Origin of the sequence: Actinoplanes sp. NPDC049265, from assembly GCF_043197135.1 — a bacterium.
Classification (GTDB): Bacteria; Actinomycetota; Actinomycetes; order Mycobacteriales; family Micromonosporaceae; genus Actinoplanes.
Window position 1 is genome coordinate 1 of the sequence record NZ_JBICSP010000011.1, and the last position, 40,842, is coordinate 40,842.

Here is a 40,842-nt window from a genome sequence, read left to right on the forward strand (position 1 = left end):
ACACCGCCTACCAACCCACCGAACACCGCGCCCTACAACGCCTACTCACCCAACACCCCACCACCGGTTGACACAGGGCACTCCCGCCGAGGTCGGTCCGGGCGGCCGCACGCTCCCGCCGAGGTCGCTTCGCTCCACGTGGGTGAGTGGTCGCGCCCAAGACCAAAGGCGGAATTAGGGGGCGGGGGGCCCGGGACAAGGCCCCCCGCAGGGAAGGGACGGCAGGCGCGAAACGCCTACTGATCGCGCGGGACAGCCGAGGGAACCGATCGGCGCCCGGGACAAGGCAGCCGGACCGGCGGGCGACCCCTCAACGTCGCGACCGTCATCCGTTCTGCAGTAAGAAACGACTCCGCTTCCCCGCGGTTACGACTTCAAACATTCGTTTCCGTGTCGTGCCTCGCCCAGAACGCCCGCGCCGTGAGCCGCCCACGACGGTAGCGCTCAACTGGTCGACGACACCCTTCCGAAGATGACCGTGGACAGCACGCCGTCCCGGTCGAGGTCGCCCCGGCGCGACCGCCGCGCTTTCGTCAGGATCGACGGCGATCGCATCGCCTTCCTCCCGCTAGTGGTGCCGTGGCGGCGGTGGCAATGGTTGCCGGGCCGAGGTCGGCGACCCCCTCACCGCCGTCGCGCCGGCGATCGACGCCGTGCTGATGCGGGTGGTCCCGAGGAACTCGCACCGCCCAACGTCGCCGGCCCGGAAGGCGGCGGCTCCCCAGACCCGGGCGGCGTGGAGGAGAGCCGAGGGTTACCAGGACCGGGCGGCGAGCAGGAGGGCCGCGGCGGTGGCGCCGGCGAGGAGAGTCGCGGGCCAGACGAGGAGATGACCGGAGAGGTCGCGGCGTGGCGCGGGCCAGCGGAGCAGGGCGACCGGGGCCAGCAGCAACGCCACCTCGACGAACGCGGGAAGCGTCAGCGGCACGATGCTCAACACGTAGTCGGGCAGCGGCACGGTGAGGGCACCGTACGCGGCCAGGTACACGCCGGTCGCCACATCGTGCGTGAGGACGGCCACCGTTCCACCGAGCAGCCCTACGGCCACGCCGGCCCGGGGCAGGACCACGGCGCAGACGAGCCACACCGCGACCGCGGCGGCGACGGCACTCCACCAGGACACGATGGAGGCCTGGCCGGCCGGGACGAACAGCGGACCGATCCCGAGGAAGACGCCGGCGCCGGCCGCACCGCCCAGCACCCCGGCGACCAGGACCGCGGGCAGCCCGGGGCGGCTGATCCGCGGCCAGGCGCCGGCGGGTCCGGTGACGAGCCAGCCCGGCGAGTCCCGGGGACGGCCCCGCGCCGCCAGCGCCCAGACCGTCGTCGCGCCGACGACCACGAGCATGGCCAGGGTGAAGTGCCAGGCCTCGGAGAGGAGGACGAGCACCCGTTCGGGGCTGGCGGCGGGGCCGGCCACCGACCTCATCCACCGTGGCCGCAGCACCAGGTAGCCGAACACCGCACCGTTGATGACGACGGCGGCGCGCCACGAGCGGGCACCGGCGGGCAGCGCGGGCGCGGCGTCGGCCCAGACCTGCCCGAGCGCCGCGGAGAGCACGACCCCGCCCGCTCCGAGCAGGACGACGTACGCCAGCAGCGGGCCCAGCGGCGCCTCGACCGACCGTGCCGACCAGTTGTAGGAGGCGAAGTCGCCCAGCACCAGGCCGGCCGCGACACCCGCGGCGACGGCCGCCGGGGTCCGGAACCGACCGGTCACCGTGTCCACCAGGGCGGTCCGCCACAGTCCGAGGCCGACCGCGAAGCCGACGGCCACCCCGAGCGGGACGACCTCGACCGGCAGCAGCAGACGCGGGTCCCCGCCGACCGGCAGCAGCTGGACGGCCGGGTCCACCACCGCGAAGAGCAACGCCCCGAGGTACGCCCCGGCGAAGCCGTCCAGCACGGTGGGCCGCGGGCCGCGCACCGGATCGGCCAGTACGGCCAGCCGCCGGTCCGGCGTCGGGTGCAGCACCGACAGACGTCGCCACCACCGCACCGGCGACGTGCGGATACGCGCGATCACGCCGGCGATGGCGTCGCCGCCGGAGCGGTCGGCGGCCAGGTCGGCGTCGTGCTCACGGGCCCGCACGGCGTGGTTACGGAGCAGGATCACGAGCAGCCAGAGCAGGGCGGTACGCCAGAGCAGGCCGGCGCTCACCTCCCCCGGCTGCCACAGCTGCACGGCCGAGAACAGCGCGGCCAGCACGACGAACACCGGCCGGGCGGCCCGGCCGGCCGACAGCGCCAGCCAGGTCAGCGGGATGTCGTGATGACGGATGTGGGCGAGCTCGTGCCGCACGACCGGGTCGAAGACGCTCTGGTCGGCCCAGCGGACGGCCAACGCTTTCGGCAGGGCCACGACGTAGTGGCCGGGCCGGCCGAAGCTGAACGCGTCGCGCTGGGCCACCGGCCCGATCATGACGGCTGGTGGGCGGCGCAGCCCCTCTCCCTCGGCCAGCTCGGCGATCCGCGCCACCACCGGGGCCAGGGTCGCGCCCGGTGCGGCCAGCCGCCGCCTCCGCACGATGACCGCCGGGGTGACCAGCACGGCGATCACGGCCGCCACGGCCACCAGCAGTCCGCCGCCGGCTTCGAAGGCGTACAGGCCGAGGTACGCCGATCGGCAGGCCGGGGCGCCCGATCCGGTCGCACACAGCGGCGCCATCTGCCGCGGGTAGAGCACGAACGCGTATATGACCCGGCCGGCCAGGGTGCCGGCCGACAACATGCCGAGGACCAGCAGCAGGAGCCGGCCTCCGGTCGGCGACGGGTAGGCCAGGACGTTGGGCCGTCGCGTGCCGGCGGCGTTCATCGGCGCTAAGGGAGGATGAGTACGGCCGCGACGAACGCGTCGGCCAGCAGCTCAGCCTGCTCCTTGCTGAGTCCGACGGCCAGGCCCCGCTCGATGGCGACGGCCCGCAGTTCCAGCGCCTGCGCGCGGGTCAGCGCCGGCCGGGAGCCGATCTCATCCGCCCGGCCGGCGAGAACTTCCCCGGTGACCGGCTCGAGGGCGGCGGCCGAGCCGACCGCGGGAGCTGAGTCGAGTGCGGGAGCTGAGTCGAGTGCGGGAGCCGAGTCGAGTGCGGGAGCCGAGTCGAGTGCGGAAGGCGGCTCGAGGGCCGGGCTCGGCGGGGTGCGACGCAACATGCGCCGGACCGCTTCGACGAGCCGCTGCCGGGACTCGCCGGCCAGCGCTTCGGCCGCGACGGCGATCAGGAACTGCACGACGGCGGCGGCCACAGCCAGAATCGCTGGTGTCCACAGTGCCAGGTCGAGCCCGAACCCGACCGCCTCGTCCCGCCCCGGCCGGCCCAGCGCCACCCGAGGATCGGCGAAGTATTCCCGCGCGGTGTCGTCGAAGACAACCAGCTCACCGGGGGCGATCCGGGCCACTACAGCACGCCCGTACTCCGCGATCACGGGCTCGAGGTCGTCGCCCGCCGAATGGCCGAGTGCCAATTCTCAATGCCCCCTCGCGGTGCCACCTCTGCGACCGTGACCCGGGTCAGCATACCGTGCAGCGATCGCCATCGATGGTGCGTCGAGATCGTGGACCCGCGCGTGATGCGTATGTGTGCTCAGAGCGCTCTGAGCACACATACGCATCACGGCACACACGCACCACCGGCACACACGCATCACGGCACACACGCACCACCGGCACACACGCATCACGGCACACACGCACCACCGGCACACACGCACGGACCACACGCGTCACGCGCGGGCTCGCACATCACGGCACGCGCACACGCATCAGGCGCGGGAGCACCACTCACGCGAAAGGCGCGTTCACGGCCTTTCGCGGTGAGTGGGTCGCGGTGTGGGGACGGCCGGTGTTCGGTGTGCGTACCCGCGAATGGGTTTTGATCTAGGAAAGCTTGCGGGCGAGGTTCTCGTCGAGCGCGTTCATGAACTCGTCGGTGGTCAGCCACGGAGCGTCGCGCGAGATGAGCAGGGCCAGGTCCTTCGTCATCTGGCCGGCCTCGACGGTCTCGACGCAGACCTTTTCGAGCGTCTCGGCGAACTCGGTCAGGGCGGCGTTCTCGTCGAGGACGCCGCGGTGCTTGAGGCCGCCGGTCCAGGCGAAGATCGACGCGATCGGGTTGGTGCTGGTCTTCTCGCCCTTCTGCCACTGCCGGTAGTGCCGGGTGACGGTGCCGTGCGCGGCCTCGGCCTCGACCGTTTTGCCGTCCGGCGTCATCAGGACCGAGGTCATCAGGCCGAGCGAGCCGAAGCCCTGGGCGACCGTGTCGGACTGCACGTCACCGTCGTAGTTCTTGCAGGCCCAGACGTAGCCGCCCTCCCACTTGAGCGCGGCCGCGACCATGTCGTCGATCAGCCGGTGCTCGTAGGTGAGGCCGGCCTGGCTGAACTGCTCGGCGAACTCGGTCTCGAAGATCTCGGCGAACAGGTCCTTGAAGCGTCCGTCGTACGCCTTGAGGATGGTGTTCTTGGTCGACAGGTAGACCGGGTAGTTGCGGGCCAGCCCGTAGCGGAACGAGGCCCGGGCGAAGTCACGGATCGACTCGTCGAAGTTGTACATGCCCATGCCGATGCCGCCGGCCGGGAAGTCGGCGACGTGGAACTCCATCGGCTCGGAGCCGTCCTCGGGCGTGAACGTGATGGTCATCTTGCCGGCCTTGGGCGCCACGAAGTCGGTGGCCTTGTACTGGTCGCCGTGGGCGTGCCGGCCGATGATGATCGGCTTGGTCCAGCCGGGTACGAGCCGCGGCACGTTGGACATGATGATCGGCTCGCGGAACACGACGCCGCCGAGGATGTTGCGGATCGTGCCGTTGGGCGAGCGCCACATCTTCTTCAGGCCGAACTCCGCGACCCGGGCCTCGTCGGGAGTGATGGTCGCGCACTTGACGCCGACGCCGTGCCGCTTGATGGCCTCGGCGGCGTCGATGGTGACCTGGTCGTCGGTCTCGTCCCGGTATTGGATCGAGAGGTCGTAGTACTCGAGCGGGACGTCGACGTAGGGCAGGACCAACTGCTCGCGGATCTGCTTCCAGATGATCCGGGTCATCTCGTCGCCGTCGATCTCAACGACCGGGTTCTGAACCTTGATCTTCGCCATCGGCCTGGCGCTCCCTTCCCGCAGTCACATGTAAGCAGTACGAGCGTACTGCATTCTTCGGCGCGGCGTCCGGCGGGAGAACAGACAGGGCGGCCGCCGCGGCGACCGCCCTGGAAACGCTGGTAGCGGAAAGATCAGAGGTTGGCGACGTCGGCCTGCTTGGCCCGGACCGCCTCGGCCGCCTCCTTGAGCCCGGCCACCTCGGTGTCGGTGAGGTCGGTCTCGACGATCTTCTTGAGGCCGGTCGCGCCGATCTCGGCCAGCACACCGAGGTAGACGCCGGAGATGCCGTACTCGCCGTCGACCCAGGCGCAGACCGGCATGACCGCGCCGCTGTCCTCGGCGACCGCCTTGGCCATGCGGGCCGCCGCGGCCGACGGCGCGTAGAACGCCGAGCCGGTCTTGAGCAGGTTGTTGACCTCGGCGCCGCCGTTGCGGGTCTTGACCACCAGCTCTTCGATCTTGTCGGCCGGCATCAGGTCGGACAGCGGCTTGCCGTTGACCTTGCACTTGGACGGCACCGGAACCATGGTGTCGCCGTGCGAGCCCAGGGTCAGCGCCTCGACGCTCTTGACCGGCACGGCCAGGGTCTCGGCGATGAAGTTGGTGAACCGGGCGGTGTCGAGCACACCGGCCTGGCCGAAGACCCGGTTCTTGGGGAACTGGGTGGCGATCTGGGCCAGCGCGGTCATCTCGTCGACCGGGTTGGAGACGACGATCACCACGGCGTTGGGCGCGTACTTGGCGATGTTCTCGGCGACCTGGCGCACGATCTTGGCGTTGACCTCGAGCAGGTCCATCCGGCTCATGCCGGGCTTACGCGGGAAGCCGGCCGTGACGACCACGACGTCCGAGCCCTCGATGGCCTCGTAGCCCGACCCGTCGGTGCCGGTGGTGGCGCCGACGACCTTGGTCTCGAAGCCCTCGACGGCGCGGGACTGGTTCAGGTCGAGGGCGAGACCGGCCGGGCGGCCCTCGAGGATGTCGGTGAGCACCACGGTCTCGAAGATGTCGTACTCGGCCAGGCGCTGTGCGGTCGTGGACCCGTAGAAGCCGGCGCCTACGACAGTGACCTTCTTGCCCATGCTCTCACTCCCAGTCATCTTTTCGCCGAACGTATCAGCCGTGAAATCAGCTCGAGACCACGGCTCCGTAAGCCGAGGCGAACAACACTGCCTGGGCCAGGTCGATCTTGGCGCCGGTGAGGTCGACGCCCTTGAGCGCGACCCCACCGAGGTCGGCGCCGCGCAGGTCGGCGCCCTTCAGCACAACATCCTTGAGTTGCGCGGAGGACAGATCGGCGCCACTGAGGTCGGCCCGGGTCAGATCGGCGCCGGTCAGGTCGGCCTCGCGCAACCGCAGACCGGCCAGTCTGACCGCGGTCAGGTTCTGGCCGCGCAGCCCGACGAACCCCCAGTCGCCGCCGTCGACGGTGAGCGGGCGCAGCGAGCAGTCGACGAACTGGCTGCCGGTCAGCTTGCACTCGGTGAACGTGGCGTCGAAGAACGAGCACCGGGTCAGCGTCGAGCGCAGGATCGCCGTACGCGTGAGCACCGCCGCGTTGAACCGCACGTTCCCGAACTGGCAGTGCGTGAACGTGCACGCCGTCAGCGCCGACTCGGACCAGTCGACGTCGTGGAACGCGCAGTCCTCGTAGTGCACCCGGCTCTCCTCGGCGAGAGCCCAGTCCTCCCCGCGGAAGGTCTCGTTGTGCACGGTTCTCATCCGTGGAAGAAGTGCCGCGTCCCGGTGAGGTAGACGGTCACGCCGGCTTTCTCGGCCGCCTCGATGACCAGATTGTCGCGAATGGACCCGCCGGGCTGCACCACCGCCCGCACGCCGGCCTCGAGCAACACCTCGAGCCCGTCCGGGAAGGGGAAGAACGCATCCGACGCGGCGACACTCCCGGAAGCCCGGTCGCCGGCCCGGGACACCGCCAGCCGAGCCGAGTCGACCCGGTTGACCTGCCCCATCCCGACCCCGACGGTCGCGCCGTCGTGGGCCAGCAGGATCGCGTTGCTCTTCACGCTGCGGATCGCCCGCCACGCGAAGGCGAGATCCCGCAGGGTTTCCGCGTCAGCGGCGGCGCCGGTGGCGAGGGTCCAGCCGGCCGGGTCGTCGCCGGGCGCGTCGATCCGGTCGGCCATCTGCACCAGCACGCCGCCGCCGATCTGCTTGGTCTCGGCCGGCGCCGGCGCCCAGGCCGGGGCGACCAGCACGCGCAGGTTCTTCTTCTCGCGCAACAGCTCCAAGGCGGAAGGCGCAAACGCCGGGGCCACGATCACCTCGGTGAAGATGTCGGCGATCTGCTCGGCCAACTCGACGCTCACCTGCTGGTTGACCGCGATCACGCCGCCGAACGCGGACACCGGGTCACAGGCGTGCGCCTTGCGGTGCGCCTCGGCCACGTCGGCGCCGATCGCGATGCCGCACGGGTTGGCGTGCTTGATGATCGCCACGCAGGGCGCGGTGAAGTCGTTGGCGCTGCGCCAGGCCGCGTCGGCGTCGACGTAGTTGTTGTAGGACATCTCCTTGCCGTGCAGCTGCTCGGCCTGCGCCAGCCCGGGCGGCGCGGCCGGGTCGGCGTAGAGCGCCGCCTGCTGGTGCGGGTTCTCGCCGTAGCGCAGCGCGGTCTCCCGCTTCAGCGCCGTACCGGCGAACTCGGGCCACTCGTCCGCCGCGAGGACGGTGGCGCACCAGTTGGCCACGGCCACGTCGTACTCCGCGATGTCGGCGAACGCGCGGGCCGCGAGGTGCTTGCGCTGCGTCAGCGTGAATCCGCCCTCGTCGAGGGCCTGCAGGATCAGCGGGTACGCCGAGGGCGACGTCACCACGGCCACACTCGGGTGGTTCTTGGCCGCCGCGCGCACCATGGCCGGCCCGCCGATGTCGATCTGCTCGACGCACTCGTCCTCGCTCGCCCCCGAGGCGACCGTCTCGGTGAACGGGTACAGGTTGCTGACCAGCAACTCGAAGGGCTCGACGCCGAGGTCGGCGAGCTGCTGCTCATGGGCGGGCAGCCGGAGGTCGGCGAGCAGCCCGGCGTGCACCTTGGGGTGCAGGGTCTTGACCCGGCCGTCCAGACACTCGGGGAAGCCGGTGAGTTCCTCGACCTTGGTGACCGGGATGCCCGCGCCCTCGACGGTCTTCGCGGTGGAGCCGGTGGAGACGATCTGCACCCCGGCGGCGTGCAGGGCCTTCGCGAGTTCCACGAGACCGTTCTTGTCGTAGACGCTCAGCAGTGCCCGCTTGATCGGGCGACGGCCCTCGCCGGCGCCCCCACCCTCCGCGGTTCGGCGATCGTTCTCCGTCGTGGTCGAGGCCGTAGCCTCACCGCTGCCGCTCATGAATCCGTACCTTTCGGTTCTCGATGGTCCACCCCTCGCGCACCAGGCGGCCGACCTGCTCAACCAGCTGGGCGCGTTCGGCGACCTTGATGCGTTCGCTCAGCGTCTCCTCCGTGTCGTCGTCGAGCACGGGGACGCTGACCTGGGCGATGATCGGCCCGGTGTCGACGCCGGCGTCGACGAAGAAGAGGGTGGCACCGGTGATCTTCACGCCGTAGGCGAGCGCGTCCCGCGGGCCGTGGATGCCCGGGAAGGATGGCAGCAGCGCGTTGTGCGTGTTGATGTAACGGTCGCCGAACGCGGCGAGGAACGCCGGCCCGACCAGCTTGAGGAAGCCGGCCGAGATGACCAGGTCGGGCTTGTGCTCGGCGACCAGCGCGGCGAGCGCGGCGTCCCAGTCGTCGCGGCTCGGGTGGTCCTTCACCCGCGCGACGAACGTGGGCACACCGGCCGCGGTGGCCCGGTCGAGACCGGCGATGCCGTCCCGGTCGGCGCCGACGGCGACCACCCGGGCGCCGTACCCGGGGTCGGCGGCGGCGTCGAGCAGAGCCTGCAGGTTGCTGCCGGAACCGGAGACGAGGACGACCAGGCGGGCGGGCTCGGGGTCGGTCACCCGAGCACCCTATCCCTCGGCCTTCCGGCCCACTTCAGGGCACCCTTTGTGACAGTTCCGCGCCGCGTCGACCAACGGACAGCACAAACCGCAGATCATCGGTTACGCTGCCACCTCTTTCACAAAGTTCACAGCAAGCACGGAGGAAGCACGTGACGCCACCCCCTTACTACGGACAGCAGCCGCCGGCCGCGAGCGGTAACGACAAGGTGACGCTGTGGGGCGTCCTCGGCATCGTCTTCGCTCTCTGCTGCCCGCTGCTGGGCATCGTGTTCGCGGTGCTCTGCCTCAACGAGGCGAAGAAGTTCGGCAAGCCCAACACCCTGGCGATCGTCGCGTTCGTGATCGCCGGTCTGAACATCATCCTGAACATCATCCTGGGCGCCACCGGCGCGTACTCGGGGTACATGAACAGCGGAAACTGATCCGCTCGACATAGCAACAGCGAACGCCTCGGCCGGATGGCCGGGGCGTTCGTCATTTCTTGCGGAAGGTGCGCGCGGCGGCCGCGCCCAGCGCCGCCGACACCGCGATCACCCCGGCCGCCAGCGCACCGGTCAGCCACGGGTTGGGGCCGATCACGGCCAGTTTGCCGCCGCCCAGCGAGCCGCTCGAGAACCAGGCCAGCAGGCCGATCAGCAGACCACCGGCCGGGCCGGCGAGCACGGCCGAACCCAGCACCAGCGCCCACCGCGGCTCGGCCTGTTCGAGGTCGCGACGCAGCCGGCTGGTCAGCATCACGCCGGCACACAACCCGGCCACCACCGGCACCGCCAGCAGCAGCACGCCGACGCCGCCCATCGGCCCGGCGGGCAGCCCGGCCAGCAGCGGCAGCAGCGGCAGCGGCCCGGCCGGCACCTCGGTCAGGCTCACCTCGGTGCCGGTGCCCAGGGCGAAACCCGGACCCAGCAGGTACGCGGCCGCCCAGATCACGCCGTTGGCGCCGTAGGCCAGGCTGACCACCGTGATGCCGGCCTGCCCGGCCACCCCGGTCCGGTAGGCGGCGATCGTGTCGGCCGCGTCGCCGCCACCGATGGCCACCGACAGACCGGTGAACGCCGCCCCCGCCGCCAGCAGGATCAGCGCCGCCACCACTCCGGTACGCATCCCGTGCCGCACCGCCGCCGGCAGCTTGCGGGCGAGCACCACCACCGCGTCGGTCGACCGCAACGAGCCGATCAGGGCGGCCGCCGTGCCGATCAGGAAGAACTGCCCGGCCGCGCGCATCGGGCTGATCTCGATGCTGTGCCCGCTCAACAGCATGGCGGCGAGCGCGCCGAGCAGCGCGTACCAGAGCCCGACGGTGAGCCCGACCAGCAGCGCGGCCCGGAGCGAGCCGCTGCGGCGGGCACCGATGGCCCGGGTCACATGCAGGCCGGCCCGGTTCAGTCGCCAGGCGGCGAGCAGGGTGACCAGCAGCGGGGCCAAGGACACGGGGCCGATCGCGGTGCCCAGCGGTACGCCGTGCCCGAGCAGCCACGCCGCCAGCCCACCGGCGGCCGCGCCGCGCAGCCCGCCCGCCCCCTCGAAGGTGCGCGCCAGCCCGACGACCGCGGCCACCGGCAGGTAGCCGATCAGGGCCGCCCAGAGTGTGGCGAACCCGGCTGCCACCAGCATCGGCGCGCGTCCTCGGCGCTGCGGCGGGCGGCGCTGGCCGGGCACCTTGACCGTCTCGTGGTTGGCCCGGTCGAGCGGCACGGTCGGCCGGGCGCCGGTGTCGACGACCCGGGTCTCGTGGTTGGCCAGATCGACCCTGACCGTTTCGCGCACGGCGTCGTCCAGCGTCTCGAAGACCTCGGGGGCCATCGAGTCGTCGGTGCGGTCGGGAGTGTCTGGCATTGCCGCCTACTTTAGGCAGAAACGACGGCGCGCCGCCCCTTCTATCGGGACGGCGCGTCGTTCGGGCGTACACCGGGCCATTACGCACGCGGGTTTTGTGCGTAACGGGGCAAGGCAGTCAGCTCATGATCTCGCGCATGAGCCGCGCGGTCTCGGACGGCGTCTTACCGACCTTGACCCCGGCCGCCTCCAGCGCCACCTTCTTGGCGTCGGCGGTGCCGGCCGAGCCGGAGATGATCGCGCCGGCGTGGCCCATGGTCTTGCCGGGCGGGGCGGTGAAGCCGGCGATGTAGCCGACCACCGGCTTGGTCACGTTGGCCTTGATGAAGTCGGCCGCCCGCTCCTCGGCGTCGCCGCCGATCTCACCGATCATCACGATCGCGTCGGTCTCCGGGTCGTCCTGGAAGGCCCGCAGCGCGTCGATGTGGGTGGTGCCGATGACCGGGTCGCCGCCGATGCCGACGCAGGTGGAGAAGCCGATGTCGCGCAGCTCGTACATCAGCTGGTAGGTCAGCGTGCCGGACTTGGAGACCAGGCCGATACGCCCGGCCGGGGTGATGTCGGCCGGGATGATGCCGGCGTTGGAGGCGCCCGGCGAGGCGATGCCCGGGCAGTTGGGCCCGATGATCCGGGTCCGCTCACCCTTCGAGATGTTGTACGCCCAGGCGGCGGCCGAGTCTTGCACCGGCACGCCCTCGGTGATGACCACGGCCAGCGGGATCTCGGCGTCGATGGCCTCGACGATGGCGGCCTTGGTGAACGCCGGCGGCACGAAGATGACCGACACGTCGGCGCCGGTCTCCTTGATCGCCTCGCCCACGCTCGCGAACACGGGCAGCGACGTGCCGTCGAAGTCGACGCTGGTGCCGGCCTTGCGCGGGTTGACCCCGCCCACGACGTTGGTGCCGGCGGCGAGCATCCGGCGGGTGTGCTTGGAGCCCTCCGAGCCGGTCATGCCCTGGACGATGACCTTGGAGTCCTTGGTGAGCCAGATAGCCATTACGTCACTTCCCCGCAGCCGCGAGCTCGGCGGCGCGTTCGGCCGCACCGTCCATCGTGTCCACCCGCTCGACCAGCGGGTTGTTGGCGCCGTCGAGGATCGCGCGACCGGCCTCGGCGTTGTTGCCGTCCAGCCGGACGACCAGCGGCTTGGTGACCTGCTCGCCGCGCTCGCCGAGCAGGGCGAGGGCCTGGATGATGCCGTTGGCGACCTCGTCGCAGGCGGTGATGCCGCCGAAGACGTTGACGAACACCGATTTCACCGACGGGTCGGAGAGCACCACCTCGAGGCCGTTGGCCATCACCTGGGCGCTGGCGCCGCCGCCGATGTCGAGGAAGTTGGCCGGCTTCACGCCGCCGTGCGCCTCACCGGCGTACGCGACCACGTCGAGCGTGGACATGACCAGGCCTGCGCCGTTGCCGATGATGCCGACCTCGCCGTCCAGCTTCACGTAGTTGAGGTTCTTGGCCTTGGCCGCCTGCTCCAGCGGGTCGACCGCGGACTGGTCGACCAGCGCCTCGTGGTCGGGGTGCCGGAACTCGGCGTTCTCGTCCAGCGTCACCTTGGCGTCCAGGGCCAGCACCCGGCCGTCGCCCACCTTGGCCAGCGGGTTGACCTCGACCAGGAGTGCGTCCTCGGCCACGAAGGCGGCCCACAGCTTCACCGCGATGTCGACCACCTGGTCGGCCACCTCGGTCGGGAACTGCGCCTGGGTCACGATCTCGCGCGCCTTGGCCTCGTCGACGCCGAGATTCGCGTCGATCGCGACCTTGGCCACCCGGTCCGGCTGCTCCTCGGCGACCTGCTCGATCTCCATGCCGCCGGCCACGCTGGCGATGCACAGGAAGGTGCGGTTGGCCCGGTCGAGCAGGTAAGAGAAGTAGTACTCCTCCTGAATGTCCGCGGTTTCGGCCAGCATCACCTTGTGCACGGTGTGGCCCTTGATGTCCATGCCGAGGATGTCGGTCGCCCGAGCCTCGGCCTCGTCCGCGCCGTCGGCCAGCTTGACGCCGCCCGCCTTGCCCCGGCCACCGACCTTGACCTGGGCCTTCACGACCACTTTGCCACCGAGACGCTCGGCGATGGCGCGCGCCTCCTGCGGGGTCTCCGCGACGCCGCCGCCCAGCACGGGCAGGCCGTGCCGTTCGAACAGGTCACGCCCCTGATACTCGAACAGGTCCACGTGTCTCCTTCCGCCCCGCTTCCGCAGGCCACCTCCTGTGGAGATTAGCCACCCGGTGAGGCGCCGTACCCGCGCGGGTAGAAGCTGTGCAAGAGGGCACACAACGAGGCTGGTGGGAAAGTTCAGAGAACGCGCGTAACCCCCGGTCAGGGGCGTCGTTGAGAGTGATGTCGGAGCGCTGAGCGGGCCGGCGGAAACGGCCGATGCCCTGTCGGTCGAGGGGTGGCGGCGGGGCATCGTGCATAGAGAGGCCGGACGTGTGAGGGGTGCGTCCGGCCTCTCCCCTTACCCAAGGGTATTTACGCAGGTCATCACGCTACTGGGGTTGCCACATTGGCGCGCACCCATTCGATGATGGATGCCGTGGTCGCGCCCGGGGTGAATATCTGAGCAACCCCCAGCTGCCGCAATTCCGCGATGTCGTCCTCGGGAATGATGCCGCCGCCGAACACGACAATGTCGACTGCGTCACGTTCCGCCAATAGTTCCATCACTCTGCGGAACAACGTCATGTGGGCGCCGGAGAGCACGGAAAGGCCGATCGCGTCGGCGTCCTCCTGGATCGCGGTCGCCACGATCTGCTCCGGCGTCTGATGCAGCCCGGTGTACACGACCTCCATGCCGGCGTCGCGCAGCGCCCGCGCCACCACCTTGGCCCCGCGGTCGTGGCCATCCAGGCCCGGTTTGGCCACCACAACCCTGATCCGTGCCTGCATCCTCGACCCCTCCTCGACGAACGACCCCGGTCGGCCTCGGCTGAACGAACGGTAACCCCCCTCAGGGGTACGCGGTAAGCACGTTCCCAAGCACGGCCAGTTTCGGTGCGTGTTTGATACATCACTCCGCGCACGTGCCAATCTATTCAGTCGTTGATTGAGCAGAACGTAACTACCCGCTGGCCGAGCGTCGCCGGGAAGGCTATTAATTCGGACATCCACCGCCGAAGGCCGTTCCGGAACTGTCAGGGAATTGGCGGTGCGACTTGTGACGTGGACGCTGCTTCGTTACCGTGGCCCACGGCTGTCAACCGGATAAGTCCCGGAAGGCGCCCGGTCAACTGGAGTTACGGCCCTTAGGGGTCGCCCGAATGCCCGGCCTTTTCAGTGTCGACGGAGGATCGTACGTGCGTCAGCGCTTGTCGTCCGAGCCCGATCGTTACCGCGGTCGTCGACGCGTACCCACACCTCCGCGCAGCCGCTACGCGGTGGTCGGAACGGCCGCCCTGCTCGGCGCCGGCGTCGTCGCCCTCGGCGCGGCGAACCTCCCCGACACCAAGGACGTCAGCCCGTCGGTTCTCCGTGACCTCGACGCGCAAAAGCTGTCGCAGGACATCGCGGCCCGCGACCACGACAAGGCCGACCGGTCATCCCGCGACGCCGAGGCCGCCACGACGCTCAGCGAGGAAGACCTCGAAGCGAAGGCGTGGCTGCTTCCGCTGGAAGACTTCCAGTTCACCGCGCCGTTCGGCATGCGCCTGGGCCAGCTGCACTCCGGCATCGACCTGGCCGCCCCCGAGGGCCTGCCGTTCAAGGCGGTGCACGCCGGCACGGTCACCAAGGCGGGCTGGGATGGCGGCTACGGCTTCGCGATCACGGTCCGGCACGACGACGGCACCGAGGCGGTTTACGCCCACGCCCGCCGGCTCGTGGTCAAGGCCGGCGACAAGGTAAAGGCCGGTCAGGTCATCGGCCAGGTCGGCAACACCGGCTACTCGTACGGCACGCACCTCCACCTCGAGATCCACGAGGGCGGCAAGCCGATCGACCCGGTGCCGTTCCTCCGCGAGCGCGGCGCCGACGTCAAGCTGCAGATCGACTCGCCATACTCCTGATCGCCGCGCCACACCCCCTCTGACGCGACCCGAGCCGCTCTGTTCAGGGCGATGCCCGATAGTGCTCCCCAAACATCCCTCAAACCCCAACGGCCTCTCTGGGTACGCCGAGGGTTGCAGCTGAGTTGGATGTAGCCCCGCCCTCCTTCATTGGTTCCCCGCTCCTGCCGACTGCTCAGGTGTCGGACAGTCGTTGAACCGCAGGAGGTCGTCGAGTCGTGCAGCACCGTGCCGCCACCGCCGTGGACTCCCACTCCGACGACGCCGGCCTCCGGGCGTACCTCGACCTGCTCGCCTCGACCGAGCCTCTGCCCGCGCCGCCCACCGACGCGGAGCTCGCCTACCGTGCGCTGCTCGCCTCCGACACCGCGCTGACCTCCGCCTCCCCGTCGACTCCCGCCGATCCTGCGGCCCGCGCCTACCTCGGGCTGCTCGCCTCCGACGCCCCGCTGACCTCCGCCTCCCCGTCGACTCCCGCCGATCCTGCGGCCCGCGCCTACCTCGGGCTGCTCGCCTCCGACACCCCGCTCACCCCCGCCGGCCTCCTTCCGGCGACGGCGACCACCCGCGTTCCCGCCTTCAACCGCAACACTTTGGTCGCCACCGCCCTGGCCGTCGGCGTGGGCGTCTCCGGCCTCGGCGTGGGCGTGGCCGCCGCGGCCTCCCCCAGCCGCGCCGACAGCATCCCCGTCGCCGCCGCCGTCCAGCACCGCCCGGCCGCCGAGCAGCCCGCCGTCGACCCCACCGCCGACCTGCCCGGCACCGTCGCCCACAACCTGGTGGAGCGGGACATGGCCACCCGTGACCCGGTGACCCTGACCGAGGACATGCCGTCCGACGCCCCCCAGCGCTCGTCGGCCGTGGCCCTGCACAAGCCGAAGCCCCAGCCCAAGCCGGCCACCGCCACCGCTACCGCCGTAGCCTGGGTGAACCCCCTCCCCGAGGCCCGGGTCACGTCGTGCTTCGGCCAGCGCTGGGGCCGTCTGCACGCCGGCGTCGACCTGGCCGCCCCCAACGGCACCCCGATCCGCGCGGCCGGCGCCGGCGTGGTCGTCGCGGCCGGAGCGGAGAGCGGCTACGGCAACGCGGTCCTGATCGACCACGGCAACGGCTTCCTCACCCACTACGGCCACATGTCGGCCATCACGGTCACCGTCGGCCGGCGCGTCCTACCCGGCACCCAGATCGGCAACGAGGGCTCGACGGGCCACTCCACCGGCCCGCACCTGCACTTCGAGGTGCACGAGGGCCACTACAAGAACCCGATCGAGCCCACCACCTGGATGCGCGCCCACAATGTACTCATCCCGGGTTGTACCACCACGGCTCCCGCAGACGACCACTGAGCTCAATCCCAACGTGCTCTGACCGGGACCACAACGCATTCACCCCGCCCGCAACCCGGGGACGAGCACTCAGCTCAACCCCCACATGGTCCGACCAGCACCACCACGCATTTCGCCCCGCCGGCGACTTGGGCGCGAAAAGGTGCCAGGCGAAGCCGAAGCACTTTTTCGTGCCCAAGTCGCCGGCCGCCCTCAGGGCGAAATGCCGGAGGAGCGAAGCGACGACCAGCAAACTCAGCCGCAACTCAGCCCGACCATCACAGCTTCTCGATCGGGGCGTGCCGCAACACCAGCCACATCACCTGGTCACCGAAGTCGACCTGCGCCCGCGCCCCCGGCCCGTGCCCCTCGACCGCGACCACTCGGCCCAGCCCGTACCGCTGATGGTTGACCCGATCACCGGTCTCGACCTTGGGCGCCTGCGGCAGATCGCTGGCGGTGGCCAGCTTGCTCGCGTCGATCCCGAGCCGTTCAGCGAGGCGCTGAGCTTTCGGCGTACCCCCGGAAAAGCCCCCACCGCGTGACCGATCGCCCCCACCGCGACCACCCACGCCGCCCCCGGTCCCCGACCAGGAGGTGTACGACGACCCTGTCCGTTCCCACCGCACCAGCTCGGTCGGCAGCTCGTCGGTGAACCGCGACGGCGGATTGTATTGCGGCTGCCCCCAGGCCGACCGGGTCACCGCCCGGGACAGGTAGAGCCGCTGCCGGGCCCGGGTGATCCCCACGTAGGCCAGCCGCCGCTCCTCCTCCAGTTCGGAGTTGTCGCTCATGGCCCGCATGTGCGGGAAGACGCCGTCCTCCAGCCCGGTCAGGAACACCACCGGGAATTCCAGCCCCTTGGCCGTGTGCAGCGTCATCAGCGTGACCACGCCCTGGTGGTCGGGGTCGTCGTCGGGCAGCTGGTCGGCGTCGGCCACCAGCGCCACCTGTTCGAGGAAGCCCTCCAGCGTGGCCCGCTGCGGCTCGTCCTCGTCGGCCTGGGCCTCGACCCGCTCGGTGTACTCGCGGGCCACGCTGACCAGTTCCTGCAGGTTCTCGACCCGGCCCTGGTCCTGCGGGTCGATGCTCTCCTCGAGCTCGGCCAGCATCCCGGACCGCTGTAGCACGGCCTCGAGCACTTCCTCGGGCGGCGACTCGCGGGCGATGTCGCGCAGGTCGTCGAGCAGCTGCACGAAGTCGAGAATGCTGTTCACCGACCGGCTGGCGATGCCGGGCGCCTCCCGGGCCCGTCGCAGCGCCTGCCCGAACGAGATCCGCTCCCGCGACGACAGCGCCTCGACACAGGCCTCGGCCCGGTCACCGATCCCGCGTTTGGGGGTGTTCAGCACCCGCCGGATGCTGACCGTGTCGTCGTCGTTGGCGATCGCCCGCAGGTAACCCAGCGCGTCCCGGACCTCTTTGCGCTCGTAGAACCGCACCCCACCGACCACTTTGTACGGTAGGCCGACCCGGATGAACACCTCTTCGAAGACCCGGGACTGGTTGTTGGTGCGGTAGAAGACGGCCACGTCACCGGGGCGCACATCTTCTCGGTCGTGCAGCCGGTCGATCTCGCGGGCCACCCAGTCGGCCTCGGCGTGCTCGGTGTCGGCGACGTACCCGACGATCTGCTCACCCGCACCCTGGTCGCTCCACAGCCGCTTGGGCTTGCGGGACGTGTTGCGGTCGATCACCGCGTTGGCGGCCGACAGGATCGTCTGGGTCGAGCGGTAGTTCTGCTCGAGCAGGATCGTGCGGGCATCCGGGTAGTCGCGCTCGAATTCCAGGATGTTGCGGATCGTCGCGCCCCGGAAGGCGTAGATCGACTGGTCGGCGTCACCGACCACGCACAGCTCCCCCGGCGGCAGCTCGGGCGTGCCCGGCCCGACCAGCTCCTTGACCAGGACGTACTGGGCGTGGTTGGTGTCCTGGTATTCGTCCACCAGAACGTGCCGGAAGCGGCGGCGGTAGGCCTCGGCCACGTGCGGATGCGACTGCAGCAGGTGGACGGTGGTCATGATGATGTCGTCGAAGTCGAGCGCGTGCGCTTCCTTGAGGCGGCGCTGATAGAGCACGTACGCCTCGGCGACCGCCCGCTCCTGCGGCCCCTTGGCCCGATCGGCGAACTCCTCGGGCTCGACCAGCTCGTTCTTCAGGTTCGACACCTGCGCGGCCAGCCCGCGGGCCGGGTATTTCTTCGGGTCGAGGTCGAGTTCGCGGGCGACCAGCTGCATCAGCCGGCGCGAGTCGTCCGCGTCGTAGATCGAGAACGTGCTCTTCAGCCCCGCGTGGTCGTGCTCGGCGCGCAGGATGCGCACGCAGGCCGAGTGGAACGTGGACACCCACATCAGCCGGGCCCGGTTGCCGACCAGCGCGGCCACCCGCTCTTTCATCTCACCGGCGGCCTTGTTGGTGAACGTGATCGCGATGATCTCGCCCGGGTGCACGTCACGGGCCGCCAGCAGGTAGGCGATGCGGTTGGTGAGCACCCGCGTCTTGCCCGAGCCGGCCCCGGCCACGATGAGCAGCGGCGACCCCGCATGGGTGACGGCGTCGCGTTGCGGACCGTTGAGGCCGTCGAGCAGCGACTCTGGACTGGGCCGGTGGGCAGGTTTCTTTTCCCGTACGGCAGGGGTGCCGAAGGGCAGCTGGGGGTTTTCCGGGAGCGTTCGCATGACGGCGTGAAGTCTATGCCCGGCCTACGACAACTTCCTCTGCCCTGTGGACAACCGTTCGTCATCCACAGGTGGTAGCGCGACCTGCGTCGATGAAGCAGAGTGTCAGACGTTCCCAAACCGAAGACCTCGGGGAGAACCACATATGAAACGCCACATTCTGAGCCGCCTGGCCGTGCCGGCGCTGGCCCTGGCGGTCATCGCCGTCGTGCCGCAGGCGCAACCGGCCGCCGCCACCGGCCTCGCGCCCGTGAGCGTGAGTTACGGCCTGCCGCACGGCGGCACGGTCAAGGGGCAGTTCCTCAGCTACAACGACTTCCACGGCGCGATCGACCCGCCCGCGGGCAGCGGCGCCGCGGTCAACGGCACCCCGGCCGGCGGTGTCGAATACCTGGCGACCTGGCTCAAGCGGCTGCGCGCCGAGGGCCGGGCCGACGGCCGCTCGACCCTGACCGTCGGCGCCGGTGACCTGATCGGTGCCACGCCGCTGGTCAGCGCCGCGTTCCACGACGAGCCGACGATCGAGCTGATGAACGAGGTCGGCCTGCAGGTCAGCTCGGTCGGCAACCACGAGTTCGACGAGGGGGTCGACGAGCTCATCCGGATGCAGCGCGGCGGCTGCCACCCGGTCGACGGCTGCCAGGACGGCGACGGGTTCCGCGGGGCGAAATTCACTTACCTCGCGGCCAACACGATCAGCAAGAAGACCAAGCTGCCGATCCTGCCGCCGATCGACATCAAGATCGTCAACGGCGTACCCGTCGGGTTTGTCGGCATGACCCTCGAAGGCACCCCCGGCATCGTCAACCCTGCGGGCATCAAGAACGTAACCTTCGCCGACGAGGTCGAGACGGCCAACAAGTGGGGCAACGTGCTCAAGCTGCTCGGCGTCAAGGCGCAGGTGCTGCTGGTGCACGAGGGCGGCGGCCAGTCGACGAACGCCGACCCGAGCGGCTGCGCCGGGTTCAGCGGCCCGATCGTGCCCATCGTGGCCGGGCTCAACCCCGAGTTCCGGCTGGTCGTGTCCGGTCACACGCATCGCTTCTACAGCTGCACGCTGCCCACCCGGGATGGCACCCAGGCCGTGGTCACCAGCGCCGGCAGCAACGGCCAGCTGATCACCGACATCGACTACACGCTGGACAAGCGCACCCGCAAGTTCGGGGCGATCACCGCGAAGAACGTGATCGTGGAGAACGGCGTCCGCAACCCCAACGGCACCTGGCAGGTGGACGCGGCCGGCGCGTTCGTCAAGAACCCGGCCACCGTCGACCCGAAGGCCAAAAAGGTGGCCGACAAATACCGCACCGCTGTCGCTCCGATCGCCAACCGGGTGGTCGGTCAGATCACCGGTGACATCGTCCGGGACGCCAAGCCCAACGGCGAGATGCCGCTCGGCGACGTCATCGCGGACGCGCAGCTGGCGTACACCAGGACGAGTGCCGGCGCCCAGCTCGCCCTGATGAACCCGGGCGGTGTCCGGGCGTCCCTGGCCTACGCGCCCAGCGGCGCCGAGGCTCCCGGGGCGGTCACCTACGGCGAGGCGTTCACGGTCCAGCCCTTCAACAACCTGGTGGTCACCCAGACCTTCACCGGGGCGCAGATCAAGAACGTGCTGGAGCAGCAGTTCGTCGGTTTCGGCGGCCAGACCACGCAGCGCATCCTGCAGCCGTCGGCCGGCCTGACGTACACGTACAGCACCAGCGCGGCGCCCGGCAGCAAGATCAGCAACCTGGCCCTCAACGGCACCGCCATCGACCCGGCCGCCACCTACCGCGTCACCACCAACGACTTCCTGGCCAACGGTGGCGACGGCTTCACCAATCTCAGCCAGGGCACCGACCGGACCACGGCCCCCGGCTTCGACATCGACGCGTTCACCGCACACCTCGGCGCCGGTGCCCCCGTGGCCCCCGGCCTGGCCAACCGCATCACGGTCGGCGCCTAGCTAAGACCTGTCTCGCGTTCGGGGCACTGCCACAGCGCCCCGAACGCGAATTCGAGACATGTCTCAGGTCCGGTCCGAGCTGGGTTCCCACGCTTCGGGCGGTTTCCTTGCGAGACCGCCCGGGGCGGGGGCATACTCGGCCTCGTGATCCAGCAGACGCGATTTTTTACCTATGGCACCGGGGGTCCGGCGGCCGTGGGACGCGTCTGAACGACAGACTTCCACCAAGCCCCGGGCTCGACGGCCCGGGGCTTGAGTCTGCCCGGGCCGAGCGAGCCTCCGCACCCGAGGAGCACGCCTTGAACGCCGAGACCATCGAGCAGCCCGCCGCCGCGAACGCCGAGACCATCGCGCAGCCCATCAGCTCGAACGCGGCCATCTCGCAGCCCACCAGCTCGAACGCCGCCATCGAGCGGGCGATGAGCTCGAACGCCGAGCCTGTCCCGCAGCCGACCGGCACCGACGAGCCGATGGCCGCCGACGAGATCCGAGCGGCCCGCGAGCGCATCGACGAGATCGATCAGGCCATCATCGACCTCTGGCTGGAGCGGGCCCGCCTGTCTCAGCAGGTCGGCAAGACCCGCATGGCCAGCGGCGGCACTCGCCTGGTCCTGAGCCGCGAACGCGAAATCGTCGAACGCTTCCGCAACGCCCTCGGCGCCGACGGCACCCAGGTCGCCCTCATGATCCTGCGAGCCGGCCGAGGCCCCCTCTGACCCGGCCAAGGCGCCCCCTCTGACCCGGCCAAGGCGCCCGCTCTGACCCGGCCGAGGCCCGCTCTGACCCGGCCAAGGCGCCCGCTCTGACCCGGCCGAGGCGCCGCCTGACGACCCGGTCGAGGCCCCTCTGACGACCCGGCCAAGGCGTCAGGAGAAGCCCGCTGACGCCGCAAGAAGCCCGCTGAGGCCGCCCCCGTCAGCCATCACGCCCGAGAAGCCAGATCGGGCCGCTGCGGCCGTTGGCCGAGGACCCGCGTGAACAGCGCCTGCCGCAGCGCCACCTCACGCGGATCGTCCCAGAGCCGAAATCCGGTGCGGTTCATCGCGTAGGCGAATCCCGTGCCGGTGTCCGGGTCGGCGAAGGCGAACGATCCGCCCAGGCCCATCGTCCCGAAGGCCCGGTCCGATTCGGATCCGAACCGGAACGCCGGGAACGGCTTGACGTAACCCAGGGAGAACCGCGTCTCGACGCGCAGCACCTCGTCGAACAACCCGCCGGTGGGAGGCGCGGCGGCGTCGCGCAGCGCGTCCATCGAGGCGCCGGTGAGGCCGAGGCCGGCGCCGCCGGTCGCCACCTCGCCGTAGAGCCGGGCGATCGACCGCACCTGACCGATGCCGTTGACCGCCGGGATCTCCGCGGCCTGCACGTCCGGCCGGTTGAAGTTCTCCACGGTGCGCAGCACCCGCGGATTGCCGAACGCCCGCGCGCTCAGGCTGCGCGGGTTCGCGAACGCCCGGACGAACGAGGCCGGCATCGCGCGCAGGTGCAGCATCATCTCCCAGGAGCGGAACCCGTGGATGCGGGCGATCCGGTCGCGGTCGGTGTCCGGCGGCAGGCCGAAGTGGAAGTCCAGGCCGAGCCGGGCCGCGACCTCGTCGGCGAAGAACCGGCCGATACGGCGTCCACGCGGGTCGATCCGGCTGATGAGCTCGCTCTCGTACCAGCCCAGTGACTGGCCGTGATAGCCGTGCCGGGTGCCGGGCGCCCAGGCTGGACGCTGGTCCGCGAGGGCTGTGGACAACGTGTGGATATCGGTCAGTTCGGCGAGTTCGAGGGGACGGTCGATCACGGCCAGTCCGGCCTGGTGGGCGAGCAGCTGGCGTACGGTGACCTCGCCTTTGCCGGAGGCCGCGAACTCGGGCCAATACGTGGCCACGCGCTCGTCGTGGTCGAGCCGGCCGCGTGCGTGCAACACCGCGAGGGCCACCGCGGCCACCCCTTTGGAGGTGGAGAAGACCGGAACCATGGTGTCCGCTTCCCAGGGAGCACGCGTGACGCCGTCCCGGTAGCCACCCCAGAGATCAACGACCTTGCGGCCGCCGTGGTAGACGACGCAGGCGGCTCCGATCTCGTGATGGTCGGCGAAGTTGCGGCGAAAGGCGTCGGCCACCGCGCCGTAGCCTTCGTCCACATCCCCGCCGACCATGCGGGCCGGCACATCGATCTTGTAGACCACCGCGATCCCTTCCTGTCGATCGGCTCCGACCCTCGCACGCCGTAGGGGCGGCCGGGAGGGATTGTTGATCCCTCTCGACGCACGACAAGATGGGGCAATGGATCGATCGGCACTGGCGGATTTCCTCCGACGTCGGCGTGCGACCCTCGACGCGGGGTCGCCGACGACTCGCCGGGCCGCCGGCCTGCGTCGCGAGGAGGTCGCCGAGCGGGCCTTCATCTCCACCGACTACTACACGCGGCTGGAGCAACGGCGCGGACCGCGCCCGTCCGAGCAGGTGACGGCCGCGCTCGCGAAGGCCCTTCGGCTCACCGCCGACGAACGCGACCACCTGTTCACTCTGATCGGGCACAATCCGCCGACCCGTGACTCCGGCACCGCGCCGATCGATCCGGCCCTGCGCCTGGTTCTCGATTCGCTGGATCGCGGCGCGGCGCTGGTCACCTCCAACATCGGACAGACCCTCCTGCAGAACCCACTGGCAGAAGCCCTGTTCGGGGACCAGACGAGGTTCACCGGGCTCGACCGCAGCGGCTACTACCGCTGGTTCGCCCGCCCCGAGGAACGCGCCCTCTATCCCGTCGATGTCCACGCCGCGCAGAGCCGCACCTACGCGGCGAGTGTCCGCGCGGCGCTGGACATCGGACCGGACACCGCGGAGATGACCGGCCTGGTAAGGGAGCTGCTGGCCGTCAGCACCGAGTTCGCCGCCCTGTGGAGCCGCCACGAGGTGCATGCCTGCCGGCAAAAAACCACGGCCGTGCTGCACCCGTCGGCCGGCCGCATCGATCTCGACTGCCACGTCGTCTTCGGCGAGAGCCGCCGCCAGAAACTGCTGGTGCTGAACCCCCGCGATCCCCAGTCAAATGCTTCGGTCGTAGCGGGGTGGGTGGTGCCGACCGCTGCTCCCGCCGAGGTCGGTCCGGCGGCCGCACGCTTCGCTTCCGCGGCCGCCTCCCTCCGGCCTGAGTGAGTGGTCGCCCCCGCCGCTGACGCGGCCCCCTGAAGCCGGCGGGTCAGGAGGCGTCGCGACGGGCCTGAGTCTCACGGCGGACTCGGGCCGTGTCGGCGGCTATCTCGTCTATGCGGGTGGCCAGGTCAGGGTGGGCGCTCAGGTGGCGGATGGTTTCGGCCAGCAGGGTGGGCAGGTCGGTCGCGTCGGTGGCGCCCAAGGCGGACTGCAGCCGGTGTACGTCGGGGCTGGCGCTCTCGTCCAGGTCGGTCAGGGCGGTCACCTGGCCGGCCAGGCGGCGCAGGTGGGCGGTGTGGTCGTTCGCCCACTGGTCGACGGCGCGCTGCCCGGCGCGGCGGTCGCGTTCGGCTCGTACCCGGTCGTCCTGGCGTTCGCCGGTGGGGCGGTGGTCGGCGCCGGCCCGGGAACGCAGGAAGCGCCTCTCCGCGGCCTGGCGGCTTCCGACGCCTAGGGCCGGCGCCAGCTCCTGCCACGACACTCCGGCCGAACGCGCGGCCGCGACCAGCGACGGCTCCAACGCGGCCAGCCCGGCCTGAGCCCCGCGCAGCACCACCAACGCCTCCAGCACGTCCGCCGACGTCACGCCGGCCCCGGCCGAGCCCGCGCCGTCCCCCATCACGTCGCCCCCAGCCGAACCGCCCCCAGCCGCGCCACCGGGAGCAGCGCCGTCATCAGCAGGATCAGCGCCGGTCGCGGCCCCGCCGACCCCCAAGCCGGCGCGGGCGACAACCGACTCCACCAGCGCCACCGCCGCCACCAGATCCGACACCATCCGCCCCTCCCCCAACCTCGTCATCTTTTCGACGACATTCCACTTGTCATCACTGCGACGACGTAGTACAAAGAAGTTATCGCGCATTGACCTCGTAAGTCGAGATCAGGGAGGTGCCAGATGTTGATGCGCAGCGAGCCCTTCACCGAAATGCACCGGATCGCCCAGCAGGTGCTCGGGCTGACCGAGGCGGGCACGTGGACGCGGCCGACGGCCATGCCGGTCGACGCGTACCGGCACGGTGACGAGTTGGTGATCGCGTTCGACCTGCCCGGCGTCGACCGGGACGCGATCGACATCGACGTGGAGCGGGATGTGCTGACCGTCCGCGCCGAGCGCCGGCCGATCGACCTCGGCGACAACGCCACCGTTCAGGTTTCGGAGCGGTCGTTCGGGGTGTTCGCCCGCCGGCTGTTCCTCGGCGACGCCCTGGACACCGAGCAGATCAACGCGACGTACGACAACGGCGTGCTGGTGCTGCGGGTCCCGATCGCCGAGAAGGCCAAGCCCCGCAAGATCGCCGTCTCCGGCCGGGACGACGCCAAGGTTCTGACCAGCTGATCCGAGCGACACCGAAGGCCCGCGTCACCCGGCGGCGCGGGCCTTCAGCGCACTCGGCGCATGATCGCGTCGTAGGCGGCGTGGGCCATGTCCGGCCGGTCGGGATCCGCGTCCCAGCGGCCGATGATGGTGTTGCCGTCGGCGCTGATCGTGCCGGTGTACGTCATGCCCAGGCCGGCGTGGATCAGCGCGTTGCCCCGGATGGCCCAGCGGTACTCGATCGGTTCGCTCGTCCCGTCGTACACGTGGGATCTGAAGCCGTCGCCGGACGCCCAGATCAACTCCACGCTCTCGATCAGGTGCTCGCCCACCTGGATGCCCCCGGTCAGCTGCAGCATGCGGCCGCCGAGCAGGGGGACGGCCGTGTTCTCGCCCCGGATGTCGTCGGACTCCGCCCCGTTCGTACGCCCGGTCAGGGTCCATTGTCCGATCAGGACGTTCAGCGCCTCGATGCGCACCGCGACCTCATTTCCGGCTGTTGGCTCAACCTTGAACTGAGGCTACCGATTCGCCCGGGAGCGCGCGTGGCTCCCGGGCGAAAAGGCGTCAGGAGGCGTGCAGCACGTCCCGGGGCCGGGCGAAGTGGCAGGCGCTGGGGTGCGCCGACCCGTCCCGTACCTCGAGCACCGGCTCCTGCTCGGCGCAGATGTCCTCGGCCTTCCAGCAGCGGGTGCGGAAGCGGCAGCCGGACGGCGGGTTGGCCGGCGACGGCACGTCACCCTCGAGCACGATCTGGTCGCGCCGGCCGCGCAGGCGGGGGTCGGGAACCGGCACGGCCGAGAGCAGAGCCTGCGTGTACGGGTGGGTCGGCTGCTCGTAGATCTGCTCGTCGTTGCCGATCTCCACCACCTTGCCGAGGTACATCACCGCGACCCGGTCGGAGATGTGGCGTACCACGGAAAGGTCGTGCGCGATGAAGATGTAGGACAGCCCGAACTCGTCCTGCAGCCCCTCCAGCAGGTTGATCACCTGGGCCTGGATGGACACGTCGAGCGCGCTGACCGGCTCGTCACAGACGATGATCTCCGGTTTGAGGGCGAGCGCCCGGGCGATGCCGATGCGCTGCCGCTGGCCGCCGGAGAACTGGTGCGGGTAGCGGTTGATGTGGTCGGGGTTGAGGCCGACCGTGTCGAGCAGGTCGCGCACCGCCTGCTCGCGGCCCTTGCGCGGGGTCACCTCGGGGTGGATCTCGAACGGCTCACCGATGATGTCGCCGACCGTCATCCGCGGGTTGAGGCTGGTGTACGGGTCCTGCAGCACCATCTGGATGTGCCGCCGCGCCCGCCGCAGCGCGCCGCCCTTGAGCCGCACCATGTCCTCGCCGCGCACCTGCACCGCCCCGGAGGTCGGCTTCTCCAGCCCGACCAGCAGTTTGGCCAGGGTCGACTTGCCGCAGCCGGACTCGCCGACCACGCCCAGCGTCTCGCCGCGGCGCAGTTGCAGGTCGACGCCGTCGACCGCGCGGACCGCACCGACCTTGGTCTTGAAGACGATGCCCTGTGTGATCGGGAAGTGTTTGACCAGGCCTTTGGTCTCGAGCACGACCTCACTCATCGCCGACCACCTCCCTCCAGAAGTGACACCGGGCGGTGCGGCCGAGCGCGACGTCGTAGGCCGGCGGCGGCGGGTCCTCCCGGCAGACGTCCTGCACGTAGCCGCAGCGGGGGTTGAACGGGCAGCCCTTCGGGATGGCGGTCAGCGCCGGCGGCAGCCCGCGGATGACGTTGAGCTGCTGTCCCTTGAGGTCGAGCCGGGGGATCGAGGCGAGCAGGGCTTTGGCGTACGGGTGCGCGGGGCGCTCGTAGATGTCGTACACGGGCGCCTCCTCCACCACCTTGCCGGCGTACATCACCGAGATCCGGTCGGCGACGTCGGCCACCACGCCCATGTCGTGCGTGATCAGGATCAGGCCCATGTCGCGTTCCCGCTGCAACTCGGCCAGCAGCCCCATGATCTGCGCCTGCACTGTCACGTCGAGGGCCGTGGTCGGCTCGTCGGCGATCAGGATCTCCGGGTCGAGGGCGAGCGCCATCGCGATCATCACGCGTTGCCGCATGCCGCCGGAGAACTGGTGCGGGTAGTCGCCGATGCGCTCCCGGGCCCCCGGGATCTTGACCTGTTCGAGCAGGTCGATGGAGCGCTTCTTGGCGTCGGCCCGGCTCATCCCCCGGTGCTTGCGGAACAGCTCGCCGAGCTGGAACCCGACAGTGAAGACCGGGTTCAGCGCGGACAGCGCGTCCTGGAAGATCATCGCGATCCGGTTGGCCCGGACCTTGCGACGCTCCTCCTCGGAGAGCTTGAGCAGGTCGACGCCGCGGTACTTGACCTCGCCGCGGGTGATGTAGCCGGGCGGGGTGTCGAGGATGCCCATGATCGCCTGGGCGGTCACCGACTTGCCGCAGCCGGACTCGCCCAGGATGGCCAGTGTCTCGCCCGGCTTGAGCCGGAAGTTGGCCCCGTTGACCGCGTGCGCGACGCCGTCCCGGGTGCGGAACTCCACGTGCAGGTCGTTGACCTCGAGCAGCGGCGCCATCGGGTCGACCCCGGCCACCACGTCCATCTCGGCCCTGATGTCAGTCATCTCGTGTCACCGCAGCTTCGGATCGAAGGCGTCACGGACCGCGTCGCCCAGCATGATGAAGGCCAGCACGGTCAGGGCCAGGAAGACCGAGGGCCAGACCAACGGCGCGGCCGCGGTACGCACGTTCGGGCCGGCCTCGTTGATCATGATGCCCCAGCTGATCGCCTCGCCCTTGAGCCCGACGCCGAGGAAGGTCAGCGTGGCCTCGGTGGCGATGTTGGTGCCGAGCAGGATGGTCAGCACCACGATGAACGCGGCCGTCGAGTTGGGCAGGATGTGCCGCATCATCAGCCGGGCCGGGCCGGAGCCGAGCATCCGGGCGGCGGCCACGTAGTCCTGGTTCTTCGACGCGATCACCGACGAGCGCATCACCCGGGCCGCGGTGGTCCAGCCGAGGAAACCGAGCGTGATGATCACCGCCCAGAACCCGTCGTCGCTCGGGTCGGAGGACAGCCGCCGCGCCAGCACGATGGCCGCCAGCAGGAACGGCAGGCCGAGCACGACGTCGATGAACCGGGACAGCACGGCGTCGATCCAGCCACCGAAGTAGCCGGCGCTCAGGCCCATGATCAGCCCGATGGTGCCGGCCAGCAGCGTGGACAACAGGCCGACGAGGATCGAGTTGCGGGCGCCGTAGATGGCGTTGGCGTACACATCACAGCCCTGGAAGTCGTAGCCGAAGAACGCGTTGCCACTGGGCCCGTGGTGCTGCCGGCTGAGGGAGCAGGCGCGCGGGTCGCCCGCCCCGAAGAGCTGCGGCACGATCGCCATCACCACGAAGACCAGCACCAGCGCCGCGGCAATCCAGAAGATCTTGTTGCGGCGCAGGTCGCGCCACGCGTCGCCGGCCAGGCTGCGGGGCTTGTCGCGGGGGCCGGCCGACTCGGCCGCGGTGATCGTCTGCATGTCACTCATAGCGGATCCTCGGGTCGAGGGCGGCGTACAGCAGGTCGACCAGGAGGTTGACCACCAGGAAGACGATCACCAGCACGCTCACGAAGCCGACCACCAGCGGGCCGTCCTCGGTGCGGATGCCGCGGAACAGGTTGAAGCCGACGCCGGGGATGTTGAACACACCCTCGGTCACGATCGCGCCGGACATCAGGTTGCCCAGGTCGACACCGATCAGCGTGACCACCGGGATCAGCGAGTTGCGGAGCACGTGTACGCCGACCACACGCCGGTTGGTCAGCCCCTTGGCCCGCGCGGTACGCACGTAGTCGGACCGCAGGTTTTCCGCCACCGCTGAGCGGGTCACCCGCAGCTCGGTGGCGACCACCAGGCTGCCCAGCACCAGGGCGGGCAGCAGCAGCTGATAGAAGGTTGCGTCCCGGGTCGCGGTCGGCGGGAACCAGCCGAGCTGGATGCCGAAGACCAGCCGGGCCAGCGGCGCCAGCACCACGATCGGCATGGACAGCACGACCAGCGTGAGCACCAGCGTGACGTTGTCGAAGGCCCCGCCGCGGCGGATGCCGGAGATGACGCCGGCCGTGATCGCGACGACGGCCACGACGACGATGGCGATCAGCGCCAGGCGGATCGTCACCGGCCAGGCGTCGGCCATCATCTCGGAGATCTTCCGGTTGGTCAGCGAGATGCCGAAGTCACCGGTCAGCAGGGCCTTCATGTAGTGCCAGTACTGGCCGATGAACGGCTCGTCGAGGTGGTAGCGCTCGGTCAGCGCCTGCCGTTGGGAGTCGGTGATGGGACGCTCGCCGGCCAGCGCCCGGATCGGGTCGGTCTGGTTGGCGAACATCAGCGCGTACACGATGAACGTGGCGCCGAAGAAGGTCAGCACCATCTGCAGCAGGCGCCGGATCAGATATCGGAACATGTTTTCTTCCGGGGGAGACATGGCGGTGGCGCCACGCCTGTTGACGTGGCGCCACCGCTCAGCCGGCGAGCGTCAGGATGCGACGCGCTCGATCTTGTAGATGTCGACCTTCTTGAACAGGTCGACGTCGACGTTCTGGACCCGCTCGGAGAAGCCGTACGTGTTCTGGCCGAACCGCAGCGGAATGACCGGCATGTCCTTGGCCAGGATGTCCTCGGCCTCCTGCCACTTCTTGATCGCGGCCTCCGGAGTGGCCGCCTCGGAACCCTGCTTGACCAGGCTGTCGAAGGCCGGGTTGCTGTACCCGTAGTAGTTCGACGAACCGGTCGTGCTGAAGATCGGGCCGAGGTAGTTCTCCATCAGCGGGTAGTCCATGATCCAACCCATCCGGATCAGGCCCACCGGCTGCTTGTTCTCGACCTTGGTCAGCAGGTCGGCGAACTTGGGCTCGCCCTGACCGGTGCAGTTGACACCCAGCGAGGCCTTGATCTGGTTGCACATCGCGTCGACCCAGGCCTTGTGGCCGCCGTCCGCGTTGTACGTGATCTTGATCTCGGCCGGGCCACCGTTGGCGGTGTACAGCTCCTTGGCCTTGGCCGCGTCGTAGACGCAGTTGTCGCCACAGGTGTTCTCGCGGTAGCCGGCGACCACCGGCGACACGAACGACGTGGCCGGCGTCTGCGAGCCGAGGAAGATCTGGTCGGTCATCTCCTTGCGGTTGATCGCCATGGAGAGGGCCCGGCGGACCTCGGGCTTGCTGAACTCCTTCTGGTACGTCGGGAAGCCGACGAACGCGAAGTCCGAGCTCGGGGTCTTCTTGAGCCGGTCGCCGAGGTCACCGGCGGCCGAGCCGAGGCTCTCGATCGGGATCAGCGTCTGCACGTCGACGTTGCCGGCGACCAGGTCGGCGTACTCGGCCGTCTGGTCCTGGTAGATCTTCCAGGTGATGCCGTCGACCTTGACCGGGTCGCCCTTGAAGCCCTCGACCTTGGCCACGGTGACCGACTGGTCGTGCTCCCACTTGCCGACGATCTTGAACGGGCCGTTACCGATCGGTGCCTGCTCGAACTGCTCGTTGAGCACGCCCGGCGACGAGAACGCCGCGTTCGGCAGCGGGTAGAACACGGTGTATGCGAGCACCGACTTCCAGCCCGCGAACGGCGCGGACAGCGTGACGGTGAAGGTGGTGTCGTCGACCTTCTTCAAGCCGGACATGGTCTTGGCCTTGGGCTCGGGCGCCTTCTCGGGGCCCTCCTCGCCGTCCGGGTCCTTCGACTGCAGGTCGGCGTACCCCGCGACACGCTCGAAGAAGGCGGCGCCGTCGTTGCCGTTAGGGCCGTAGGCGCCGTTGTTCCAGGCGTTGATGTAGCTGTCCGAGGTGACCGGCTCGCCGTTGCTGAAGGTGAAGCCCGGCTTCAGCTTGATCGTCCACACCTTGTTGTCGTCCGAGGTGATGGACTCGGCGGCCTTCTCGACCGGCTGCTTCTGCTCGTTGAAGCTGACCAGCGGGTAGAAGAGTGAGCTGAGCACCTGTGAGCCGCTCGACTCCGTGGTGTTGGCCGGGATGAGATGCTTCGGCTCCGCGATGCCGATAGACACGGTGTTACCGCTGCCCCCGGCATCGTCGTCGGATCCGCCGCTGCAACCGGCGGCCAGTAAGAGGATGGCGGCCGGCACGGCCGCCACCTTCCATGGGCGTTTCCCAAGCATGGGAGTGCCTCCTTCGGGGGCGCTCACGAGGGGTGGTGAGTGAGTTGGAGCCACTTTTCCACAGGAAAACGCTTGCTCCGTACCCCGTTACCAAGCCGATACTCGGCGCGATTCCCTCAATGGACAGACGCCATTACACCAGGCGACGGTCCGCGGCCCACCGGGAAAGCTCGTAACGGTTACTCATCTGCAGCTTGCGCAACACGTTCGACACGTGCGTCTCGACCGTCTTGATCGAGATGTACAGCTCCTTGGCGATCTCCTTGTACGCGTAACCCCTGGCCAGCAGCCTCAGGACCTCGCGCTCACGGTTGGTCAGCTGGTCCAGCTCGGGGTCGGCGACCGGCACGTCGGGCCGGGCGGCGAACGCGTCCAGCACGAAGCCGGCCAGCCGCGGGCTGAACACCGCGTCACCGTCGGCCACCCGCTTGATCGCCGCGGCCAGCTCGTCCGGCGAGATGGTCTTGGTGACGTAGCCGCGGGCGCCGGCCCGGATCAGGCCGATCACGTCCTCGGCGGCGTCCGACACCGACAGGGCCAGGAACTTCACCTGCGGATGGGTACGCCGCATCGACTCGAGCACCGCGCGCCCACCGCCGTCCGGCATGTGCACGTCCAGCAGCACCACGTCGGGCGTGGTGGCGGCGATCCGGGCGATCGCCTCGCTCACCGAGCTCGCCTCCCCGACCACGTCCACGTGCACGCCCAGCTCGGCGCGTACGCCGGCCCGGAACATGGCGTGGTCGTCGACCAGGAAGACCTTGAGCCGGGCGGCGGCAGTGGGCTCGTCGGTCATCGGTTCGTGTCCTTTCCCGCAGTCACGCTCTCCCGGGACGCCGGCAGGGTCAGCCGTACTTCGGTGCCCTCGCCGATCGCACTCCGGATCTTCGCCTTGCCACCGTGCCGCGACATCCGGCCGATGATCGAGCCGCGCACGCCGTGCCGGGACTCCTCGACCTGGTCGATCTCGAAGCCCTTGCCCCGGTCACGGACGAACACGCTCAGTTCGTCCGCCTCGACCTCGGCGTACAGCGAGACAGTCTGCACCCCGGCGTGCCGGGCGGCGTTCACCAGGGCCTCGCGGGCCGCGGCAACCAGGGCGGCCACCCGCTCGTCACAGTCCGTGTCGCCGACCACCACCGTCTCGACCGAGATCGCGTACGTGTCCTCGACCTCGGCGGCGGCCTCCTCCAGCGCGGCCGAGAACCGCTCGGTCGGCGACGCGGCCGGCTTGTACAGCCAGTTGCGCAGGCTGCGCTCCTGGCCGCGGGCCAGCCGCTGGACCTCCTTGATGTCGGCCGAGTTGCGCTGGATCAGGGCCAGCGTGTGCAGCACCTGGTCGTGGATCATGGCGGCCAGCTCGGCGCGTTCCTGCTCCCGGATCCGGCCCTCGCGCTCGGAACGCAGCTGGCTGAACGTGCGCCAGATCAGCGGGGCCACCACCACGGCCACCCCGGCCAGGCCGACCAGCGCGAAGATCACGCCGTTGACGACCGCGGTGAGGCTGCCGCGCGGGGCGTACACCGCGACGATGCCGATGATGCCGGTGGCGACCAGCACGCCGCCACCGATGAACCGGAAGATGAACGAGCGGCGGTCGCTCTCCGCGATCACCGCCTGGAGCCACGGCGCCTGCGGGGTGTCCGGGTAGAGCTGCGCGCGGCGATCCGGGTCGGACTGGTGCCAGATGACGCCGGCGCCGAGGGCGATGATGGCGATCAGCCAGCCGGCCGTACCGGCCACGCCGTGATCGCCGAAGAGCAGCCCCTGCAGCAGCACCACCCCGACCCCGATCGCGGCGAACGGGATCAGCGAGCCCAGATTGCGGCGGGGGGCCGGTGTGCCGTCCGGGACCTGCTGGGGCACGACGGCCCAGAACCCGGCGTAGAGGAGCAGACCGAGACCATTGAAGCCGAGGAGTACGACCAGAGCGACGCGCACCGCGATCACGGGAATGCCGAGGTGACGCGCCACCCCGGCGGCGACACCGGCGATGATCCGGTGGTCGCGTTGCCGGTACAGGCGGCGCGTGGGCGTCGGTGCTGTGGTCGCGGTGATCTCGTCCTCCCGGTGGTCTCCTCCGATCGTCACACGGAAGGGGCGGGCAGACCACGGGGAACTACCCCGAGGTCTGTCGCCCGGACATCTCAGGGTCCCGTCAGGGTAGGCGCCGGAGGCGAGCCGGCGGGTGCGGGCCGCAGTATCGATGGCATGACCGACGATGCTGCCTCAGCCCGCGATGCCGACCAGTCCCGCGGTGCGGCATCCTCAACCGATTCGCTGCCGCCGCCGTTCCCGCCGCCGACCCCGCCGCCGTACGAGCCGCCCCCGGACGACCGGCCGGCCGGTGACGGACCCACCTTCGACCGGGCCAAGCTGATCCGCCCGCTCCGGCCCCGCTACGTGGCCGGTGTCTGTGGCGCGCTGGGCCGGGCCACCAACACCGACCCGGTGCTATGGCGGGTGCTGCTCACCGTGCTCGCCATCTTCGGCGGCGCCGGCGTACTGATCTATCTGGTCGGCTGGCTGGCCATCCCGGCCGAGAACGACACCGCCTCGCCGGTCGAGTCGCTGCTCGGTCGCGGCCGGTCGAGCATGAAGCCGCTGTCGATCGTGCTGCTCGGCGCGGCCGCGGTGTTGACCTTCGCGTTCGTGGTCAACGACGGGTTCCGCGCGGCCCTGCTGGCGATAGCCGTACTGGTCGGTGCGGCCGTCCTGATCCGCCGGGGCGGGCCGTCCCGGACGCCCTTCACCTCGCCTTTCACGCCTCCGGCGGCCGCTCCTCCGGCATCCGCCCCTCCGCCCTTCACCCCGCCGGCGCCGGCCGGCCCGGCCGCTCCGGGCGAGGAACCCACCGCCCAGTTTCCGGCGGCCGGGGCGGCCCAGCCCGCCGCCGCCCCGGAGGCGCCGGCCGCATCGGAGCCGCCCACCGAGCCGCTGATCCCGCCCGCGCCCGAGGCGCCACGGCCGCCGCAGTTCGGTCCGCCCGCCTCCGGCTACCGGCCGCCGTTCGCGCCGCACGGCCCGTACGCGTCGCCGGCTCAGCAAGCCACCGCTCCGCCGCCGCCGGCCCCGCCGAGGCAGCCGAAGGCGCCGAAGGAGAAGTCCAAGCTCGGCAGCATGACGTTCTTCGCGCTGGTCCTGGTCATGGGCCTGCTGACCATGCTCAGCCTGAGCGGCGTGCACGTCACGGTGTCCGCGTTCTTCGCCGCCGCGCTGGCCACCATCGCGCTCGGCCTGATCGTCGGCGCCTGGATCGGCCGGGCCCGCGGGCTGATCGCGCTGGCCCTGATCGCCACGCTGGGCCTGGGCGTCTCGTCCGGCCTGGAGCGCTTCGGCGGCCAGATCGGCAGCAACGTCTACCGCCCGGCGGCCCTGTCCGCGGTGGCCGACCGGTACGACTTCACCGTCGGCAACGCCGTGCTCGACCTGCGCCGGATCGACTTTGCCGGTGCCGAACAGACCACCACGATCGAGATGAAGGTGGGCCAGATCCAGGTGCTGCTGCCGCCGAACGTGGACGTGACCGCCGACGTCGGCATGAACGAGGGCCGGGTCGTCGTGTTCGGCACCGAGTACGACGCCCAGCAGGCCGGCGCGCAGCCCTTCACCGACCAGGGCAAGGACGGCCCGGGCGGCGGCTCGCTCAAGCTGAACATCCTGATGACCACCGGGAACGTGGAGGTGACCCGATGAAGCCGCACCGCACCGACACCGTCTCGCTCAGCTTCGGCACCATCTTCCTGCTGATCGCCGGCTGGTGGGCCGCCTCCAAGGTGGTCAACCTGGCCCCCGTGAGGCTCGGCTGGCTGATCGCCGGCGCGCTGATCGTCTTCGGCATGATCGGCCTGCTCGGGGCGATCCGCTCGGGCCGCCGCCCGGAGCCGGTCCCGGCCACTGTCGGCCCGCCGGTCGAGGAAGAGCAGCACGGCGATCTGCCGCCGGAGATGCACGCCGAGATCGTCCGCGAACTCCTGGACGACCCGGCCGAGAAGTTCGATCGCGAGCACACGGCGTCAGCGGGGTCGTCAACACCGGCGGCGACACCGCCGGCGGCCGCGGCCCCGGTGCGGCCGGAGCCTCACACCGACTGATCAGCTCGACGTCATATGCTCGGCGGTGGCCACCTCACGGGTGGTCACCGCCATCGACGTGAGAGGCCCCAACCGTCATGACGCCGTTCCCCGCCGTTTCCACGGCGCCGGTGGCCGGGATCGGCCAGCGCGCCGCCCGGGCGCTGACCGCCGAGCTCGCCCGCCGCAACGTCGCCGGCTCGGCCCTGGTGATCGGCGCCGACCACGCCTCAGCGGTCGTCGCCACCGCCGTCGAGGCGCTGCTCCCCGGTGACACGCTGACCCTGGTGGCCGGCGAGCGCAGCACCGCCGACCTGCTCCGCGACCACATCGCCGGGCTGGGCAGCTGGGTCGCCGACCGGGTCACCATCCTCGACACCCTGGCCGAGGCCGACCCGGCCGACGTGGTGATCATCGGTGAGCCACTGACCGGCACCGCCGAGGAGGCCCGGGCCCAGCTCGACGGCCTCGGCAAATACCTGACCGACGGCGCGGTGGTCACGGTGGCCACCCCCGCGGTGCCCGGCCAGACCGGCGGCGCGGCGGCCGAGCTCTTCCGGCAGAGCGCGCTCTTCGGGGTCGGCTCCGACCTGGTGGTCCGCAACAATCCGCCGGTACGCGTGCACAAGCTCCGGTTCACCGAGCCGAGCACGGCCACCGCGGCCACGCTGGCCCCGGCGTACCGGCCGTCCAGTGTCCCGGTGACCCGGACCATGCACATCGACTCCAACGGCGTCGTGGCCGCCGGCATCGCGCTGGGCCTGGCCGCTGTCGCCCGGGCGGCCCGCCCGCAGTCCCGGCTGTGGCTGCTGCCGGCGCTGGCCGCGGCACCGGTGGCGGCGTTCTTCCGCGACCCCGAGCGCGAGGTGCCGGCCGACCCGCGCACCGTGGTGGCGGCCAGTGACGGCCGGGTGCTCTCGGTCGAGCACGTCACCTTCAACGACGAGGAATACCTGCGGATCGCCGTCTTCCTGTCGGTGCTGGACGTGCACGTCAACCGGGTGCCGGTGGCCGGCCGGGTGGTCGACCACTTCGTCGAGGAGGGTGGGTACGCGAACGCGATGACCGCCGCCGCCGAACACAACGTGGCCGCCTACACCGTGCTCGACACCGACCGTGGCACCGTGGTGGTGGCCCAGCGAACCGGTCTGGTCGCCCGGCGCATCGTGCAGCGCGTGCCGATCGGCACCCTGGTGGCCAAGGGCGAGCGGATGGGCCTGATCCGCTTCGGCTCCCGCACCGACGTCTTCCTGCCCGCCGGGGCCGCCACTCCGCTGGTCACGGTCAACGACAAGGTCGTCGGCGGCAGCTCGATCATCGCCCGCTGGAAGTAACAGCACAGACCCGCCACCCAGGGCACCCGCCGCGCATCACCCTCCGCCCCGACCCACCACCCAACCCGAACTGGTAGCTCAGGGCGCCCGCCGCGCATCAGCCCTCGCCCTGACCTACCACCAGCCCAGGGCGCCCGCCGCGCATCAACTCCCGGCCCACCGCCAAAACCACGAGTGGTAGCCCTGAGCGGCATCCGTGGAACGGATACCACCTGGGGCTACCACTGTTTTTGGGGCGCGGGGCGGGAGGGTCAGGCGAGGTTGGCGGCCGCGCGGCGGTGCTTCACCCACAGGAACGGGCCGCTGGCCAGGTAGCCGCAGACGACCGCGACGAAGGTCAGGCGCGGGTCGACTAGCACGCCGACCACCGGCAGCAGCCACAGCCACGGCGGCAGCTTGATGATGCGGGCCAGCTTGGCGTACGGGAACGAGGAAACCATGGCCACGGCCAGCACGGCCACGCCGGCCAGCAACGCCAGGCCGGGGATGGGCAGGCCGATCAGCACGGCCAGGGCCAGCACGGCGGCGGCCATCGTGGTCGGTACGCCGGAGAAGAACTTGCCGTCCTTGGCCGAAACGTTGAACCGGGCCAGCCGGATCGCGGCGCAGCCGGCGACCAGGACGCAGGCCGCCGCGGCGACCGAGCGGGGCACCTCATGCTGCAGGGAGGCATAGACGACGACCGGCGCGGCCAGGCCGAACGAGCACATGTCGGCCAGCGAGTCCATCTGCGCGCCGAACGGGCTGGACACGCCCAGCTTGCGGGCCAGCGCGCCGTCCAGGCCGTCGAAGGCCACACAGGCCACCAGGCAGGCCGCGGCCGCACGGACGTCGCCGTGCATGGCCAGCATGATCGCCGTCATGCCCAGGGCCAGGCTGGCCAGCGTGCACCCGTTGACCAGCGCGAACGACACGCGACGGCGGGCAGTGTGCTCGCCCGGGAGCAGCGAGACCTCCTCGGGCTCAGCCACCACGGGCGCGGGGGACGCGGGCGGCAGGGCCAGGCGGGCCGGGGCCGAGGGCTCGAAGCCGGTGTAGATCACCTCGGGGTGCGTGGCGGTGGCGGCGCGGCCGGAATCACGGCCGCGGCGGCCGACTCGAACCAGCAGAGCCTGTCGCGCGGCGTTACCGCCGCGACGCAGCCGTCCTGCCCAACGACGACCGGCTGGACGCGGACTGTCCGTCGTACGTCGCCGGCGCCAGGGGGTTCGCGCCACGGGTGTCTCCTCCATGGGTTAGGGGTGCTGAATTGGCAGGTGCTGATTTGGCGGGTTACACCATTGCACAGCCCGATGATCTCGGCGAGACCGTCCAGCTCTCGTGTGGTACGACGCCCTCTCCCTGTGACGAGTTTAACTGATCACGGCAACGGCGGGCTTTCCACCGCTTCGCGAGCGACCTCGGTCAGCGGAAGGTCGGACAGTTCGGTACGCCCGAACCACCCGGCCACCTCGGTCGATCCGCCCGCCGCCTCGGTCACCAGGGCCTGACCGGGGTGTTCCACCAGAACGTCGAACAACACCCGGACGACGTGCCAGTCCATCGGCACGCCCTCCGGCCCGAGCGCGCCCGGGTCGTAGCGGTGCGAGACCCCGAACAGACCGACGATCCGCCCCTGCTGGGACGTCTCCTCGATCAGTTCGCGGGCCAGCGCCTCCTCGGGGGTCTCGCCATGATCGGTGCCACCGCCGGGCAAGTGCCACAGTCCCGCGCCCGGGTACCCCCGGGAGATGCGGGTGAGCAGCACACGGCCGTCCGGCGCGTACGCCCGGGCGTACGCGCCGAAGCGCTGGACCCGTCCCTCCAGCCGCTCCACCGGGGTTTCGACCGGGAAGGGCGGAATGCCGGGGTACGTCCCGGCGAAGTCGCCGATGGGAGAAACGTCATAGAGAATCCGGTCGGTGTGGGTCAGCCCGTCGGCCGAGAGCTCCGCGGACACCGCCCGCACGCCGTCGACCCGGACCGGCCCACCGATGGCGGCCAGCAGCGTGCGGCGTACCGCGTCGCCGGGGTTCTCGCCGTGCCCGACCAGCCCACCCGGCAGCGCGCCGGCCGCCGTGGCCAGCGCCCGGCCCGCGGCGTCGCGAGCCAGGCCGTACACACCGATCTGTCTGACCTTCACCGGATCTAAATTAGCGCCGCCGCCCGGAGAGCGTCCGCCGTCACCTCGGTGAGCGCCTCCTCCGGCAGCTCACGCACGCCCTTGAGGCCCATCCAGCAGGCCTCCGAGGTGGAGCCACCGACGTCGCCGACCCGGACCTCGGTGGGGCGCTCGACCACGACCCGGTAGAACGCCCGCACCCCGTGCCAGTCGATCGGGTAGCCCTCCGGGCCCAGTGACGCAGCGTCACGGTGACTGGCCACGCCCAGTAGTTCGATGATCCGCCCGCGCTGACCGGTCTCCTCGACCAGTTCGCGGATCAGCGCCGTCCCCGGCTGCTCGCCGTAGTCGGTGCCGCCGCCCGGCAGGTGCCACCGCCCCTCGCCCGGATAACCCGGCGCGATGCGGGTGAGCAGGATGTTGTCGTACGGGTCGGTGGCGATCGCATAGGCCGCGAACCGTTGCGCCCGGTGCAGACCATCGGGCCCCGGGTACGCGTAGAACGACGGGAAGTCGGGCGCCTCCTCGGGCCGCAGGTCGGCCGCCTCGGCGTCGAGCCCGAGCGCCGCCGCCGTGAACGGACGCAGCCGCAGCTTCGCCGCCTCCTCCAGCGACGTCCAGCGGGCCAGGTCGGTCGGGTGCCCGACCCGGTCGACGAGCGTCCCACCACGCACCGAGACCCGGTAGATCAGCCGGTCGGTGTGGATGGTGACACCGCGGTGCGGCATGGACCGCATGTCGGCCAGGACGTCGGCGAGGCCGGCGACGGAAACCGATAGTCCGGTCTCGGCCGCGGTCTCCCGGACGACTGTGTGATTGGGGTCCTCGCCATGGTCGACGGCCCCACCGGGCAGCGACCAGACTCCGGGCGTCCCGGACCGGCTAGAGGCCCGGACCAGCAGCACACGCCCGTCGACATCGGTGCAGACGGCGTACGCGGCGATGCGGCGTAAAGGTTCCAGTGCGGGGGTCACAGAGCCGAATTGTGCCCGGATTGCGTCACCTAGCGAGAAGGTCTGTCGGATTCCTGACAGGGCGATCGCCCTACGTAACCGCAGCTCAGGGCCCTGTGACGTACGTTACGCACCCACCCCGTCACCTGCAGTAAGGGCCAAACTTCAGGGTCCGACTCCGGGCCATCACCGAGGTTGCGGGCCCTTCCGGAGGCGCACCGTAGACCCATGCCCACACCGACCGTGACCCCGTACAAGCAACTCCGCCGCCCCTTGGACGACCGCATCGTCGCCGGCGTCTGTTCGGGCATCGGCCGCTACTTCAAGGTCGATCCCGTCCTGATCCGCGTGGCGTTCGCCGTCCTGGCCGTCCTCACCTGGGGCGTGGCTCTGCTCGCCTACCCCGTGATGTGGTTCCTCATCCCCGACGCCGACGGCCCGTCCCAGGCCGCTCCCCCGCCCCCCAACTTCCCGTTCACCGCCACCCCCACGCCCGCCGCCGCGCCGTTCAGCACCGTCGCCCCCGACGACACATTCCACCCGGCCGCCACCGCAGCACCCACCCCCACCGAGCCACCCACCCCGAGCCCCGCAAGCACCCCGCCCGCCGCCGCGAACACCCCCGACGGCCCGGTCAACCCTGCCTACGACCCAAACCCCAACGTGGTCTAACAGCGACCACCACGCATTTCGCCCACCGCCGCGAACACCCCCGACCACCCGGTCAACCCTGCCTACGACCCAAACCCCAACGTGGTCTAGCAGCGACCACCACGCATTTCGCCCCGCCGGCGACTTGGGCGCGAAAAAGTGCCAGGCGAAGCCGAAGCACTTTTTCGTGCCCAAGTCGCCGGCCGCCCTCAGGGCGAAATGCCGGAGGCGCGCCGGCCCGCCCCGCAAAAACAGCCGCCACAACCCCCC

General features: G+C 70.5%; 36 protein-coding genes. 11 read left to right on the forward strand and 25 right to left on the reverse strand.

Annotation, left to right across the window (positions count from 1 at the left end):
• Positions 1-754: 754 nt before the first annotated feature.
• The 7 genes from ACGFIO_RS24775 to purN all read right to left on the reverse strand — a co-directional run bounded on the left by ACGFIO_RS24775 (position 755) and on the right by purN (position 9,049).
• Positions 755-2,815: a M48 family metalloprotease gene (locus ACGFIO_RS24775; RefSeq protein ID WP_392829040.1), complete on the reverse strand. Its 2,061-nt coding sequence runs from the start codon at positions 2,813-2,815 to the stop codon at positions 755-757.
• A gap of 5 nt (positions 2,816-2,820) precedes the next feature.
• Positions 2,821-3,462 carry a hypothetical protein gene (locus tag ACGFIO_RS24780; protein WP_392829041.1) on the reverse strand — a complete coding sequence of 214 codons (642 nt, stop codon included), beginning with the start codon at positions 3,460-3,462 and terminating at the stop codon, positions 2,821-2,823.
• Positions 3,463-3,874: 412 nt separating this feature from the next.
• Complete coding sequence (locus ACGFIO_RS24785) at positions 3,875-5,089, reverse strand: NADP-dependent isocitrate dehydrogenase (protein WP_392829042.1); 1,215 nt, start codon at positions 5,087-5,089, stop codon at positions 3,875-3,877.
• Positions 5,090-5,223: 134 nt separating this feature from the next.
• Positions 5,224-6,174, reverse strand: coding sequence for a malate dehydrogenase (mdh, locus tag ACGFIO_RS24790; protein WP_392829535.1), 951 nt, complete (start codon positions 6,172-6,174; stop codon positions 5,224-5,226).
• A gap of 46 nt (positions 6,175-6,220) precedes the next feature.
• Positions 6,221-6,814, reverse strand: coding sequence for a pentapeptide repeat-containing protein (locus ACGFIO_RS24795; RefSeq protein WP_392829044.1), 594 nt, complete (start codon positions 6,812-6,814; stop codon positions 6,221-6,223).
• Positions 6,811-8,436, reverse strand: a complete 1,626-nt coding sequence (gene purH, locus ACGFIO_RS24800) for a bifunctional phosphoribosylaminoimidazolecarboxamide formyltransferase/IMP cyclohydrolase (RefSeq protein ID WP_392829045.1) — start codon at positions 8,434-8,436, stop codon at positions 6,811-6,813. Before purH ends, ACGFIO_RS24795 begins: the two co-directional genes overlap by 4 nt.
• On the reverse strand, positions 8,420-9,049 hold the full coding sequence (gene purN, locus ACGFIO_RS24805) for a phosphoribosylglycinamide formyltransferase (RefSeq protein ID WP_392829047.1): 630 nt from the start codon (positions 9,047-9,049) through the stop codon (positions 8,420-8,422). Before purN ends, purH begins: the two co-directional genes overlap by 17 nt.
• Before the next feature lie 152 nt (positions 9,050-9,201).
• Here purN and ACGFIO_RS24810 point away from each other — a divergent pair, with 152 nt between their 5' ends.
• Positions 9,202-9,474: a DUF4190 domain-containing protein gene (locus tag ACGFIO_RS24810; RefSeq protein WP_392829048.1), complete on the forward strand. Its 273-nt coding sequence runs from the start codon at positions 9,202-9,204 to the stop codon at positions 9,472-9,474.
• Between the two features lie 52 nt (positions 9,475-9,526).
• On the opposite strand, the gene ACGFIO_RS24815 is transcribed toward ACGFIO_RS24810, so the two are convergent.
• The 4 genes from ACGFIO_RS24815 to ACGFIO_RS24830 form a co-directional block, all read right to left on the reverse strand.
• Positions 9,527-10,888: a DUF6350 family protein gene (locus ACGFIO_RS24815; protein WP_392829049.1), complete on the reverse strand. Its 1,362-nt coding sequence runs from the start codon at positions 10,886-10,888 to the stop codon at positions 9,527-9,529.
• A 118-nt stretch (positions 10,889-11,006) separates the two neighbouring features.
• A complete protein-coding gene (gene sucD, locus ACGFIO_RS24820) occupies positions 11,007-11,888 on the reverse strand; it encodes a succinate--CoA ligase subunit alpha (RefSeq protein WP_392829050.1) in 882 nt (293 codons plus the stop codon).
• A 4-nt stretch (positions 11,889-11,892) separates the two neighbouring features.
• Positions 11,893-13,071, reverse strand: a complete 1,179-nt coding sequence (gene sucC, locus ACGFIO_RS24825) for an ADP-forming succinate--CoA ligase subunit beta (protein ID WP_392829052.1) — start codon at positions 13,069-13,071, stop codon at positions 11,893-11,895.
• 311 nt (positions 13,072-13,382) lie between these two features.
• Entirely contained in the window at positions 13,383-13,787 is a 405-nt protein-coding gene (locus tag ACGFIO_RS24830) for a cobalamin B12-binding domain-containing protein (RefSeq protein ID WP_392829053.1), read from the reverse strand.
• Between the two features lie 407 nt (positions 13,788-14,194).
• Between ACGFIO_RS24830 and ACGFIO_RS24835 the strand changes: the two genes are divergently transcribed.
• Both ACGFIO_RS24835 and ACGFIO_RS24840 read left to right on the forward strand, forming a co-directional pair.
• Positions 14,195-14,902, forward strand: coding sequence for a M23 family metallopeptidase (locus ACGFIO_RS24835; RefSeq protein WP_392829055.1), 708 nt, complete (start codon positions 14,195-14,197; stop codon positions 14,900-14,902).
• Between the two features lie 218 nt (positions 14,903-15,120).
• Positions 15,121-16,248, forward strand: a complete 1,128-nt coding sequence (locus tag ACGFIO_RS24840) for a peptidoglycan DD-metalloendopeptidase family protein (RefSeq protein ID WP_392829056.1) — start codon at positions 15,121-15,123, stop codon at positions 16,246-16,248.
• 257 nt (positions 16,249-16,505) lie between these two features.
• Here ACGFIO_RS24840 and pcrA read toward each other — a convergent pair whose 3' ends face one another.
• Positions 16,506-18,905, reverse strand: coding sequence for a DNA helicase PcrA (gene pcrA, locus ACGFIO_RS24845; protein ID WP_392829058.1), 2,400 nt, complete (start codon positions 18,903-18,905; stop codon positions 16,506-16,508).
• 145 nt (positions 18,906-19,050) lie between these two features.
• Between pcrA and ACGFIO_RS24850 the strand changes: the two genes are divergently transcribed.
• Both ACGFIO_RS24850 and ACGFIO_RS24855 read left to right on the forward strand, forming a co-directional pair.
• On the forward strand, positions 19,051-20,853 hold the full coding sequence (locus ACGFIO_RS24850; protein ID WP_392829059.1) for a bifunctional metallophosphatase/5'-nucleotidase: 1,803 nt from the start codon (positions 19,051-19,053) through the stop codon (positions 20,851-20,853).
• Positions 20,854-21,272: 419 nt separating this feature from the next.
• A complete protein-coding gene (locus ACGFIO_RS24855) occupies positions 21,273-21,569 on the forward strand; it encodes a chorismate mutase (protein ID WP_392829537.1) in 297 nt (98 codons plus the stop codon).
• A 206-nt stretch (positions 21,570-21,775) separates the two neighbouring features.
• Here the strand turns inward: ACGFIO_RS24855 and ACGFIO_RS24860 are convergent, their stop codons facing one another.
• Positions 21,776-23,029 carry a serine hydrolase domain-containing protein gene (locus ACGFIO_RS24860; protein WP_392829060.1) on the reverse strand — a complete coding sequence of 418 codons (1,254 nt, stop codon included), beginning with the start codon at positions 23,027-23,029 and terminating at the stop codon, positions 21,776-21,778.
• 64 nt (positions 23,030-23,093) lie between these two features.
• Here ACGFIO_RS24860 and ACGFIO_RS24865 point away from each other — a divergent pair, with 64 nt between their 5' ends.
• The gene (locus ACGFIO_RS24865) at positions 23,094-24,002 is read left to right on the forward strand and encodes a helix-turn-helix transcriptional regulator (RefSeq protein ID WP_392829061.1); all 909 of its coding nucleotides are present in this window, start codon (positions 23,094-23,096) and stop codon (positions 24,000-24,002) included.
• Positions 24,003-24,045: 43 nt separating this feature from the next.
• On the opposite strand, the gene ACGFIO_RS24870 is transcribed toward ACGFIO_RS24865, so the two are convergent.
• A complete protein-coding gene (locus ACGFIO_RS24870) occupies positions 24,046-24,798 on the reverse strand; it encodes a hypothetical protein (RefSeq protein WP_392829062.1) in 753 nt (250 codons plus the stop codon).
• Positions 24,799-24,894: 96 nt separating this feature from the next.
• Here ACGFIO_RS24870 and ACGFIO_RS24875 point away from each other — a divergent pair, with 96 nt between their 5' ends.
• The gene (locus ACGFIO_RS24875; protein WP_392829063.1) at positions 24,895-25,335 is read left to right on the forward strand and encodes an Hsp20/alpha crystallin family protein; all 441 of its coding nucleotides are present in this window, start codon (positions 24,895-24,897) and stop codon (positions 25,333-25,335) included.
• A 44-nt stretch (positions 25,336-25,379) separates the two neighbouring features.
• Here ACGFIO_RS24875 and ACGFIO_RS24880 read toward each other — a convergent pair whose 3' ends face one another.
• From ACGFIO_RS24880 to ACGFIO_RS24915, 8 genes are all read right to left on the reverse strand, one after another.
• The gene (locus tag ACGFIO_RS24880; RefSeq protein WP_392829065.1) at positions 25,380-25,793 is read right to left on the reverse strand and encodes a hypothetical protein; all 414 of its coding nucleotides are present in this window, start codon (positions 25,791-25,793) and stop codon (positions 25,380-25,382) included.
• A gap of 88 nt (positions 25,794-25,881) precedes the next feature.
• The gene (locus ACGFIO_RS24885; RefSeq protein ID WP_392829067.1) at positions 25,882-26,889 is read right to left on the reverse strand and encodes an ABC transporter ATP-binding protein; all 1,008 of its coding nucleotides are present in this window, start codon (positions 26,887-26,889) and stop codon (positions 25,882-25,884) included.
• A complete protein-coding gene (locus tag ACGFIO_RS24890; protein ID WP_392829068.1) occupies positions 26,882-27,916 on the reverse strand; it encodes an ABC transporter ATP-binding protein in 1,035 nt (344 codons plus the stop codon). Before ACGFIO_RS24890 ends, ACGFIO_RS24885 begins: the two co-directional genes overlap by 8 nt.
• Positions 27,917-27,922: 6 nt before the next feature.
• Positions 27,923-28,831 (reverse strand): ABC transporter permease, encoded by a 909-nt coding sequence (locus ACGFIO_RS24895; RefSeq protein ID WP_392829069.1) that lies wholly within the window; start codon positions 28,829-28,831, stop codon positions 27,923-27,925.
• Entirely contained in the window at positions 28,824-29,750 is a 927-nt protein-coding gene (locus ACGFIO_RS24900; RefSeq protein WP_392829070.1) for an ABC transporter permease, read from the reverse strand. Before ACGFIO_RS24900 ends, ACGFIO_RS24895 begins: the two co-directional genes overlap by 8 nt.
• A 72-nt stretch (positions 29,751-29,822) precedes the next feature.
• Positions 29,823-31,460: an ABC transporter substrate-binding protein gene (locus ACGFIO_RS24905; protein ID WP_392829071.1), complete on the reverse strand. Its 1,638-nt coding sequence runs from the start codon at positions 31,458-31,460 to the stop codon at positions 29,823-29,825.
• 133 nt (positions 31,461-31,593) lie between these two features.
• On the reverse strand, positions 31,594-32,256 hold the full coding sequence (locus ACGFIO_RS24910; protein ID WP_392829072.1) for a response regulator: 663 nt from the start codon (positions 32,254-32,256) through the stop codon (positions 31,594-31,596).
• A complete protein-coding gene (locus ACGFIO_RS24915; RefSeq protein WP_392829539.1) occupies positions 32,253-33,482 on the reverse strand; it encodes a PspC domain-containing protein in 1,230 nt (409 codons plus the stop codon). The genes ACGFIO_RS24910 and ACGFIO_RS24915 overlap by 4 nt, the downstream gene beginning before the upstream one ends.
• Positions 33,483-33,671: 189 nt before the next feature.
• On the opposite strand from ACGFIO_RS24915, the gene ACGFIO_RS24920 reads away from it, so the two are divergent.
• The 3 genes from ACGFIO_RS24920 (at position 33,672) to ACGFIO_RS24930 (ending at position 36,867) form a co-directional block, all read left to right on the forward strand.
• Positions 33,672-35,156, forward strand: a complete 1,485-nt coding sequence (locus tag ACGFIO_RS24920) for a PspC domain-containing protein (protein ID WP_392829073.1) — start codon at positions 33,672-33,674, stop codon at positions 35,154-35,156.
• Positions 35,153-35,554, forward strand: coding sequence for a hypothetical protein (locus ACGFIO_RS24925; RefSeq protein WP_392829074.1), 402 nt, complete (start codon positions 35,153-35,155; stop codon positions 35,552-35,554). The genes ACGFIO_RS24920 and ACGFIO_RS24925 overlap by 4 nt, the downstream gene beginning before the upstream one ends.
• A gap of 77 nt (positions 35,555-35,631) precedes the next feature.
• Entirely contained in the window at positions 35,632-36,867 is a 1,236-nt protein-coding gene (locus ACGFIO_RS24930; protein WP_392829075.1) for a phosphatidylserine decarboxylase, read from the forward strand.
• Between the two features lie 251 nt (positions 36,868-37,118).
• On the opposite strand, the gene ACGFIO_RS24935 is transcribed toward ACGFIO_RS24930, so the two are convergent.
• The 3 genes from ACGFIO_RS24935 to ACGFIO_RS24945 form a co-directional block, all read right to left on the reverse strand.
• Complete coding sequence (locus ACGFIO_RS24935; protein WP_392829541.1) at positions 37,119-38,009, reverse strand: CDP-alcohol phosphatidyltransferase family protein; 891 nt, start codon at positions 38,007-38,009, stop codon at positions 37,119-37,121.
• 218 nt (positions 38,010-38,227) lie between these two features.
• Complete coding sequence (locus tag ACGFIO_RS24940; RefSeq protein WP_392829076.1) at positions 38,228-38,989, reverse strand: NUDIX hydrolase; 762 nt, start codon at positions 38,987-38,989, stop codon at positions 38,228-38,230.
• Positions 38,990-38,994: 5 nt separating this feature from the next.
• Positions 38,995-39,942, reverse strand: coding sequence for an NUDIX hydrolase (locus ACGFIO_RS24945; RefSeq protein WP_392829077.1), 948 nt, complete (start codon positions 39,940-39,942; stop codon positions 38,995-38,997).
• A 207-nt stretch (positions 39,943-40,149) separates the two neighbouring features.
• Between ACGFIO_RS24945 and ACGFIO_RS24950 the strand changes: the two genes are divergently transcribed.
• Positions 40,150-40,593 (forward strand): PspC domain-containing protein, encoded by a 444-nt coding sequence (locus ACGFIO_RS24950; RefSeq protein ID WP_392829078.1) that lies wholly within the window; start codon positions 40,150-40,152, stop codon positions 40,591-40,593.
• Positions 40,594-40,842 lie beyond the last annotated feature (249 nt).

What these genes read in the sequence shown, in the direction of transcription:
- ACGFIO_RS24855 (WP_392829537.1), top strand. Translation starts at nt 21,273, where the DNA reads ATGAGCTCGAACGCCGAGCCTGTCCCGCAGCCGACCGGCACCGACGAG.
- ACGFIO_RS24895 (WP_392829069.1), bottom strand. Translation starts at nt 28,831, where the DNA reads ATGAGTGACATGCAGACGATCACCGCGGCCGAGTCGGCCGGCCCCCGC.
- mdh (WP_392829535.1), bottom strand. Translation starts at nt 6,174, where the DNA reads ATGGGCAAGAAGGTCACTGTCGTAGGCGCCGGCTTCTACGGGTCCACG.
- ACGFIO_RS24950 (WP_392829078.1), top strand. Translation starts at nt 40,150, where the DNA reads ATGCCCACACCGACCGTGACCCCGTACAAGCAACTCCGCCGCCCCTTG.
- sucD (WP_392829050.1), bottom strand. Translation starts at nt 11,888, where the DNA reads ATGGCTATCTGGCTCACCAAGGACTCCAAGGTCATCGTCCAGGGCATG.
- ACGFIO_RS24795 (WP_392829044.1), bottom strand. Translation starts at nt 6,814, where the DNA reads ATGAGAACCGTGCACAACGAGACCTTCCGCGGGGAGGACTGGGCTCTC.
- ACGFIO_RS24910 (WP_392829072.1), bottom strand. Translation starts at nt 32,256, where the DNA reads ATGACCGACGAGCCCACTGCCGCCGCCCGGCTCAAGGTCTTCCTGGTC.
- ACGFIO_RS24920 (WP_392829073.1), top strand. Translation starts at nt 33,672, where the DNA reads ATGACCGACGATGCTGCCTCAGCCCGCGATGCCGACCAGTCCCGCGGT.
- ACGFIO_RS24875 (WP_392829063.1), top strand. Translation starts at nt 24,895, where the DNA reads ATGTTGATGCGCAGCGAGCCCTTCACCGAAATGCACCGGATCGCCCAG.
- ACGFIO_RS24925 (WP_392829074.1), top strand. Translation starts at nt 35,153, where the DNA reads ATGAAGCCGCACCGCACCGACACCGTCTCGCTCAGCTTCGGCACCATC.
- ACGFIO_RS24775 (WP_392829040.1), bottom strand. Translation starts at nt 2,815, where the DNA reads ATGAACGCCGCCGGCACGCGACGGCCCAACGTCCTGGCCTACCCGTCG.
- ACGFIO_RS24785 (WP_392829042.1), bottom strand. Translation starts at nt 5,089, where the DNA reads ATGGCGAAGATCAAGGTTCAGAACCCGGTCGTTGAGATCGACGGCGAC.
- ACGFIO_RS24905 (WP_392829071.1), bottom strand. Translation starts at nt 31,460, where the DNA reads ATGCTTGGGAAACGCCCATGGAAGGTGGCGGCCGTGCCGGCCGCCATC.
- pcrA (WP_392829058.1), bottom strand. Translation starts at nt 18,905, where the DNA reads ATGCGAACGCTCCCGGAAAACCCCCAGCTGCCCTTCGGCACCCCTGCC.
- ACGFIO_RS24870 (WP_392829062.1), bottom strand. Translation starts at nt 24,798, where the DNA reads ATGACGAGGTTGGGGGAGGGGCGGATGGTGTCGGATCTGGTGGCGGCG.
- purH (WP_392829045.1), bottom strand. Translation starts at nt 8,436, where the DNA reads ATGAGCGGCAGCGGTGAGGCTACGGCCTCGACCACGACGGAGAACGAT.
- ACGFIO_RS24850 (WP_392829059.1), top strand. Translation starts at nt 19,051, where the DNA reads ATGAAACGCCACATTCTGAGCCGCCTGGCCGTGCCGGCGCTGGCCCTG.
- ACGFIO_RS24885 (WP_392829067.1), bottom strand. Translation starts at nt 26,889, where the DNA reads ATGAGTGAGGTCGTGCTCGAGACCAAAGGCCTGGTCAAACACTTCCCG.
- ACGFIO_RS24815 (WP_392829049.1), bottom strand. Translation starts at nt 10,888, where the DNA reads ATGCCAGACACTCCCGACCGCACCGACGACTCGATGGCCCCCGAGGTC.
- ACGFIO_RS24930 (WP_392829075.1), top strand. Translation starts at nt 35,632, where the DNA reads ATGACGCCGTTCCCCGCCGTTTCCACGGCGCCGGTGGCCGGGATCGGC.
- ACGFIO_RS24890 (WP_392829068.1), bottom strand. Translation starts at nt 27,916, where the DNA reads ATGACTGACATCAGGGCCGAGATGGACGTGGTGGCCGGGGTCGACCCG.
- ACGFIO_RS24830 (WP_392829053.1), bottom strand. Translation starts at nt 13,787, where the DNA reads ATGCAGGCACGGATCAGGGTTGTGGTGGCCAAACCGGGCCTGGATGGC.
- ACGFIO_RS24900 (WP_392829070.1), bottom strand. Translation starts at nt 29,750, where the DNA reads ATGTTCCGATATCTGATCCGGCGCCTGCTGCAGATGGTGCTGACCTTC.